The organism is Rhizobium terrae (assembly GCF_003425685.1).
Classification (GTDB): domain Bacteria; phylum Pseudomonadota; class Alphaproteobacteria; order Rhizobiales; family Rhizobiaceae; genus Neorhizobium; species Neorhizobium terrae.
Map to the genome: position 1 here is coordinate 57,493 of NZ_QJKM01000012.1, position 57,671 is coordinate 115,163.

Annotated in this window: 53 protein-coding genes (2 of these 53 only partly in view); 19 read left to right on the top strand and 34 right to left on the bottom strand. The window is 60.8% G+C overall.

Translation table 11 applies throughout. The annotated features are described in order from the left end of the window. The 4 genes in view from DMO26_RS22090 to DMO26_RS22105 are tightly spaced (at most 41 nt apart) and all read right to left on the bottom strand, a layout consistent with a single transcriptional unit that may run on beyond the window. Window positions 1-200 carry the beginning of an ABC transporter ATP-binding protein gene (locus DMO26_RS22090; RefSeq protein ID WP_117194325.1) on the bottom strand. Its footprint begins 919 nt before the window's first position, so only the first 200 of its 1,119 coding nucleotides appear in the window; the start codon lies at window positions 198-200; its stop codon lies beyond the left edge, outside the window. Next, on the bottom strand, window positions 197-1,237 hold the full coding sequence (locus tag DMO26_RS22095) for an ABC transporter ATP-binding protein (RefSeq protein WP_117194326.1): 1,041 nt from the start codon (window positions 1,235-1,237) through the stop codon (window positions 197-199). Before DMO26_RS22095 ends, DMO26_RS22090 begins: the two co-directional genes overlap by 4 nt. Before the next feature lie 24 nt (window positions 1,238-1,261). Further along, the gene (locus DMO26_RS22100; RefSeq protein ID WP_117194327.1) at window positions 1,262-2,779 is read right to left on the bottom strand and encodes an ABC transporter substrate-binding protein; all 1,518 of its coding nucleotides are present in this window, start codon (window positions 2,777-2,779) and stop codon (window positions 1,262-1,264) included. 41 nt (window positions 2,780-2,820) lie between these two features. Next, the gene (locus tag DMO26_RS22105; protein WP_117194328.1) at window positions 2,821-4,653 is read right to left on the bottom strand and encodes a gamma-glutamyltransferase family protein; all 1,833 of its coding nucleotides are present in this window, start codon (window positions 4,651-4,653) and stop codon (window positions 2,821-2,823) included. Between the two features lie 262 nt (window positions 4,654-4,915). Between DMO26_RS22105 and DMO26_RS22110 the strand changes: the two genes are divergently transcribed. From DMO26_RS22110 to DMO26_RS22130, 5 genes are all read left to right on the top strand, one after another. Beyond that, window positions 4,916-5,608: a GntR family transcriptional regulator gene (locus tag DMO26_RS22110; protein WP_117194329.1), complete on the top strand. Its 693-nt coding sequence runs from the start codon at window positions 4,916-4,918 to the stop codon at window positions 5,606-5,608. Window positions 5,609-5,621: 13 nt separating this feature from the next. Then, complete coding sequence (locus tag DMO26_RS22115; protein ID WP_226951384.1) at window positions 5,622-6,008, top strand: YybH family protein; 387 nt, start codon at window positions 5,622-5,624, stop codon at window positions 6,006-6,008. Between the two features lie 505 nt (window positions 6,009-6,513). Further along, a complete protein-coding gene (locus tag DMO26_RS22120) occupies window positions 6,514-7,227 on the top strand; it encodes a helix-turn-helix transcriptional regulator (protein WP_117194331.1) in 714 nt (237 codons plus the stop codon). 340 nt (window positions 7,228-7,567) lie between these two features. Continuing rightward, window positions 7,568-9,346 (top strand): methyl-accepting chemotaxis protein, encoded by a 1,779-nt coding sequence (locus DMO26_RS22125; protein ID WP_117194332.1) that lies wholly within the window; start codon window positions 7,568-7,570, stop codon window positions 9,344-9,346. 100 nt (window positions 9,347-9,446) lie between these two features. Further along, on the top strand, window positions 9,447-9,677 hold the full coding sequence (locus tag DMO26_RS22130; RefSeq protein ID WP_117194333.1) for a hypothetical protein: 231 nt from the start codon (window positions 9,447-9,449) through the stop codon (window positions 9,675-9,677). Between the two features lie 24 nt (window positions 9,678-9,701). On the opposite strand, the gene DMO26_RS22135 is transcribed toward DMO26_RS22130, so the two are convergent. The 6 genes from DMO26_RS22135 to DMO26_RS22160 form a co-directional block, all read right to left on the bottom strand. Next, a complete protein-coding gene (locus DMO26_RS22135) occupies window positions 9,702-10,436 on the bottom strand; it encodes a LuxR C-terminal-related transcriptional regulator (protein WP_117194475.1) in 735 nt (244 codons plus the stop codon). 151 nt (window positions 10,437-10,587) lie between these two features. Further along, complete coding sequence (locus tag DMO26_RS22140; protein ID WP_117194334.1) at window positions 10,588-11,652, bottom strand: LLM class flavin-dependent oxidoreductase; 1,065 nt, start codon at window positions 11,650-11,652, stop codon at window positions 10,588-10,590. A gap of 549 nt (window positions 11,653-12,201) precedes the next feature. Beyond that, window positions 12,202-13,056, bottom strand: coding sequence for a carboxylating nicotinate-nucleotide diphosphorylase (nadC, locus tag DMO26_RS22145; RefSeq protein ID WP_117194335.1), 855 nt, complete (start codon window positions 13,054-13,056; stop codon window positions 12,202-12,204). A 1-nt stretch (window position 13,057) separates the two neighbouring features. After that, window positions 13,058-14,599, bottom strand: coding sequence for an L-aspartate oxidase (locus tag DMO26_RS22150; RefSeq protein ID WP_117194336.1), 1,542 nt, complete (start codon window positions 14,597-14,599; stop codon window positions 13,058-13,060). Then, complete coding sequence (gene nadA / locus DMO26_RS22155; protein ID WP_117194337.1) at window positions 14,596-15,567, bottom strand: quinolinate synthase NadA; 972 nt, start codon at window positions 15,565-15,567, stop codon at window positions 14,596-14,598. Before nadA ends, DMO26_RS22150 begins: the two co-directional genes overlap by 4 nt. 68 nt (window positions 15,568-15,635) lie before the next feature. Continuing rightward, window positions 15,636-16,538, bottom strand: coding sequence for an NUDIX hydrolase (locus DMO26_RS22160; protein ID WP_117194338.1), 903 nt, complete (start codon window positions 16,536-16,538; stop codon window positions 15,636-15,638). Window positions 16,539-16,792: 254 nt separating this feature from the next. Here DMO26_RS22160 and minC point away from each other — a divergent pair, with 254 nt between their 5' ends. From minC to minE, 3 genes are read left to right on the top strand one after another with little or no spacing between them, the layout of a single operon-like run. Beyond that, window positions 16,793-17,521, top strand: a complete 729-nt coding sequence (gene minC, locus DMO26_RS22165; protein ID WP_117194339.1) for a septum site-determining protein MinC — start codon at window positions 16,793-16,795, stop codon at window positions 17,519-17,521. A 29-nt stretch (window positions 17,522-17,550) separates the two neighbouring features. Beyond that, entirely contained in the window at window positions 17,551-18,366 is an 816-nt protein-coding gene (minD, locus tag DMO26_RS22170; protein ID WP_117194340.1) for a septum site-determining protein MinD, read from the top strand. Then, window positions 18,363-18,623, top strand: a complete 261-nt coding sequence (minE, locus tag DMO26_RS22175; protein WP_117194341.1) for a cell division topological specificity factor MinE — start codon at window positions 18,363-18,365, stop codon at window positions 18,621-18,623. The genes minD and minE overlap by 4 nt, the downstream gene beginning before the upstream one ends. A gap of 157 nt (window positions 18,624-18,780) precedes the next feature. Here minE and DMO26_RS22180 read toward each other — a convergent pair whose 3' ends face one another. Then, the gene (locus DMO26_RS22180) at window positions 18,781-19,662 is read right to left on the bottom strand and encodes a DMT family transporter (RefSeq protein ID WP_162895023.1); all 882 of its coding nucleotides are present in this window, start codon (window positions 19,660-19,662) and stop codon (window positions 18,781-18,783) included. Between the two features lie 305 nt (window positions 19,663-19,967). Between DMO26_RS22180 and fdxA the strand changes: the two genes are divergently transcribed. Further along, complete coding sequence (gene fdxA / locus DMO26_RS22185) at window positions 19,968-20,324, top strand: ferredoxin (RefSeq protein ID WP_117194343.1); 357 nt, start codon at window positions 19,968-19,970, stop codon at window positions 20,322-20,324. Here the strand turns inward: fdxA and DMO26_RS22190 are convergent. The 10 genes from DMO26_RS22190 to DMO26_RS22235 form a co-directional block, all read right to left on the bottom strand. Beyond that, entirely contained in the window at window positions 20,300-21,700 is a 1,401-nt protein-coding gene (locus tag DMO26_RS22190; RefSeq protein WP_226951385.1) for an amidohydrolase family protein, read from the bottom strand. The genes fdxA and DMO26_RS22190 overlap by 25 nt on opposite strands. Then, the gene (locus DMO26_RS22195; protein ID WP_117194477.1) at window positions 21,697-22,620 is read right to left on the bottom strand and encodes a LysR family transcriptional regulator; all 924 of its coding nucleotides are present in this window, start codon (window positions 22,618-22,620) and stop codon (window positions 21,697-21,699) included. Before DMO26_RS22195 ends, DMO26_RS22190 begins: the two co-directional genes overlap by 4 nt. Window positions 22,621-22,655: 35 nt before the next feature. After that, window positions 22,656-23,432, bottom strand: a complete 777-nt coding sequence (locus DMO26_RS22200) for an enoyl-CoA hydratase-related protein (protein WP_117194344.1) — start codon at window positions 23,430-23,432, stop codon at window positions 22,656-22,658. Further along, the gene (locus tag DMO26_RS22205) at window positions 23,429-24,586 is read right to left on the bottom strand and encodes a CaiB/BaiF CoA transferase family protein (RefSeq protein ID WP_117194345.1); all 1,158 of its coding nucleotides are present in this window, start codon (window positions 24,584-24,586) and stop codon (window positions 23,429-23,431) included. The genes DMO26_RS22200 and DMO26_RS22205 overlap by 4 nt, the downstream gene beginning before the upstream one ends. Further along, window positions 24,583-25,941, bottom strand: a complete 1,359-nt coding sequence (locus tag DMO26_RS22210; protein ID WP_117194346.1) for an FAD-dependent oxidoreductase — start codon at window positions 25,939-25,941, stop codon at window positions 24,583-24,585. The genes DMO26_RS22205 and DMO26_RS22210 overlap by 4 nt, the downstream gene beginning before the upstream one ends. Window positions 25,942-25,981: 40 nt before the next feature. Further along, window positions 25,982-26,803 (bottom strand): ABC transporter permease, encoded by an 822-nt coding sequence (locus DMO26_RS22215; RefSeq protein ID WP_117194347.1) that lies wholly within the window; start codon window positions 26,801-26,803, stop codon window positions 25,982-25,984. Beyond that, window positions 26,800-27,615: an ABC transporter ATP-binding protein gene (locus DMO26_RS22220; RefSeq protein ID WP_117194348.1), complete on the bottom strand. Its 816-nt coding sequence runs from the start codon at window positions 27,613-27,615 to the stop codon at window positions 26,800-26,802. The genes DMO26_RS22215 and DMO26_RS22220 overlap by 4 nt, the downstream gene beginning before the upstream one ends. Window positions 27,616-27,620: 5 nt before the next feature. After that, complete coding sequence (locus DMO26_RS22225) at window positions 27,621-28,655, bottom strand: ABC transporter substrate-binding protein (protein WP_117194349.1); 1,035 nt, start codon at window positions 28,653-28,655, stop codon at window positions 27,621-27,623. Between the two features lie 443 nt (window positions 28,656-29,098). Then, window positions 29,099-30,928, bottom strand: a complete 1,830-nt coding sequence (locus DMO26_RS22230; protein WP_117194350.1) for an ABC transporter ATP-binding protein — start codon at window positions 30,926-30,928, stop codon at window positions 29,099-29,101. Window positions 30,929-30,964: 36 nt separating this feature from the next. After that, window positions 30,965-32,161: an aminotransferase class V-fold PLP-dependent enzyme gene (locus DMO26_RS22235; protein ID WP_117194351.1), complete on the bottom strand. Its 1,197-nt coding sequence runs from the start codon at window positions 32,159-32,161 to the stop codon at window positions 30,965-30,967. Between the two features lie 102 nt (window positions 32,162-32,263). Here DMO26_RS22235 and DMO26_RS22240 point away from each other — a divergent pair, with 102 nt between their 5' ends. Continuing rightward, window positions 32,264-33,103 carry an IclR family transcriptional regulator gene (locus tag DMO26_RS22240; RefSeq protein WP_117194478.1) on the top strand — a complete coding sequence of 280 codons (840 nt, stop codon included), beginning with the start codon at window positions 32,264-32,266 and terminating at the stop codon, window positions 33,101-33,103. Window positions 33,104-33,116: 13 nt separating this feature from the next. Here DMO26_RS22240 and DMO26_RS22245 read toward each other — a convergent pair whose 3' ends face one another. The 9 genes from DMO26_RS22245 to DMO26_RS22285 form a co-directional block, all read right to left on the bottom strand. Beyond that, window positions 33,117-33,641 (bottom strand): RidA family protein, encoded by a 525-nt coding sequence (locus DMO26_RS22245; protein WP_117194352.1) that lies wholly within the window; start codon window positions 33,639-33,641, stop codon window positions 33,117-33,119. 31 nt (window positions 33,642-33,672) lie between these two features. Then, window positions 33,673-34,881: an amidohydrolase/deacetylase family metallohydrolase gene (locus DMO26_RS22250; RefSeq protein ID WP_117194353.1), complete on the bottom strand. Its 1,209-nt coding sequence runs from the start codon at window positions 34,879-34,881 to the stop codon at window positions 33,673-33,675. Further along, the gene (locus DMO26_RS22255) at window positions 34,882-35,760 is read right to left on the bottom strand and encodes an ABC transporter permease (protein ID WP_117194354.1); all 879 of its coding nucleotides are present in this window, start codon (window positions 35,758-35,760) and stop codon (window positions 34,882-34,884) included. Continuing rightward, the gene (locus tag DMO26_RS22260) at window positions 35,760-36,701 is read right to left on the bottom strand and encodes an ABC transporter permease (protein ID WP_162895024.1); all 942 of its coding nucleotides are present in this window, start codon (window positions 36,699-36,701) and stop codon (window positions 35,760-35,762) included. The genes DMO26_RS22255 and DMO26_RS22260 overlap by 1 nt, the downstream gene beginning before the upstream one ends. A gap of 91 nt (window positions 36,702-36,792) precedes the next feature. Further along, on the bottom strand, window positions 36,793-38,319 hold the full coding sequence (locus DMO26_RS22265; RefSeq protein WP_117194355.1) for an ABC transporter substrate-binding protein: 1,527 nt from the start codon (window positions 38,317-38,319) through the stop codon (window positions 36,793-36,795). Between the two features lie 225 nt (window positions 38,320-38,544). Continuing rightward, window positions 38,545-39,525 (bottom strand): 4-hydroxythreonine-4-phosphate dehydrogenase PdxA, encoded by a 981-nt coding sequence (pdxA, locus tag DMO26_RS22270; RefSeq protein WP_117194356.1) that lies wholly within the window; start codon window positions 39,523-39,525, stop codon window positions 38,545-38,547. Between the two features lie 24 nt (window positions 39,526-39,549). Further along, window positions 39,550-40,686, bottom strand: a complete 1,137-nt coding sequence (locus DMO26_RS22275) for an iron-containing alcohol dehydrogenase (protein ID WP_117194480.1) — start codon at window positions 40,684-40,686, stop codon at window positions 39,550-39,552. Between the two features lie 233 nt (window positions 40,687-40,919). After that, on the bottom strand, window positions 40,920-42,116 hold the full coding sequence (locus DMO26_RS22280) for a sialidase family protein (protein ID WP_117194357.1): 1,197 nt from the start codon (window positions 42,114-42,116) through the stop codon (window positions 40,920-40,922). A 14-nt stretch (window positions 42,117-42,130) separates the two neighbouring features. Beyond that, the gene (locus DMO26_RS22285) at window positions 42,131-43,039 is read right to left on the bottom strand and encodes a dihydrodipicolinate synthase family protein (protein WP_117194358.1); all 909 of its coding nucleotides are present in this window, start codon (window positions 43,037-43,039) and stop codon (window positions 42,131-42,133) included. 287 nt (window positions 43,040-43,326) lie between these two features. Here DMO26_RS22285 and DMO26_RS22290 point away from each other — a divergent pair, with 287 nt between their 5' ends. From DMO26_RS22290 to DMO26_RS22320, 7 genes are all read left to right on the top strand, one after another. Further along, window positions 43,327-44,976 carry an ABC transporter substrate-binding protein gene (locus tag DMO26_RS22290; protein ID WP_117194359.1) on the top strand — a complete coding sequence of 550 codons (1,650 nt, stop codon included), beginning with the start codon at window positions 43,327-43,329 and terminating at the stop codon, window positions 44,974-44,976. A 216-nt stretch (window positions 44,977-45,192) separates the two neighbouring features. Further along, the gene (locus DMO26_RS22295; protein ID WP_117194360.1) at window positions 45,193-46,149 is read left to right on the top strand and encodes an ABC transporter permease; all 957 of its coding nucleotides are present in this window, start codon (window positions 45,193-45,195) and stop codon (window positions 46,147-46,149) included. 2 nt (window positions 46,150-46,151) lie between these two features. Continuing rightward, window positions 46,152-47,111, top strand: a complete 960-nt coding sequence (locus DMO26_RS22300; protein ID WP_117194361.1) for an ABC transporter permease — start codon at window positions 46,152-46,154, stop codon at window positions 47,109-47,111. Continuing rightward, window positions 47,108-48,115: an ABC transporter ATP-binding protein gene (locus tag DMO26_RS22305; protein WP_117194362.1), complete on the top strand. Its 1,008-nt coding sequence runs from the start codon at window positions 47,108-47,110 to the stop codon at window positions 48,113-48,115. The genes DMO26_RS22300 and DMO26_RS22305 overlap by 4 nt, the downstream gene beginning before the upstream one ends. Continuing rightward, window positions 48,115-49,104 carry an ABC transporter ATP-binding protein gene (locus DMO26_RS22310; protein ID WP_117194481.1) on the top strand — a complete coding sequence of 330 codons (990 nt, stop codon included), beginning with the start codon at window positions 48,115-48,117 and terminating at the stop codon, window positions 49,102-49,104. Before DMO26_RS22305 ends, DMO26_RS22310 begins: the two co-directional genes overlap by 1 nt. Beyond that, window positions 49,104-50,180 carry a four-carbon acid sugar kinase family protein gene (locus DMO26_RS22315; protein ID WP_117194363.1) on the top strand — a complete coding sequence of 359 codons (1,077 nt, stop codon included), beginning with the start codon at window positions 49,104-49,106 and terminating at the stop codon, window positions 50,178-50,180. The genes DMO26_RS22310 and DMO26_RS22315 overlap by 1 nt, the downstream gene beginning before the upstream one ends. 8 nt (window positions 50,181-50,188) lie before the next feature. Then, window positions 50,189-50,959, top strand: a complete 771-nt coding sequence (locus tag DMO26_RS22320; protein ID WP_117194482.1) for a FadR/GntR family transcriptional regulator — start codon at window positions 50,189-50,191, stop codon at window positions 50,957-50,959. 262 nt (window positions 50,960-51,221) lie between these two features. Here DMO26_RS22320 and DMO26_RS22325 read toward each other — a convergent pair whose 3' ends face one another. From DMO26_RS22325 to DMO26_RS22340, 4 genes are all read right to left on the bottom strand, one after another. Then, entirely contained in the window at window positions 51,222-52,094 is an 873-nt protein-coding gene (locus DMO26_RS22325; protein ID WP_162895025.1) for an SMP-30/gluconolactonase/LRE family protein, read from the bottom strand. Next, complete coding sequence (locus tag DMO26_RS22330; RefSeq protein WP_117194364.1) at window positions 52,094-53,296, bottom strand: mandelate racemase/muconate lactonizing enzyme family protein; 1,203 nt, start codon at window positions 53,294-53,296, stop codon at window positions 52,094-52,096. The genes DMO26_RS22325 and DMO26_RS22330 overlap by 1 nt, the downstream gene beginning before the upstream one ends. Window positions 53,297-53,488: 192 nt before the next feature. Beyond that, a complete protein-coding gene (locus DMO26_RS22335) occupies window positions 53,489-54,397 on the bottom strand; it encodes a dihydrodipicolinate synthase family protein (protein ID WP_117194365.1) in 909 nt (302 codons plus the stop codon). A gap of 10 nt (window positions 54,398-54,407) precedes the next feature. Next, the gene (locus tag DMO26_RS22340; protein WP_117194366.1) at window positions 54,408-55,076 is read right to left on the bottom strand and encodes a GntR family transcriptional regulator; all 669 of its coding nucleotides are present in this window, start codon (window positions 55,074-55,076) and stop codon (window positions 54,408-54,410) included. A gap of 207 nt (window positions 55,077-55,283) precedes the next feature. On the opposite strand from DMO26_RS22340, the gene araD reads away from it, so the two are divergent. Next, window positions 55,284-57,014: an L-arabinonate dehydratase gene (gene araD, locus DMO26_RS22345; RefSeq protein ID WP_117194484.1), complete on the top strand. Its 1,731-nt coding sequence runs from the start codon at window positions 55,284-55,286 to the stop codon at window positions 57,012-57,014. Between the two features lie 26 nt (window positions 57,015-57,040). Continuing rightward, window positions 57,041-57,671, top strand: the 5' portion of a protein-coding gene (locus DMO26_RS22350; RefSeq protein ID WP_117194367.1) for a ribonuclease activity regulator RraA. It continues 95 nt past the right edge of the window; the window shows 631 of its 726 coding nt (coding positions 1-631); the start codon lies at window positions 57,041-57,043; its stop codon lies beyond the right edge, outside the window.

Genomic DNA, 57,671 nt, shown 5'->3' on the forward strand with positions numbered 1-57,671 from the left:
CGGCCGAGGGTGGACTTGCCGCAGCCGGATTCACCGACGATCGCCAACGTCTCACCGGGCATCAGCGACAGGGTCACGTCGTCGACAGCGCCGACCGACGCCAGCGGGCGACCGAGCAGCGAACGCTTGACGACGAAGTTCTTGCCAAGTCCGCGAACTTCGATGATCGGCCTCACGGCTTCAGAGGAGGGTTGGGTCATGGGACGAGATCCTCCATGGGCGCACGCCAGCAGCGGCTGGAGTGACCGGCCGAAACCTCCATGAGTTCGGGCATTTCGGCGCATTCTTCGACGCGGAACGGACAGCGCGCCTGGAACCGGCAACCCGGCGGCGGATTGGCCATGTCCGGCACCGTGCCGGTGATAGCGACCAGTCGCTCACGCTTTTCATCGAGACGCGGCAGTGAGCCGAGCAGACCGACCGTATAGGGGTGTTGCGGGAAGGTGAACAATTCCTCGACGGAACATTGTTCGACGACCTGGCCGGCATACATCACGATCACGTCGTCGCAGGCCTCCGCGACCACGCCGAGATCGTGGGTGATGAGGACGATGGCGGTGCCGGTCTTCTGCTGCAGTTCGCGCATCAGTTCGAGCACCTGCGCCTGGATCGTCACGTCGAGCGCGGTGGTCGGCTCGTCGGCGATCAGCAGTTCCGGATCGCAGGCAAGTGCCATGGCGATCATCACGCGCTGGCGCATGCCGCCGGAAAGATTGTGCGGATATTGGTAGTAACGGGTCTCGGGCGAGGGGATGCGCACCAGCTTCAGCATGGCGATGGCGCGTTCGGTCGCTTCCTTCTTCGACATCTGCCGATGGCGCAGGATGACTTCAATGATCTGCTCGCCGATCGTATAAGACGGGTTGAGGGAGGTCATCGGCTCCTGAAAAATCATCGCCAGCCGATTGCCGCGGAGGCTTCGCATGCCGATCTTCGTTTCATCGAGCAACTGCCGGCCATCGAAACTGACGCTGCCGAAAATGCGGGCGCTGTGTTCTGGCAGCAGCCGCATGACCGCAAGCGAGGTAACGCTCTTGCCGCTGCCAGACTCGCCGACGATCGCCAGCGTGCGGCCCTTTTTGACCGAAAAGCTGACGCCGTCCACGGCGGTGACGGTATGCGTGTCGCCTTCGAAGATGACACGCAGGTTCTTGACGTCGAGAACGGACGCGGAAGCGTCGTCAGCCCGAACGGATCGGGCCGACTGGTTTTCAAGTGTGTTTTGAGACGTGCTCATCGAAGCCTTGGGCCAGCTTGGTTCTTACTTACGGCTGACGCCGGCCAGACGGATGATGCCATCCGGAGCAGGCTTGAGACCGGTGATGTTGGAGTTGTGCGCGAAGATCCATTGCGAGTGATACAGATAGACGATCGGCAGGTCCTTCTGGAGGATCGCAATAGCCTTGCTGTATTCTGCCTGGCGCGCGGCTACGTCACCCAGCGACCGGGCCTTTTCGAGGGTCGCATCGAGTTCCTTGTTGCAGTAGTGCGCGTCGTTGGTCGGAGCACCGCAGGAGAGCATCGGGGTGATGTTCAGGTCGGGATCGACACGACCGCTCCAGCCGACGAGGTGAGACTGGAACTTGCCCTGGCGGGCGATGTCGAGAAGCGTCATCAGTTCGGTCGGCTTGATCGAGACGTTGATGCCGATTTCCTGAACCATCGCCTGGATCAACGTTGCGACCTGCTGGCGCTCGGCATCGGTCGGAACGAGAAGTTCGAGGTTGACCGTCTTCACGCCGGCTTCCGCCATTTTCTTCTTGGCGGCTTCAACGTCACGAGCCGGAACCGGGAACTTCTTGTCGTAGAACGGGCTGGAGGGCGGGAACGGCTGATTGCCGATCGAGGCCTGGCCGTCGAACACGACATTGCTGATGGCTTCGCGGTCGATCGCGAGGCTGAAGGCTTCGCGGATCGCAGCCTTTTTGCCGGCGTCGAGGTTTGCGCCTTCGCCATCGATGCTGAAGGTGATGCCATAGTAGCCGAGACCGACGACCGGATCGACGGCCAAAGCCTTGTCTTTCTTGACGGCTTCGACGTCGGTCGCAGCAAGACGCTCGATCAGGTCGAGCTGGCCGGAACGCAGGTTGAGCAGGCGGACGTTGGAATCCGGCATGCCGCGATAGATCAGGCGGTCGAAGCTGTACTTCTTGGCATCGTAATACTGCGGGAACTTTTCAAGGACGATGCGGTCCTGAACAACGCGCTCGACGAACTTGTAGGGACCGGAGCAGACCGGAGCATCGGTGAATTTTTCGCCGAGCTTTTCGCCGGCCGTCGGGCTGACGATCATGCCGGCGCGGTCGCTGAGCGCTGCGAGCAGCGGCACGGAAGGGGCCTTGAGGTTGATCTGTACGGTCGTCGGATCGACGGCGTCGACCGTGTTGATTGCGCTGATTTCCGGCTTGCGGCGCGAGAATTTCGCGTTGAGGGCGCGCTCCAGATTATACTTGATCGCAGCAGCATCGACCTTTGTGCCGTCGTGGAAGACGGCATCGTTGCGCAGTTTCAAGGTGAGCGTCTTGCTGTCGGCGCTCCACTGCCAGCTTGCGGCGAGCATAGGGACGATCTGGCCGTTCGCATCGATATCAACGATCTTGTCGCAGAGCGACTGCAGAACGTGGCGGCCCACGAAGCTCCAGTTGGTCGCCGGGTCCAGCGTATCCGGATCGTCCTGCAAACCGATCTTGAGAACGGACTGGGCAGCGGCGGGTGCGGCAGTTGCGGCCAGCCCGGTCAGCGCCAGGCCGGCTGCGAGTGCGAGATAAAGTGGTCTCATCAATATTCCCTCTCCTGTTTTAGAACGCTTGTTTCCTGAGATCAGCGGGCGACCGCATAACCCTGCACACCACGCGGATTGGCGCCCGCCTTCACCAGTTGCATATCGCCGTCCATTTCCCGCGCCACGGCCGAAAGACGTCCTTCGGACCATGCGTCGCCAATGGTGACCTTGTGACCGCGGGCTGTGAGATCCTCCCGCACCGCCTCGGAGAAGCGGGATTCGAGCGTGATTGCGCCGTAGCTGATCTCGCGCGGCCAGAAGGAGCTCGGCAGATGGTCGGTATGGAAGGACGGAGCGTCGATTGCCTCCTGCAGGTTCATGCCCTTATGGAGATGACGCAGCAGCATGATCAGCTGCCACTGATCCTGCTGATCGCCGCCCGGCGTGCCGAAGGCCATGTAAGGCTGGCCGTCGCGGAACATGGTGGACGGCGTCAGCGTCGTGCGCGGGCGCTTGCCCGGCGCGAGGGAAGAATTCAAGCCCTCTTCCAGCCAGAACATTTGGCCGCGTGTGGTGAGGCTGAAGCCGAGGCCCGGGATGACCGGGCTCGACTGGAACCAGCCGCCGGACGGTGTGGCGGAGACCATGTTGCCCCAACGGTCGACGGCGCTGACTTGCACCGTGTCGCCGCGCTGCGCGCCTTCGCGAGTCAGTGAGGGCTCGCCCTGCCGGTCGTTCGGCAGCTTGGCTTCGCGGCCGACCGTCGGTTCGCCGCCGCCAAGGCCGGGCTGCGGAATGGTGCCGACCATGCGCAGCGGCGGCAGGTTGGGATTGCGGCCTTCCGGAGCGCCCGGACGGATCTCCATGGATGCCGTGCCGGCGATCAGCGCGCGGCGGACATCGGCGTAGCTCGAGGAGAGCAGGGCGGTCATCGGCACGTCGGAGCTGTCGCCATACCAGGAATCGCGGTCGGCCATGGCAAGCTTCGCTGTTTCGACGACGAGATGCACGAAATCGGCGCTCATCGGATCGAGATCGGCGATATCCGTACCTTTCAGGATCTGAAGCATCTGCAGGAGAACGGGGCCTTGCGACCATGGTCCGCATTTGAAGACCTCGTAGTCGCCGTAAGCCACGGAAACCGGCTTCTCGATCAGCGGCTTGTATTTCGCCATGTCCTGGGCCGTGATCAGGCCTCTGTGGCGACGACCGGAGACGTCCCATATCTCTTCGGTGGCGCAATACTCCTCGATTCGCTCGGCGACCGGGCCGCGATACCAGAAATCGAGTGCCGCATCGATGCGCGCTTCACGGCTCCCGCCGGATTTCGCGTGATCGAGGATCTGCTGGTAGAGTGCAGCGATCTGCGGATTGCGGAAGAGCTTGCCGGACTGAGGGGCAACGCCGCCTGGCAGATAGACTTCCGCCGAACTCGGCCAGTGGGTTTCGAACAACTCGCGCATCGACGCAATCGTGTTGGCAATGCGAGGCACAAGCGGATGACCGGTCTTGGCGTAATAGATAGCGGGAGAGAGTACGTCCTCCAGCTCGGCGGTACCATAGTCCCGCAGCAGCGTGAGCCATGCGCCGAATGCGCCTGGAATGCAGGCGGCAAGAAGACCGGTTCCGGGGATGATATCGAGGCCCAGATCCTTGAAATATTTGATCGTTGCCCGGGAAGGAGATGGTCCTTGGCCGGAAATGACGATAGGGGCGTCCGCTCCCGCCGGCGTGACGATGATCGGCACCTCACCAGCGGGACCATTGAGGTGGGGCTCGACGACCTGCAGGACGAAGCCGGTAGCAACCGCGGCGTCGAAAGCCGTGTGCCCTTTTTCAAGGAGGGACATCCCCACGGCGGAGGCCAGCCAATGAGTCGAGGAAACGGCTCCGAATGTGCCCCTGAGTTCCGGTCGCGTCGTAAACGTCATCGCAAATTCCTCACTCCCAGCCGTCTACGATCCATTTTGGCAGCCTCTTCTCAGAGGTTGCCGATACGGGTGGGCAGGCATGTTCACGCTGGATTATATACAAGTCTCGGTGTTATCTGCCGCATCGCATGCGGTTTGCCTCTATTTGTGGACATACTGTATATTTGCTGCCGACATTGCAAGAGGATTGTGTAATCCGTAGCGATCAGTTGATCAAAAACAACCGGAGCAGAGTGCCCGGAACCGGGAAAAGGAATGCGCAATGCTGGACGCTCCAGCGAATACCAAGAAAAGCCGTAGTGATTTCATAGCCGAACAGCTGGAAGACGCCGTCATCAACGGTGCAATTCCGGCAGGTGCGCGGCTTGATGAAACGTCGATCGCCGCGCAATTCGGCGTCTCCCGCACACCGGTACGGGAAGCGTTGCATATTTTATGTGGACGAGGATTTGCCGAGCGCGAACCTTATAAGGGGGTTGTCGTCGCGCAGATTTCCGCCCAACGCATCGACGAAATGTTCGAGGCGATGGCGGAACTCGAAGCGACATGCGGACGGCTTGCCTCTCATCGGATGACGATGAGCGAGCGCGCCGACCTCGAAAGCATGCATCGGGAAATGAATGCGCTTGCCGAGGGTGGCGAGCACGACGGTTACAACGAGATCAACACGCGCTTCCACAGCCTCATCTTTCAGGGCAGCCACAACAGCGACCTGATCGCGGCTGCGCAGACACTGCGGCTGAAGCTCGCACCGTTCCGAAAATATCAGCTCAAGGACAAGGGACGCCTCAAGCGCTCCTGCCAGGAACATCAGCAGATTGTCGATGCGATCCTGGATCAGGACCCCAAGGCTGCGGAAAACGCGCTGCGCCGCCACCTTGTCTCGGCAGCGCAGGAAGTTCTCCTCCGGCGCCAGCGGCAGGAAGAGAATGCCGTGGCCAAGAACGCTTTCTAGAGACAGGCTCGAAATGTCCGATATGATCGAAAAAGACGCCATCCGCGCCGTGATCGCCGATATGCAAGCAGCCTGGAACCGCGGCGATTTCCCCGGCTATATGGCGGGGTTTGCCAATCCCGACGTGATCTTCGTCTCCCGCGGGCGTATTCAGAAGGACTGGAAGGCGACGCTCGATCATTATATTGCCGATTACGGAGGCGCGCCGGGTTCTCAGGGCGAACTTGCCTTCTCGAATATCCGCATCGAGATACTGGCACCTGATGCCGCCCAGTTGATCAGTGATTACGAGCTGGTGCGTTCCGCGGGCAACCAGACCGGCGTCAACACCCGCCTGATGCGCAAGCGCGACGGCAGATGGGTGATCGCACTCAATCACGTTTCGCAGGTCGAGAAGTAAGAGCGAAAAAGGACTATTGAAGTCACATCCGGCTAATCGAAGAGGAAAACAGCATGGGTGCATCCAAGATCATCCATGTGGTGAACTGCCACGCGTAAGGCAAAGTCGGTCGCTCGATCATCGGTTCCGAATTTCGCTGTTAGATACGGTCGAAGACAACGGTGGCCGAACGGCGATCTACCCGCCGATCTCCCGGCTGCGCCTGGATCACCGGCACGCGTCAGCGATGCTGGACCCCTCCGGTTCACGGCCCTCCGCATGCAGCCGACAACCCCAAATACAGGGTATAAAAATTTACAGAATCTCAGGAAGATAGTTCGAATGCGGGACGACCTGCCAGTCTCGATGCGGAATTCTGGAATAAGAAGGACTTCAGATCGAACGAGGCGGGCTTTCGAGTTGAATTATTGCAACCATTAAACTTTAACGGTTCTTCGTTAACCCGAATTTAAGAGTCGCGCCCCATTTCTGGACCTTGCAGGTTCGGATCATCACGGTACTTCAGATGCCAAAACAGGACGTTTCGACGGAATTTCCCTACGATTTGCGCTCGCTGCCGCGGCACCGCCGACTGTCTCCCGATGCAGCACTGATCCTCGCGCAGCGCGCCGTGCCTTTCGATTTCGTGAGCGTCAGCGGTCTTGACCTCGGCAATTACCGGGTCGGGAGCTTCACGAGCGTGACGTCGAATTTCCCGCCCGCCTTCGTCGAGGCCTATGAGGGAGAAAAACTCTACCTCACCGATCCCATGGTGCTCACCGGCACCAGGGGCGCTGAAATCGTGACGGAAGAGAATCTGGATCTTCCACTTGAACCGCGTTTAGCCTACCTTCTACGCACGTTCCACATCGGTCACCGATTGGCATTCTTTCTGCGACGTGGCGATCGAACCTACGGCTCCGTGGTCTTTGCGCGGGACGCCGGCATATTCCGCGCGGAAGAGATCGAATATCTCGCGCTGCTCGCCGCTCCCTTGCACGAAAAGATCACCCGCCCGCTCGTGAAACGCTTCGGTGCCGAGATTGTCGGCCTTCTGGAGGGAGAGGTCGAATGCCTTAGGCTTGCGGCCCAGGGCATGACGAGCGAGGAGATCGCGGCCACCTCGCGCTTCCGCAAGGAAACGGTCGATAGTTATCTTAAATCGGCGGCCAAGAAACTCGGCGCGCGCAATCGCGCCCATGCCATAGCGGAAGCTATTCGCAAGAAACTCATCGAGTAGTTGCGGCTTTGGGACCGCGGACGGCAAGCAGTTTTTCGAACATTTTCTCAAAAAGAGCATGCTCGCTCGTCTTGTGCCGATTTTCTTAAACATCCATCAAGAAATCATCCCTACTTTTGGGGTTGTCGAACGAAAGGCGCACTTTGAACGCGCCAGGATCGGCACAGGTCGCCGGCCAAATTCCGTGCGCCATTAGAGGAAATAACAATAGATCAGGGCACGCGGCGCTCATCGAATTGCTGCGCGCACCCGCGTCGACCGTAGCTGCCACTCCTTCATACGGGAATGGCAACGAGATCTACGCGCCTGATGCAGCGAGCGACCAAGGAGACAACAAGGCATGGCAATACCGTTTTTTACCGGCTCTGATTCCGACGCGGTCCTCTCCGCAATGAGCCGCTCGCAGGCGATCATCGAATTCGATCTCCAAGGCCGGGTCATGACCGCCAACGCTAATTTCTGCACGACGCTCGGCTACGAACTTTCCGAAATTGTCGGCAAGCACCACAGCATGTTCGTTGATCCGGAGGAAGCAGCATCCGCCGAATACCGGGTCTTCTGGGACCGACTCGCGCAAGGTCATTTCGACCAGCGGCAGTACCGCCGCATCGCCAAGGGCGGCCGCGACATCTGGATCGAAGCATCCTACAATCCGGTCTTTCGACGCGGCAAGCCTTACAAGGTCGTGAAGTTCGCGACCGATATCACGGCCATCAAGCTCAGAGCCACCGAAGATGCGGGGAAACTCGAAGCGCTGTCTCGGGCTCAGGCGATCATTGAATTCACTCCCGAGGGCGAGATCATCACCGCCAACGAGAATTTCCTGAAGACGCTGGGGTACCAGCTTTCCGACATCGTCGGTAAACACCACTCCATGTTCTGCGAGCCGGACTATGTCCGCACCGACGACTTTCGCCGCTTCTGGGAGCGCCTCCGTCGCGGCGAGTTCGTCGCAGAGGAATTCACCCGCGTCGGCCGGGCAGGCAACAAGGTCCATATTCAGGCTTCCTACAATCCGATCTTCGGGATGGACGGCAAGGTTTTCAAGGTGGTCAAATTCGCGACCGACGTCACCGGCCGGGTGGAAAACGTACTTGCCCTCGGCAAGGGACTGCAGGCGCTTTCCGCCGGAAATCTCTGTGCCGAACTTCCGCTTTCCTTCATCGCCGCCCTCGAACCGCTGCGTCTCGACTTCAACCATACTTCGCATCGTCTTCGGGTGGCGATGCAGGCCGTCCGGCAGAACGCCCAGGCGATCGCCTCGGGCTCGGCCGAAATTAAGGCCGCGGCGGACGACCTGTCGAAACGGACGGAGCAACAGGCGGCATCCGTGGAGGAAACAGCCGCCGCACTTGAGGAAATCACCCAGACGGTAGGCGACTCCAGCCGACGAGCCGACGAGGCCGGCAAGCTGGTCGAGGCGGCGCGAACGAATGCGGAGAATTCCGGCGCCATCGTCGGGCAGGCGATCACCGCCATGGGGGCCATCGAAAAGTCTTCACGGGAAATCGCCAACATCATCGGCGTCATCGATGAAATCGCCTTCCAGACGAACCTGCTGGCATTGAATGCGGGTGTCGAGGCAGCTCGCGCCGGCGAGGCCGGCAAGGGATTTGCGGTCGTCGCCCAGGAAGTGCGCGAACTCGCCCAGCGGTCCGCCGCAGCCGCCAAGGAAATCAAGGCGCTGATCACCCTATCCGGCGACCAAGTCAAGACCGGTGTCAGCCTCGTCGGCGAAACCGGCCAAGCCTTGGGGCGGATCGCGTCCCAGGTCAAAGATATCAATGTCAACGTTGCAGCGATCGTCGAAGGCGCTCGCGAACAGGCCATCGGCCTGCGGGAAATCAATGTTGCGGTCAATACCATGGACCAGGGTACCCAGCAGAACGCGGCGATGGTTGAAGAATCAAATGCCGCAAGTCATGGCCTTGCAGCCGAGGCGGATGCACTCTTCCAATTGATCAGCCAGTTCCAGGTGGAAGACGGCAAGGCTTCGACCGTCGTGACCTTCGATCGTCAGGATGGGCGCACTGGCTCGCCGCTGCACACATTCAGTCGCAAAATTTCCCGGCCGCTCCAAAGCGGCGGCGCCGTAGCTCAGAAGTGGGAGGATTTCTGATGTCATCCATCGATGATCGGCCTCGCACCACCGGCTCCGAGATCGTGGCATTCCGGCTGCGCGGCACGGAATGATGGATCGGAGCAACAGGAGAGTGCCCATGCGCCACCCTCAGGTCCAGCCTATTGCCGAACTCGTTGATGCGCTTCTGGAGGCGGGCTGCGACATGTGGGCTGTCGGACGCGGTTATTGCATCGGCGAACCTTCGACGGAGCCGCATGCCTCCGTCGTCAAGTCAATTCTGCGGGAGTTCGGGCCGAGGGATCATCTGATGGAGGACATCTCAGCCTATCTCAGACAGATCGGCCGGAACGTGGATCGGTCAGTCTGATGCGGCGTGCACCACCCTTTCCCATCAGGCGATCAGCCGTCTCCGGATCGCCTCGGCAATCGCCTGCGTGCGGTTCGAGCAACCGAGTTTCCGGACAGCCGACTTGATATAGCTGTTGACGGTCTCGGTCTGGTAACCTGTCGCGGTGGCAATGCTGTCGCTCGTCAGGCCGCGGCTGGCCTGGCTGAGGCAGGCGACCTCGCCCTTCGACAACTTCATCTGTGCCGTGGCGAACTTCTCCATCAGAGGTCGCGTGACCGCAGCGTGGATCGGCTCGGCGATCAGCGTCAAAAAGGCCAATTCGTCATCATCGAACGGGGTCGATCGCGCAAAGCACACACCGCCATAGACGACATCTCCACGCAGGATGGGAATGAGCGTGCGGTTTTGGACCTTGAATGTGCGGGTCAGGTAAAGCAACCGCTGCGGCGGCTCGCAATTCTTCCAGACCTCGCTTTCGATGACGATATCCCTCGACGATTTCGCCGCCTGAACGAACGGGTCGTTCCCCACCAGACCGTCTGCCGCATAGGCTTCGACAAAGGCCGGCGGGAAATCGCTGTCCACCGACGCTGCCTGGCCGAAACGGTAGCCGTCGATATCGAGGCCGCTGATGGCGATATGATCGAATGCAACCGCCAGACGCATCCGATCGACGATCGAGTTCGAGCTAAAATGGCGATGGCGTGGAACGGATTGGAGATCGACATAGGTGTCGAGATCCACGAAGTCGGATTGAAAAGCAGTTGAAACGGACATCGCAATGATTTCGTTCTTGATGGACGTCAAATTTGGGGTTGAAAGATGAAGATTTAGTAAACTCCCGCCCTCTTTCTTGCCCGCGGCCTGAGATCTGTTTTCCCAGGCTCGAAGGTTAGCCGCCCCTCGCGTTTCGCGATCGGCAGCTCTCCTATCGCAGGAGCGGAAGCAGTTGGTCGCCCTGTCGCTTGATCTCGGAGAGATAGGGTGTGTCGGAAAGGACGAAATGCGTGATGCCGAGTTCCCGGTATTTGCCGAGTGAACGGGCGACATCTGCCGCAGAACCCACAAGCCAGGTTGTCCCGGCGCCACCGGCCCCAAACCTGCCCGGTGCGGTATAGAGGTTGTCGTCGAGCACATCCCCGCGATTGACGAGATCGAGCAACCGCCGCTGACCGGCCGCAATACCCTTGTGGTCGCTCCAGTTCCCGCTCCTGCCCTTGGCCATCTGCTCGACTTTCGCCTCAGCATCAGCCCAGGCCTGTTCCGTCGTATCGCGAACCAGCGTGGTGATGCGCAGGCCGAATTCGAGGGGAGGGAGATCGCGGTCCAGCTCCCTGCTCAACGCTCTCAGCCGCTCGATCCGTTCGTGCACGCCGTCGAGCGGTTCGCCCCAGAAGAGCTGGACATCGGCCTCGGTGGCCGCCACACGCTCGGCCGCTTCGGAGGCTCCGCCGAAATAGAGCCTCGGATGACGGCGGTCGCCGCGGGCTTCAACGCGCGGTGCGACGGTGGATCCCGAGACGCTGAAATGCTCCCCCGAATAAGTGACGTTTTCCTCGGTCCAGAGCCTGCGAACCAGCCGCATGAATTCTTTGGTGCGGGCATAACGATGCACCTGATCGCCCTCGGTGTCGCCATAAGCGGCAAGGTCATCCTGACCCGATACGATGTTGACCCGCACACGACCGCCGGACAGCTGGTCCAAGGTCGCGGCGGACGCCGCGAAATTCGCCGGCCGCCAATAACCGGGCCGCACCGCGATGAGCGGCTCGAAGGTCGTGGTCCGCGCGACGAGCGCCGTGGCAAGCGTGAATGTGTCAGGCCGACCCCAACCGGTGCCGATGAGTGCTCCCTTCCAGCCGTGCTCCTGAATGGCCTCGGCCTGCGCAGTCAGAGTCTCCAGGCTGTTGTGACCTTCGGCAGCGGCATCGCGCCGATGCCCGGCTTTGACGTCGTTGGGGATGTACCAGAGAAATTCGGACTTGCTGCTCATGCTGTGGCCTGCGTGATGAAGAATAGGGCTGGCGATGCCAAAAGCCTCGGGCGGCTACCCGTGTCAGCGACGGCGGGGATTGCGCACAGGCAAGGTCGATGCCTTTGGAACCAAAGGTGACAGGGGCTGTCTTGCCGTTCAAATCGAGTTGCACCTTCTGCTCGCTTCTCTGGAATAGCGTCCAAAAGCTAGGCCTCTGTCGATCTCCGAACAAGCAAAAGGCAATCGTTTCTGGGGCTTATGCCGCGAAACGGTTTCCTGAACGGGCCTCAGGGGAAATGAACCTTCCACAAAGCTGCGAGATTTGCGGCCGGCGGCATCATACATCCAGTGCTGCATGCCCGGCGTCGAACCATGACGTTTTCGATAATACGGAAGAGGATGCGCAGATTCAGCTGTCCTGGCAATCCCACGCGATACAGCACCAATGCGGAGAAATCCGCGGCGGATTATGGTCGGAAACACGCTAACGGATCAGACGTGCGGATCCGATGCAGACTATGTCGTGGAGATTTAGCATCTCTCCTCTCCATCAGCTCACTAGGCCCCTCAGGCGGACACAAAGTCGAGACCGATGTCGAGGGTTGGCGCACTGTGGGTAATCCAGCCGACCGAGAGCAGATCGACACCGGAGGCAGCAATGGCTGCCGCGGTTGACGGCGTGATCCCACCAGAGGCTTCGGTGATCGCCCGGCCGGCGACGATCGATACGGCTTCCCGGAGTTCGGCGGGCGTCATGTTGTCGAGCAATACGGCATCCGCGCCGACTTCCATTGCCTCGTGGAGCTGGTCGAGCGTGTCGACCTCAACCTCGATCTTCACCATGTGGCCGGCGCCTGCCTTGGCCCGGCGGATGGCTTCCGCAACACTTCCGGCGATCGCCACATGATTGTCCTTGATCAGCACCGCGTCGTGAAGCGCGTACCGGTGGTTCTTTCCGCCGCCGGCACGGACCGCATATTTCTCCAGTGCACGCAGCCCGGGGGTGGTTTTGCGCGTGCAGACGACCGAAGCTTTCGTACCTTCGATCGCCGAAACGATTCCAGCCGTCACGGAGGCGATGCCCGAGAGATGGCCGAGGAAATTGAGCGCGGTTCGTTCGGCTGTCAGCAGACCGCGAGATGGGCCTTCGATCGTGGCAATGATATCCCCGGGTTTCACCGCAGCGCCATCCGGAACGTGGCGGGTCACGACGATTGCGGGATCGACCAGATGGAAGGCCAGTTCGGCCGCATCGAGACCGGCGATCACGCCGGGTTTGCGGGTAGCCATCACGACGGTAGAACGATGCTTTTCCGGGATAACGGCTGCCGACGTCAAATCCCCAACAAGGCCGAGATCCTCGAGAAGCGCTGCGCGTACGGATGGTTCCAAGATCAGCCGCGGAAGAGGGACGAGGTTCATGTCAGGCGCTCCTGGCGAGAGGATGGGATGCGGTCGAACGGGCGATCTGAAGCACCTTGTTCAGGCACATCTTCCTTCGCTCGGCGTAGGCGAACCTCAGAGGAAAGTCGGTGCGGGCGTGGGCGCCGCGCGATTCCTGCCGGAGAGCCGCAAAGACTGCGATCAGCAGGCCGACGAGCGCGGGATCGGAGGCCGCGCCATCGCTTTCGACAAGCGGCAGCAGGCTCGCGATCGCTCCGTGAATGGCCCCGGCATTGCGTAATACGCCGAGATGACGGGAGACGATCGGCTGGACGGGGGAAATGTCTGCAGGCGAGGGGAGGCTGGTCCCGGATATCTGCCTTGGCCTCTCCATCGATGTGCCGGCGACATCATGACCGGCGCGCATGCCCATGACGGCCGCTTCGAGCAGCGAATTGCTGGCAAGCCGGTTTGCACCGTGGAGGCCCGTCGAAGCGGCTTCTCCGACTACCCAAAGGCCGGCCACGGAACTGCGGCCGAATGCATCGGTAGCGACGCCGCCCATATGGTAGTGAACCGCTGGACGGACGGGGATCAGGTCGGAGGCAGGATCGAGGCCCGCTTCGCGGCAGAGACCATTGACGACGGGAAAGCGGTTTGCAAAACCTGCTCCGAACATTTTTCTCGTGTCGAGAAAAACGCCGCCGCCGCGGGCAATCTCGGCACTGATCGCCCGGGCGACCACATCGCGCGGTGCGAGTTCGGCTCCTGGTTCCGATGCCAGAAAACGGTCGCCCTTCTCGTTGACCAATATTGCACCCTCGCCGCGAACCGCCTCGCTGACGAGGGCAAGGGGGCGTCGGACCGTATCGAGCGCGGTTGGATGGAACTGCACGAATTCCATGTCTGCCAGCATCGCGCCGACGCGGGCGGCCAGCACAATGCCCTGGCCGTAATTGCCCACGGGATTGGTCGTCGCGTCATAAAGTCCGCCAAGCCCGCCGGTCGCCAGAACCACCCTGGCAGTCGGCAGGGTCATGGCGCCGCTGCCGGTCGCACAAAGCAGACCGCAGACCTTATCCCCATCCATCAACAGGCGGCGGACTTCGACGCCACTAAGGACGGTGATCGACGGCGTCTTCAGAACCGCCTCCACCAGGGCACGAACGATGGCCGCGCCGGAGCCGTCGCCTTCCACGTGAACGATGCGTCGTCGGCAATGGGCCGCCTCGAGGCCGAGTGACAGGCTGCCGTCGGATGCACGGTCGAAACGAACGCCGTGGCGCTGCAAGGCCTCGATTGCAGCCGGGCCTTCTCTCACGATCGAAGCCGCGACGTCGGCATCGCAGAGCCCGTCGCCGGCCGCAAGCGTATCGGCGAGATGCAGGTCTGGACTATCATCCGGCCCGAGGCTTGCAGCAATGCCGCCTTGCGCCCAGGCGCTGGAGGTTTCCGCTCCAAGCTCGGAGCGGGTAATAAGCACGACCTGCTGAGGCGCAAGCGTCAACGCCGCCATAAGCCCTGCCAGCCCACTCCCGACGATCGCGACGCAGCCGGCGAGACGGTCGAGAATCTCGCTCATATCGCCAGCATCCTTTCGACCGCCCGACGCGCGGATCCGGCGATCGCCGGGTCAACGGTCACCTCATACCGGTTTTCCTCCAGCGCCTTGCGAATGTTGGAGAGCGTGATGCGCTTCATATGCGGGCAGAGATTGCAAGGTCGCACAAATTCCACATCCGGATGCTCCACCGCGACGTTGTCACTCATCGAACATTCGGTCAGCAGCACCACGCGGGCTGGCTTTCTTTCCCCGACATAATTCGACATGACGGCGGTGGAACCGGCAAAATCTGCCTCTGCGACCACATCCGGCGGGCATTCCGGATGCGCCAGCACCATGACACCCGGATAGGACTCGCGAAGATCGCGAACATCCTGCGCATTGAACAGTTCATGAACCTCGCAATGTCCGTGCCATGCGATGATCTCGACATTCGTTTCGCGGGCGATGTTCTGCGCCAGATACTCGTCGGGTATCATCAGCACCCTCGGAACGCCGAGCGATTCAACCACCTGCCTGGCATTGCCCGAGGTGCAGCAGATGTCGGATGCCGCCTTCACTGCCGCGGACGTATTCACATAGGTGATGATTGGTACGCCCGGATGAGCCTGGCGGAGGAGTGCGATGTCTTCTGGCGTAATCGAATCCGCCAGCGAACAGCCGGCCTCCATGTCCGGGATCAGCACCGTTTTCGACGGATTCAGGAGTTTCGCCGTTTCCGCCATGAAGTGGACGCCGGCAAGCACGATCACGTCGGCATCCACCTCCGCCGCTTTGCGGGCGAGCGCAAGGCTATCTCCGACGATATCCGCCACGCCGTGGAAAATCTCCGGTGTCTGATAGTTGTGAGCAAGAATGACGGCGTTGCGGCGGCGCTTGAGCTCAAGAATCGCCTCGACATCCGCCTCATGAGCCATCCATTCGGCTTTCGGGATGACACGGCTGACACGATCGTAAAGCGAGGATGCGGAAACGGGCGAATTCATGAGCATCTCCTTTTATACTCGAAATGAGTATATCCGGCGCAAATAGATATTCTCGATTCGAGTTTATGTCAATTGCGTGAAAGCGGAAGTTTCGAACCGGCGAGAGCGCGTTCTTCCAGAACGGCATAACGATAGCGGAAAAGCTTGGCCGGCCGCCCGCCGGTCTCGCTTGTCGTCTCGCCGGTTTCCTCGATCAGTTCCTGCTGATCGATCAGCCGGCGGAAGTTCGGTTTGTGCAGCGTCAGGCCGGCGAGCGCTTCGACCGTGCGCTGCAATTGCAAAAGCGTAAAACTTTCCGGCATCAATTCGAAAACCACCGGCCGGTATTTGATCTTGGCCCGCAGCCGCGCGATCCCGGTTGCCAGAATGCGGCGATGATCGGCAAACATCTCCCGTCCCTGACCATCGTGGGCCGGCGAACCGGCCTCGGTGACCAGCCCCGCTTCGTACATCAGCTCGTAGCGTTGGAGGGTCAAGTCCTCGTTCCACGCGGCTCCCTCCAGCCCGAAGGTGAAATCGACGCGACGCTGGCGATGCTCCCGTCGGGCCGGCTCCGCGGCCACCCAGCCTTGCAAGCCTTCAACAATGCAGGACAGGACATCCGGTCGGCCTCTGCGATGGTCCTCCCAAGGGAAATATTCGTACCAGCCATGCCATCCGGGGCTTCTCGCGCCAGGGGCTGCCTGCTCGCGTACGAGGCCCAGATAACTGATGGAAATGGTTCGCACCTCGGCATTCTCACGAGTTCGGTCGCGATCCGCGAATGTATAAAGCTGCTCGAGATAGCCGACGGGATGGCCCGTCTGATCCCGCACCCACTCGCGCAATCCCGCCTGAAGGCTTCTGTGCTCCAGTTCGAAAGGGCCGGAGGGGAGGGCGTTGCCGGACCGGACGGTCATCACGCGCGGCTCGTCCCCGGTCACGGCTGAAAGAACTGCGATCAGTTCGGCATGCGCAAGTCCGGTGGTCAAGAAAACTCCAGAAGTCGGTGGCGAGCCGGGAGGTCGGCTCTTAGCCGCATTCTATCCCGAGCGCTGGGCTTTTTGCCAGCATGATCCGCAGGTTACGATGCCGGGCGTGGGTTTTGCCAACGGCCGGATACGCTTGTCCCGCATTGCTCGGTTTCACCGTCAGACATTCAACGAAATACGGGTTCGGATGATGGTACATTAACCATTTGTTAACCATATCGGAGCTACACAAGGTCAACGATTTGTTTACGTAGATGACCAAAGTGCTAACAGACGCTCGCTCGATCCGAATCAAGGGCCGTTCCTTTCTGGCGGTCGTCCTTTCTCCCGATCTGCCTGTCGACGAGTGGTTGACCAGGCTCGACGACCTGGCATCCCGCTCCGCCGGCTTCTTCCTGGGACGGCCGGTCGTGCTCGACGTGACGGACCTGGAAATCAACCGCACGCAGTTGATGGAACTCATCGGCGAGCTTTCCAACCGCAATGTCAGCATCATGGGCATCGAGGGCGCTCGCCCTTCGATCCTCGGACCCGGCATGCCACCCGCCTTGAAGGGCGGCCGGCCGGTTTCCGACGAAGCCGTCGCCAAGGAACCGATCATCGAATTGCGCAACAGCGACGTGAAGCCGGCAGCGCCGGAAGCTCGTGCGGTGCTGCAATCCCTGGTCATACGGGAGCCGGTACGCTCGGGCCAGTCGGTCATATTCCCGGAAGGCGACGTGACGGTCATCGGGTCGGTGGCATCCGGCGCCGAAATCATCGCCGGCGGATCGGTGCACATCTACGGCGCCCTGCGCGGCCGCGCCATGGCAGGATCGATCGGGAACACGGCAGCGCGGATCTTCTGCCGCAAGCTGGAAGCCGAGCTGGTGGCGATCGACGGTATTTACAAGATGGCGGAAGACATGGCCCCGGGCCTGCGCGGACAACCCGTCCAATGCTGGCTCGAAGGCGAAGCAATCATGGCAGAGACACTTATCTGAGCCGAGGCGGGCCAGCAAAGGAGACCAAGATGGGGAAGGTTATCGTAGTTACGTCGGGCAAGGGCGGCGTCGGCAAGACGACATCGACCGCGGCGCTAGGCGCCGCCCTGGCGCAGAGAAACGAGCGCGTCGTCGTCGTCGATTTCGACGTCGGACTGCGCAATCTCGACCTGGTCATGGGTGCGGAACGGCGGGTCGTCTACGACCTGATCAATGTCATTCAGGGCGAAGCCAAGCTCTCCCAGGCGCTGATCCGCGACAAGCGGCTGGAAACACTGTTCCTGCTGCCCGCATCCCAGACTCGAGACAAGAACAACCTGACGGCCGAAGGTGTGGAACGCGTCATCACCGAATTGAAGCGTGTTTTCGACTGGGTGATCTGCGACAGCCCTGCCGGCATCGAAAGTGGTGCGACCCATGCGATGCGCCATGCGGATGTCGCCGTTGTCGTCACCAATCCGGAAGTCTCGTCGGTACGCGATTCCGACCGCATCATCGGTCTCCTTGACGCCAAGACTGTCAAGGCCGAACGTGGCGAACGGATGGAGAAGCACCTGCTTCTGACCCGCTACGACGCCAGCCGCGCCGAACGCGGTGACATGCTGAAAGTCGATGACGTTCTGGAGATCCTCTCCATCCCGCTGCTCGGCATCATTCCCGAAAGCATGGACGTCCTGCGCGCCTCCAACCTCGGCAGCCCGGTTACCCTGGCCGACGCCCGCAGCGCCCCCGCCATGGCCTATTTCGATGCGGCACGCCGGCTGGCCGGTGAAGCCCTGCCGATCACGATCCCAGGGGAAAAGCGAGGCATCTTCGACAAGATTTTCGGAAGGAAGGCCGCATGAGCATTTTCGGTCTTTTCCGCAAACAGCAATCCGCACCCATGGCTCGCGAGCGCCTGCAGGTGTTGCTTGCCCATGAACGCGCGTCCGCCAGCACCGATCTGGTAGCTGTGCTCCGCGAAGAAATCCTGGCGGTGATCGCCCGGCACGTGGAGATCGACAGCGACAAGGTTCATATCAAGATCGATCGCGACGAAAACGTTTCGATCCTCGAGATCGACGTCGAAATTCCTCTCGCCGCGACCGCTCAGGCGGCCTGACGAAGGTTATGAACCCTGATGACCGCTGCCCGTAAACACGCCGAGGCAGCGGTCTCCATGCTTTGTGTTTCTGCGTACTCCGCATTGCAAATCATCATGGCGACACCTTCTCAACGTCGCCGCAGCCTCGATCGAAGCAGGCGCGCGCCGTGGGCCGTCAGCTTGGCGTGGGCTCTATTCGTTTGGCATTCGGTCTGCGCAGGTTGAAAAGATTGCCCGCAAGGATCAGTCCCGCGCCAGCCGCGGTGAAGCTGTCGATGGCCTCGGCATAGAGAAGATAACCCAGGAGAGCCGACAACGGCACCCGCAGATAGTCCATCGGCATCACGACGGTCGCTTCGGCCAGAGACAAGGCTCTAGCCATGCAATAATGCGCAAACGTGCCTGAAAAAGCGATCAGCAGGATCCATGGCCATGTTGCCAGGGACGGCCAGATCCAGACCTTCAGTGCCGGAATCAATCCGATGACGGATTGAATGATCAGCATCCAGAAGATGATCTTCGTCGCACTGTCCGAGCGCGTCAGAACCTTTGTGGTAATGAAGGATATGGCGAATACGAAAGCAGCCCCCAGCACAATCAGATGACCGGGGTTGATAGGAGCAGCGCCAGGCCGCAGGATCAACACCACGCCCACCAGGCCGAAGCCGATCGCAACGCTCTTGCGCCATGTCAGCCGCTCGCCAAGGAACATGGCAGCCATGAGGGCCGCCCATATGGGCGCGGTGAACTCGATGGCGATCACCTGCGCCATAGGGATCAACGTGAGGCCCATCAACCACGCGAATTGGCCGATATAGTGAGCAACATTTCGGCCTATATGACTTGGCAGAATGCCGGTTCGCATCGCCTTGAGGCCGCCTTCGCGATGAACCAGAGGCAGCAGCATGAAGAAGGCGAGGACGGAGCGCATCTCCATCACCTGGAAAACGTCGATCTCCCGCGTTATGGCCCTGCCCGACACAGCCATGAGCAGGAGCAGCGCGATGGAGACTATCATCCATACGGCGGCTCTTAGGTTCGACTGGGCCTTTTCCATATGCCTTCCTTTTGAACGCGCGGCATCAAGAAGGCACCCGGCGAACAGTCATTGCGGTACGGTCTGCACTTGAGCGGGCGTATACGACGGAACGTCCATCGTTGCATCCGAAGAGTCGGATAGGATCATCGGAAAAGCGGCGGCGTAACCAAGTTGTCACGCCGGTTCATTTTCCACCGCTGCCGCACCATCCTTCCGCAGGGTTCCTTATTGCTGAAATTCGAACGCTCGCGACGAAATATAGCGCTGTTCGGCAACGCTAGCCTTGAGATAGTACTGAAAAGCTTGAAAAATCGAGGCCGGCGATGGCTTATATCATTACGGAACCCTGCATTGACGTGAAGGATGGCGCCTGCACCGCTGCCTGTCCCGTGGACTGCATTTATGAGGGCGGGCGGATGTTCTACATCCACCCCGACGAGTGCATCAACTGTGGCCTCTGTCTTTCCATCTGTCCCGTCGATGCGATAGCCTACGACGAGGAGGCGAGCGAGGCACAGATGACGTTCATTCCGGTGAACAGGGACTATTTCGGACCGGAGGTCACCGGTCTCGGCTCCCCCGGCGGTTGGGACAAGAGCCGTACCAGAAGCATGGATCACCCGGTCGTCGCGGCAACGCCTGTGCGCCCGGCATCTCACCAGGCCGCCCAGCTTCCGTAGTAGGCACGGGCAGCGGCAATCAACTTGCCGCACCGCTCCCGCTCCACGATCAGGCGAGGGAGATCAGCTTTGGCCTGTGCCAGCAATTCGGTCCTGGCCGCGTCGAAATCGACATGGAGAAGCCTGCCGTCCAGCATGATTGGATGGCCCGCGACATAAATGGCCTTTGCATGGCGGGCGGCCATGCGGTTGAGCAGCACTTCCGCCTCATCGAGATCATCGAAGATACTGTCTGCGATCAAGGCGCCATAATCGACAACGGTCATGTCCCCGGCCGGAGCATTGACGACCGTCCTGCCCGTATGGGTCGCGGCGTCGAAAATATCCGCCGCCGTGAAACTTCTTTCCAGCTCGCGCCCCCCATGCAGGAAGTAGAGAAGGCGCATTTCGCGCCAGAGGTCCTGGTCATCGTCAAAAGCGCTGCCGTCGAGGCCGATGCCGAAGCGAAGACCGCCTTTGACGGCATCTGCAAGCGGTGCGATTCCGGAGCGAAGGCGCAGGTTGGCGGCAGGGTTGGAGACGAGCTGAACGCCGCGTTCGGCCAGCAGCTCCCATTCGTCGAGCCGAAGCTGAACACCATGGGCAACGGCAAGGCGTGGAGACAGGAAGCCAATTTCGTCGAGATAGCGAACGATACCTTGCGGAAAACGCCGGTCCAGCCACGCGCGCTGCCGCGGGCTTTCCAACAGATGCATGTGGATGCGACGGCTGTTCAGGGCGGAGGCTTCAGCGATCGCTTCGAGCAGCGCATTGGAGCACCATTGCGGGCCGACCGGGCCATATTGAACATCGACCAGCGCACTTGTGTTGGCGGCCGCAACTGCCTCCACGGCGGCAAGCTGTTCGTGGAAGGAGGCATAACGGGGTGCAAACGGTGAAAGAGCCTGCCAGTCGGCATCGCTCATAAACGGCTTCAATCGTTCCGGCCCGCCGTCATAGGCCCAGGCATCGTGGTCGAGAAGCGGGCAGGAGAGGCCGAGGCGGATGCCCACATCCGTTGCCGCGCGGATCACGTCCAGGGCCTCGTCGACCATCCGCCCCGCATTCAAGGAATTATGGCAATGGATCGTCGCACCGACACCGGTTTTGGCAAGTCGTCCAAAAGCAACCAATGCCTCAAGATAGGCATCGGTCCGCGGCCGGAGCCGCATCGTCGGGATCCAGGTCTCCAGCGCGTCGTCGAGGCTACCAAAATCCAGCGTGCGAATGCCATAACCATGGTCATGAGCGTTGACCGGCATGGGCAGGACCAGATCGCCGGAAACGAGAGGGATCGTGGAGGCGGAAGAGGGAAGGGCGCTTCGCGCACCCGTGCCGCGGAGTGCCTTTTCTTTTCCCGGTCTCAGCAAGACGCGAATGTCCGGTTGGCCGCTCACCGCTTGATGACCTCCGCGATCTGATTGCTGAATTTTTCGAGATCGGCACTCATGGCCTCGATCACGGCTTCGGTCGCATGCGTCAGTTGCCGGTTACGAGGTGCCACGATGCCGACTTCCATGTTCTGCAGGCGGGAGCCGGCGATCGGCAGCGCAACCACCTCGCCCGCCTTCAACTCCTTCAAGAGACCGAGCGGCGTGAAGAACGCCACGCCTTCGCCGGAGAGGATCAGCGGCTTCAGCATCATCTGATTGTTGGTGGCGACGAAGGTCCGGCCGACCCGATCGAGGGAAGCGAGTTCGACGGCGATCATCGAGCTCATGACCTCGTTGTCGAGCTGCAGCAGCAGCTTGAACTGGGCGCATTCCTGCAGGGTTACGGTCTTCTGGCGGGCAATCGGATGGTGTTTTGCGACCATCACCATCAGCGGCATCCGTACGCCATGCACCAGCTTGATGTCGTGCGGCCGTGCGAGATCGAAGGTTATGCCGATATCGCAGTCGCCCTCGGCGACAAAGTGGAAGATATTGTTGAAGTTGTCGGCCCGGATACGGAAATCGACAGCGGGGTTCTTGCGGTGAAAGCCGGCAACGAATTCCGGCATGAACTGCACAGCGAGACTATCGAGGCAGGCGATATGGACCCGGCCGGTGCGCTTGCCCTGAAGGTCGCCGAGATCGGATTTCATGATCTCGTATTGCTGCATGGTCTCCTTGGCATGCTTCAGCACCACCTTGCCGGCTGCGGTGAGGCGAAGGCCATCGGAAAAGCGCTCGAATAACGGCGTCCCGAGTTCATCCTCGAGCTTGCGGATCTGGCGGCTGACAGCCGATGTTGCCACATGCAGTTCCTCGGAAGCCTTGCGGATCGAGCCGGAGCGCGCAACTTCGACGAAATATTTCAGGATACTGGCGTGCATCATCGTCCCCCGAGATCCTGAAATTCATACCATGCCTACCGACCCTGCCAAACCGGCGCGCGTTTTTCGCGGAAAGCCGCAACCCCTTCAATGGCATCTTCACTCTGAAGCGCGCGGATCAGCGCGGGAGTGCGCAATCCTTGAGCTTCCGCGGGGCTGAGATGGCCTGTACGATTAACGGTCTGCTTGATCGCCTTGAGCGAAAGCGGAGCGCAGGCGATAATTTCCTTTACCCATTTTTCGACGGCGGCATCCAGTTCTTCAAAAGGTACCGTCTCGTTGACGATGCCAAAGGCCTGCATTTCCGCCGCGGCGAACTGTCGGCCAGTCAGCATGACCGCCATCGCCTGATTGTGGGGAATTTTCCGCTGCAAGAGGACCATGCCCCCATCGAGCGGCATACGGCCGACACGCGCTTCCGGCAGGCCGAATTTCGCAGTCTCGGCGGCAATGACGATATCGCAGCCGAGCACCATCTCGAAACCGCCGCCAAGCGCATAACCGTTGACCCGAGCGATCACCGGTACGTCCAACGACTTGCGGAAGGCGATACCGCCAAAACCGTTGGCGCGGCTTTCCGCCCAATATTCAAGGCCTGTCTTCGTGGCGCCGCCCTTCAGGTCGGCGCCGGTGCAGAAGGCCTTAGCCCCGCTGCCGGTCAGGACGACGCAGGAAATGTCGTCGCGCGCTTCGATCTCCGTCCAGATAGCGTCTAATTCCTTCTCGGTCGCAGCATCGACCGCATTCATACGTTCCGGTCGGTCGAGCGTGACCCGCGCCACCCGGTTCTCGACGGAAAATCCAACCGTCATGCCGCGTCTCCGCGCCTGGTTTCGAGCAAGGCCAGGATCTCGTCATTGTGCTGGCCAAGCCGCGGTGGCGAGATGCGCACTGAAACCGGCGCGGCCGACATGTCGATCGGCGAGCCGATCAGGCGGATTGGTCCGGCGGCGGTTTCACCTGCTTCGAGGATCATCTTGTTGATGACCGTCTGCGGGTCCTTCAGGGCTTCGGCGATGTTGCGCACCGGAGCGCAGAGAATATCGACGCCTTCCAGCCGCTTCAACCAATAGGCATTGCTGTTTTTCGCGAAATTCTCGCGGAAGATCGCCTGCAGTTCCGGGCGGTGCGCCATCTGGGAATCGAAGTCCTTGTAGCGCTCCTGCACCGACAGGTCCTCGATTTCCAGCGCCTTGCAGATGTCCTGCAACGGGTTCTGCTTGAAGGCGCCGACCATGACGATCGCGCCGTCCGTCGTGTCGAACACGCCGGTTAGCGGGAAGGCGCCCCAATTCAGGTCCTTGTCGCGCATCATGTGTGCCGCACCTTCCTGCATCTGCATGGCGAGCATGGAATTGTAGAGGCTAACTGCCACCTGCTGGCCTTCGCCGGTCTTTTCCCGCTGCAGCAGTGCGAGCAGAATACCCTGCACGAGATGCATGCCGGCGGAATAGTCGGCGAGCGGCGTCGCGTAGATCGAGGTCGGGTGCGTGCTGTCCGACTTGCGGCGCATTACCCCCGAAAGCGCCTGTGCAAGGATGTCCTGCCCGCCCTTGTGTTGATAGGGGCCGGTAAGACCGAAGCCGGTTCCGACCGCGTAGATCAGCCGCTTGTTGATCTTCTTCAGGTCTTCGTAACCGAAGCCCATCCGCTCCATGACACCAGGGCGAAAATTGTTAACAACCACATCGGCGCTCTCGATCAGGGAGAGCACGGCGTCCCGCGCTTCCGTGAGCTTCAGGTCGAGCGCGAGGCTCTTCTTGTTGCGGTTCAGCGAGCAGAAGACCGGGTTGTTGAGCCCGTCCGGGTCCGAACCGAGCGACCAGCGGGAGAGATCGCCGATCTTCGCCTTCTCGATCTTGATGACCTCGGCGCCATAGTCGGCTAGCGTCTGAGTGCAGCAGGGGCCGAGCATGACCTGCGTGAAGTCGATCACGCGGATGCCGTCGAGTGGGAGAGATGTCATTCCGCTGCCTCCAGGAATGTTGCATTGTCGGACGGGATGTCGCCAGGATCTGCACCCTGCGCCCGCATCTGTTTCTGGATCGCGCGAATATCGGCTTTCCGAACGGTGGTTCCAGCATTGAGCGCCACGGTCGCGGCAACGCCCGCCGCTTCGCCCATCGCCATGCAGGGCGGGATTTCACGGCTCGATTTCTGCGCCTGCGGCGTTGCCGAATAGTGTCGGCCGGCGACGATCAACTGGTCTACCTCGCGCGGCAGCATCGAGCGATAGGGCGTATAATAATCGCGGCCGCGGCAGACGGTGTCGGAGAAGTGGATGCGGTTCATCACGTCGTCCTTGGTGACGACATATTCACCTTCCAGCAGGCGGGTCTGGCGCACGCCGGTCTGCGGCGCGAAATCCACCACATAGGCCTTCTCGAATCCCGGCATCTTTTCGCGGACGAAATCGAGCAGGTTCTGGATTCGGCGACGGCCTTCCAGCTCCGCCTTGGTCAGGTCTTCCGTCTTCAGGCCGGAAAGGTTCGGCATATGCGGGCAATTGAGCCAGACGACGCCCGGCAGCGGGGTCTTCAGCCACCAGAAGGACCAGCAGCCGCCGATCAGGCGTTTTGCCTCGTGATCGACCTTCTTGAAGGCTTCCGGCTCTTCGAATTCGAAGCGTTCGGCGGCATCCGTATCGACACCGCCCCAGCGGGAGACGGTGGTCAGGATGAAGTTGGATTCCACATGCGAGGCGCCGGCGGAGGCAGCGACGTCGAGGTCGCCCGTCGTATCGATCACGACATCGCCCATGATGGCTTCCATGCCGGACTTGGTCTGGCAAATGACGCCCTTGATGGTCTTGCCTTCCATGATCGCGGACGAAAACCAGCTATGTGTGCGCAGCTTCACGCCGGCTTCGGACAGCACGTCATAGGATGCGCGCTTGAAACCATCCGGATCGAAAGCGGCCGAAAAGCAGATCGGGTGCGGCATGGACTGGGTGTGGAAATCGAACAGGCCCCAGCGCGCCCAGCGCCGCCAGGCTTCCGGCGTCTCACGGATGTCGAGTTCGCGGTCGCGGCCGGTCGGCGTGACGCAGAGATCCCATTTCTTCATTCGCTCGATCATTTCCATGCAGATGCCCTGCACGGTGATTTCGAGCTGGTTGATCATGTCGTCGAGCACCAGCACCATGCCGCCGGCGGCAAGCCCGCCGACATAAGGATAACGTTCGAGCAGCGTCACCTTCGCGCCGTTGCGGGCTGCGGAAACTGCCGCCGAAATGCCTGCCGGTCCTCCACCGACGACAACCACATCGGAACGGTCCACCACTGCGACGTCGCGCGCCGCCTGAAAAACAGTCTGTTGCATTGGTTCAAACTCCCAAGAACCGGATGAGCTAGCGGGCCGCTCAGTGCGAGCCGGTCGGCTTCCAGCGGATCATCCGGGCTTCGACGATCGAGACGATGAAGAAGAGGACAACCGCAAGGGCCGCGGCGATCACGACGGTCGCGTAAAGCAGCGGCGAACGGAAATTGTAGGTTGCTTCGATAATGACCGCGCCCAGCCCGAAGCTGGAACCGATCCACTCGGCGACGATGGCTCCCATGACGCTGCTGGTCGCGGCGATCTTCAAGGCCGCAAACAGGAACGGCATGGAACTCGGCAGCCGCACCTTCCAAAGGATTTCGCTATTGCTGGCCGAAAGAACCCGCATCAGGTCCAGCATGGCCGGGCTCGCGGATTTCAGGCCCTGCACCATGTTGACCAGCGTCGGAAAGAAGCAGATCAGGCCGGCGATGATGATCTTCGGTGCAAGTCCATTGCCGAAGATCAGGACGAGGATCGGCGCGAGTGCGATGATCGGGATCGCCTTGATGAAGACGGCGATCGGATAGAAGGCTTTTTCCGCCGTCGAACTGTGCACGAACCAGATCGCCAGCAGGATCGCAACGAGATTGCCGAAGAAGAAGCCGAGCACCGCCTCAAGCAAGGTCGGCAGCGTGTTGGTCCAGAGGATGCCGGCATTCTGCTCAAATGCATGGGCGACGTCGATCGGGCTCGGCGCCATGAAGGCCGGGACCTTGAAGAACCAGACGACCAGTTGCCAGAGAACGACGAGGCCGATCGCCGCCGAGATCGCCGGCATGTGTTTGGCAAGGACGCCCGCGGTGGCATCGAGAAACGCGATCTTGCGATGCGTATCGACCCTTGACGAGATGACCTGGCTCATAGGCATTCCTCCAACAGCCCACGCAGGTGCGCAGTCACCCTGATGAACTCCACCGTGTCGCGCACGGCAAGCGAGCGCGGGAAGGGCAATTCCACCTTCATGAATTCCTTGACCCGGCCGGGATGCGCCTGAAGCATCAGGACGTTTTGACCGAGGAAGGCGGCTTCTGGAATGGAATGGGTGACGAACAGGATCGTCGTTCCCGTTTCCTGCCAGACGCGTAGCAGCTCTTCATTCAGACGGTCGCGGGTGATCTCATCGAGCGCGCCGAATGGTTCGTCCATCAGGAGGATACGCGGTCGCGTGATCAGCGCGCGGGCGATCGCTACGCGCTGACGCATGCCGCCGGAGAGTTCGTGAGGGAGTGCATTTTCGCGCCCCTTCAGGCCGACCATGGCGAGCAGCTCATGCGGGTCTGCATGATCGCCGCTCTGGGCATGTTTGCCGACTTCCAGCGGCAACCGGACATTGTCGAGCACGGTGCGCCAGGGAAGCAGCGTTGCGTCCTGGAAAACGAAGGCAAAGTCGCGGCCTTCGCGCGCTTCCCGCGGACTGCGGCCAAACACGGAAATCGACCCGTCGCTGATATGGACAAGATCCGCCACGCATCTCAAGAGCGTCGATTTCCCGCAGCCGGACGGCCCGAGCATGGTGACGAAGGCACCTTCCGGAATTTCTACGGAGACATCGGACAGTGCGGTGAATTCGTTGCTCCTGTCGCCGAACCGGACAGAGAGATTCCTGATCGAAACCGCCGTGGCGGCCGGCTCGGTGCGTGGAACGCTCGGCATCAGCTTTGCGGCTCCCAACATGGCGATTATCCTACCTGTTTACGGATGTCTTTGGTTGCTTCGAGGATGGAGAAATTCGCGACATCATCCACTGTCGGCACCGCACCCTTGAACTGCTTGAGGTCGGCATAGGCCTTGATCTGCGCCGCCCAATTGTCCCGGTTCATAGTGCCCCAACCGGCGGACTTGGTCGTGTCACCGAAGGAGAAATCGACGCAGGGGCCAACGGCACGCAGTTCGCTCGACTTGTCGAGGATCGGGTAGGCGGAGCAGAGCATGTCGACCGCCTCCTTCTGATTGTTCCGCACATAACCCCACCCCTTTGCGGCGCCGCGGGTAAAGCGTTCGAGAACATCCGAGTGTTTGTCGATTTGCTCGTCGGTCGTGTAATAGACGTTGGCGTAGAGCTGCAGGCCGCTGTCCCATAGCATCATGTCGACCCGATTGTCGCCGAGCACGTCGAGCGCGTTGACATTGGTGAGCCAGCCGGTAACGGCGTCGGCCTGGCCGGTGATCAGCTGATTCATGTCCGAACCCATGTTGACCATCTTCACCTGGTCTTCCGGGATGCCGTTCTTGGCGAGAAGGGCGCGAAGCAGGATGAAGGCGGTCGGCTGGGTGGCAATGGTCTTGCCGATCATGTCCTTCGGCGTCTTGATCGCCTTATTCTTCAGCGAAAAATATGTGAATGGATGTTTCTGGTAGCCGGAGAGGAAGGCCTTGACCGGCATGCCTGCCGAGCGGGCCAGCATCACGGATGGGCTGGAGGAAATCTGGCCAGTCGCTGATTGGCCGGAAGCGACACCCGCGACGCCATCAACGCTTGGGCCGCCCGGAACGATCTCGAGCTCAATACCCTGTTCCTCGAAGAAACCCTTCTTGATGGCTGCGACTTCGCCGAGCACGCCGTTCGAAACGAGCCAGCCGAGCTGCATGCGCACCTTAGCCGTATCCTTGGCCTTGCCGGCACGGATGCCGACAAAACTCGATGTCGCGGCAAGACCGCCCAAGGCAGCCGCATTGGATATGAAACGACGGCGATTCATCGGAAAATGAGACATTTAGTTCCCCTGTTGGCCTTGTAGCCGTTCTGTTTTCGCTTGAAAGAGCCGGTCTCGTCGCCGGATTGAACAGAGGATGGCGCAAGGAGGCGTTCTAATAAAGAACAATATTTAGGACTGAATGTTGCCGATATTAGAACGCGCGATCTGCTGAGGGGCGATCAGCAACTTCGGCGGGGATGAATTTGCATCCGAGATGCGATTCGTCTCCTTCGGGATTGCCACGACATTTCCACGACGATCTCGAATTAGTTCCATAACTTACCTTACGCGATGCCGCCTTCACAAGGGGGTGGGTTCAAGGATGAAGTGCGACATGCCGGTGATTGCCATGGCTTCGCCTTGTGGAGATCCAATCAATTTTCGGCTGCCAATAGCCGATATTTTTGTCGTCGCGGATGGAAGACAGGACCTGCCAGCTATCTTCATCCCGGCCGCATTGCCTAAAGCGCGACCAGATGACCGGGGGAGATCTCGCGATATTCCCGTGGCTTGACGGCGTAGTCCGCGGGCCGGATCGGGCTTTTCAGCTCGTCGGCAGCGGCTGCGCGCTTATCGCGCCGGCGGTCGGGATCCGGAACCGGCACGGCTGCCATCAGCTTCTTCGTATACTCGTGCTGCGGATTGCCGAATACCGAGGCGCGCGGGCCGATCTCGACGATCTCGCCGAGATACATGACTGCGACGCGATGGCTCACCCGCTCGACCACAGCCATGTCATGGCTGATGAAGAGGAAAGCGAGATTGAGGCTCTGCTGCAGGTCGAGCATCAGGTTGATGACCTGCGCCTTGATCGAGACATCCAGTGCCGAGACACTTTCGTCGGCGACGATCACTTTCGGCTGCAAGGCAAGCGCCCGGGCGATGCAGATGCGCTGTCGCTGGCCGCCGGAGAATTCGTGCGGATAACGGCTTGCCATGTCCGGCGCCAGACCGACCTTGCGCAGCATGTCGGCGACGACTTCTTTCGCCTCCTTCGAGGTCCCCATCCTGTGTTCAAGATAGGGTTCGGCGATTGCCTGGCCGACGCTCATGCGTGGGTTGAGCGATGCGAACGGATCCTGGAAGATCATCTGCACGGATTTGCGCATCTCGCGCATTTCCCGCTTGTCGAGCGCGAGCATGTCGCGCCCCTCTATAGTGACCGAACCCGATTCTGGCTCGATCAGCCGCATGATGGCGCGGCCGGTGGTCGACTTGCCGCAGCCGGATTCGCCGACCAGCGAAAGCGTCTCGCCGGCAAAAAGATCGAAGGAGACGTTTTCCACTGCATGAACGCGGCCGCTCAGGCGTCCAAACAGGCCGGAATGTATATCGAAGCGTTTGGTGAGGCCTTTCACTTGTAAGATTGGTTTTTCTCTGGCGACCGTGTCCGCCACTTCGACCGGCGTGTCGGATAAGCCGGTCGCATTGTTGACAACGGGGAAGCGTAGCGGCCGCTGGTATTTCTGCATCGAACCGAGCACCGGTACAGCAGCGAGAAGAGCACGCGTATAAGGATGCTTGCCGCGATGGAAAATGTCGGCGGTCGCGCCGGTCTCCACTTGTTCACCACGATACATGACCACGGTGCGGTCGGCGATCTCGGCGACGACGCCCATGTCATGGGTAATGAACAGGACGGACGTGCCCTCCTCGTCCTGCAGCATCTTGATAAGGTCGAGGATCTGGCCCTGGATGGTTACGTCGAGGGCGGTGGTCGGCTCGTCGGCGATCAGCAGCTTCGGCTTCGACGCCAAGGCCATGGCAATCATGACGCGCTGCCGCATGCCGCCGGAAAAACGGTGCGGATATTCGTCGAAGCGTGAAGCGGCCGACGGAATACGAACCTTTTCAAGCAGTCGGATCGTTTCAGCCTTCGCCTCGGCTGGAGACATGTCCTTGTGGCACAGAAGCGCCTCGGAAATCTGGTCGCCGATGGTGAAGAGCGGGTTGAGGCTCGTCATCGGTTCCTGGAAGATCATCGAAACTTCGTTGCCGCGTACCTTGCGCATCTCTTGTTCGGGAAGCGCGAGCAGATCGCGGCCGCCGAGCAGGATTCTGCCCTGAATGCGGCTCACGCCTTCCTGCAGGAGCCGCATGATGGACAGTGAGGTGACGCTCTTGCCCGAACCGGATTCCCCGACGATCGCCACCGTTTCGCCCGGCGCGACCGTGAAGGAAACGTCGCGCACGACCGGCTTCCATTCACCGTCGACGTTGAACGACGTGGTCAGATTCTCGACCGAGAGGACCTGAGCGGGTTGGACGACTTGTGCTTGTGAGTTGGCCATGACCGTTCCCTTCTTGTCGTTATGTCGCTTCCGGACTTAGTCCGGCCAGCGCAGCAGGCTGTCGAAACGGTGTTTGCTGCGATATTCGAGCGGGGTCGCGATGATCTCGTTGGACGCGCGTGCCTTGTCGAGTTCTTCCGAAAGGCGCGTCGCGACGATCTTTTCCTGGCCGGGATGCAGGTTGCACGGGTCAAGGTAGAAGTAGTTGTGCTCTACCTCGTGATCGCGGACGATCACCGGCATGCTGCCGCGGCCGAGTGCGGCGGCGAGATCCCAGGCGGTGATATGCGCTTCCGGCGGCGAGACGATCACCCGCATGCGGTCGAGCGGATTGTTGGTCGGGTCCGGCTCGATCAGCGCCGTAATCCCCGGGCGGCCGTCCAGCGTCTGCTTCCAGAGGTTCAGGTAGCCGGTTTCGCGCTCGCGGATGCCCACATGGTCGCGTTTCTCCCAGGCCTCCAGCGCCGCCATGACGCCATAGACGCTTTCCTTGCCGACCTTCATGCCGCGGCCGATCCCCATGTTCTGCAGAAAGGCGTTGCGGACGAGTTCCTTGCTTCCGGCGACAATGCCCGAGGTCGGGCCACCCAGGAACTTGTGGCCGGAATAGAGCGCGATATCCGCGCCCTGTGCCAGAAACAGTTTCAGGTCGTATTCGGAGGCGGCATCGACGATGACCGGCACGCCTCTGGCATGAGCGATCTCGACGAATTCGGTGAGATGCAGCAGGCCGTAGTCGACGACGTGATGTGACACGACGTAGACGGCGGCGGCGGTCTTCTCGGTGATGGCCTGCTCCATGTGGTAGCGATGCGTCGATGTGGCCTGGCCGATAAGGACAACCTTGCCGCCGGCCAGCCGGATCGCCTGGTCCACTGGCGCCCCATAACTCACCACATGCCCCATCTGAACGATGACCTCGCTCTTTTCCGGCGTCACATCCGGCAGTTTTTCGATTGCCAGAAGATTATTGCCAGTGATCGCGCCCGCAACCGCAAGACTGATGCCGGAGGAGCAGGAAGCAGTGACGAAACCCGCCTCCCCACCCGTCAGCCGGGCGATGACGGCGCTCGCCTTGCGCTGCAGGTCGTTGATCTCGACGAATTGCGGCAGGATCGCCGCCATCGCCTCGATCGCCTCCGGAACGACGATCGAAGCCCCAAGGCTGGTCATGGTGCCGGAAACATTGATGACCGGACGCAGGCCGATCTTGGTGCGGATATCATCGGACATTCTGTCTCTCCACAATGCTGGCCAGCTTCGATTTGCCATCGACAACTATGCCATAGTAATGTAATAGCCTCTCGAAATCATACGCGGAGCCCCACGAGGAATATCGAGTTGGACGCCAAGACTTCATCTGCAGCATTTCCCGAAGACGCCTCGTCCTCCGAGGAAACCGAAGCCAAGGGGGTGCGCCGCTCGCGTGTGAGCGGCATCGATCGTGCGCTGCAGGTGATTGATTATCTTTATGAAACGGGCGCGCCCACCGGCGCCTATGCGATCGCCAAGGCGGTGAAGGCGCCGCTTTCCACCGTCTATGTCATCATCGACGACCTCGTCGAAAAGAACATGCTGGCTCGCAATGCGGACGGTTCGATCTGGCTTGGCGCGCGGCTTTATCATTACGGCCTCGCCTATGCCCGATCGTTGGATTTCATGAGCGTCGCCACCCACGAAATGCACGATCTTTGCCGCCAGGCGGGCGAGACCGTGCAGGTCTGCGGCCGCGACGGCGACTACATGCTGGTGCTCGCCATGGCGGATGGTCCGAGCCATTACCAGGTCGCCTCCCGCGTCGGCACCCGGGTGCCGCTCAATTGGACGGCCTCCGGCCGGCTTCTCGTCGGCCATCTGCCCGAAGCCGAGCGGATCGAACTGTTCAAGCGCTGCGCCCGCACTTCGCCGACCGGCCGTGCCGAGATAGACGCTCGCACGTTGTCCAATTCGGCTGGCAAGGCTTTTGAAGATCGGCTGTCGATCCAAGTCGCGGAGTCTGATTATGCGGTGGCCTGCATCGCGTCGCCGGTCTGCGATCGGGACGGACATTGCGTCGCGACCATTTCCATCGTGCTGCCGGAACAGAAGGTCTTTTCCGACGAGAGCCACTACGCGGAGCACGTGCGTGCTTCCGCTCAGCGGATCGAAAAGCTGATGGGTTGGCGCAACCACTGATCCCTGCCCTTCCTTAGTCGTTGAGCGAGACGATCGCCTCGATCTCGACGGTGATATTGCCGGGAAGCGAGCCGAAACCGACAGCCGAACGGGCGTGCTGGCCCGCTTCACCGAAGACTTCGATAAAGAGATCCGAGCAGCCGTTGATGACACTCGGATGATCCTCGAACTCCGGCACGGCATTGACCATGCCAAGCAGCTTCACCACCCGCTTCACCCGGGAGAGATCGCCAAGCGCCTCGTGCATGACGGCCAGCAGATTGATGCCCACCAGACGTGCATGCCGATAGGCGAGTTCGACGTCCACATCGCCGCCAACCTTGCCCGCATAAAGATAGCCGCTCACTTCGCGCGGCCCTTGGCCGGAGAGGTAAAGCATGTTGCCTTCCAGCACATGCGTCACGAAATTGGCAATCGGCGGAGGTGACGGCGGCAGGGTGATGCCGAGCGCGATCAGGCGATCGTAAGGGGTTTGTGCGGCGGGTTGCAAACCTTGGGCGGCTTTTGCTGGAGACGTGTTCACGTAAACTCCTGTCATGCTATTTCTTTGGTGATTTTCTGAATGCCGCTCACCGCCACGAATAACCGTGGCTGTGACGGACGAGCTTGCGGGCGCGCGGAATGTAGCGGCTGGCTGCGATCGCTTCCGACCCGATCACCGCATAGCGGGGCTCGAACAGTTTCTGCAGGCGCGAGACGTCACCGTTGGAATCGGTCGCATCGAGATCGCTATCGACGAGGTCGAAGATAGTGAAATCCGCCCGTTCGCCGACCGAAAGCCGGTTTTCCATCGAAAGCTTGATGACCGACGCCGGGTGATGGGTAACCGCTTCAACCACCTTGTCGAACGGCATACCGACTGACAGAAGCTTGGACATGGTCGTCGCGAGATCCCACACCGGGAAATTCATCGAGTGGCCGTGCAGGTCGGTCGAGATCGAGAACGGCAGCAAACCGCGCGCGATGGCCGCTTCCGCCACCTTGAAGGAGAAAGAGGCACCGCCATGACCGATATCAAGGCGGATTCCCTCCCCTGCACAGCGTTCGGCAAGGTTATAAAGATCCTCATCCTCCATGATGCTCGAGCCGGCCTTGCCGTTGAAGCAGTGGGTGACGACGTCGCCGGGCCCCAGGATCTCCAGCACTTCATCATAAAGCGCCGGCGGCTCGCCGACATGCACCATCATCGGCACTTTCAGGATCTTCGCGATCTTCTTGCCGAGCTTGACCGGGGTGACGCCCCAGGAACCGGTGATCACATGGCTCGCGCGCACCTTGATACCGACGATATGCTCGCTGTTCTGCGCATAGCATTCCAGGATGCGATCGAGGTCGATATCCTTGATATCACGCAGCTCCGGAACGCGGTTGCAAGCGACGAGACCGATCGAACCGAGGTTCAGGAAGGCTTTGATGCGCTCCCTGGACGGTTCGATGATATATTCGCGAAACCCGTGGAAATTGGCCTCACCGGCGGAGCCTGCATCGACCAGGGTCGTGACGCCGCGCTCGGCGCCGCATTCGGAGGGGCGGATGGAGATATCCGTGCCGCCATGCCAGATATGCACGTGAAGATCGACCCAGCCGGGCGAGATCCATGCACCCTTGCCGTCAATGCGCTCGCTATCAGCCGGCGCTATAAGCTGCGGGCCGATAGCGGAAATCCTGCCGTCGGCACCGACGAGGATGTCGGTCATGCCGGAGACCGAGTTTGCGCCGAAGGCCATCGGCTTCACATTGGTGAGGAGGAGCGGTTTGCCCGCTTTTTCACCGGTCATCTAAAGGTCCTTTCGAAGTCTGGGGTCGAGCATGTCCCGCAGGCCGTCGCCGACCATTTGCAGCGACAGAACGGAAAGAATGATGGCGAAGCCAGGGAAATAGGTCATCCAGTCCGCTTGGCCGACATACTGGCGGCCCGCGGAAATCATGGTCCCCCAGGTCGGGATTTCAGGGCTGACGCCGAGGCCGAGGAAAGAAAGGCCGGCTTCGGCGAGCATGGCGCTGGCGAACAGGAACGTGCCCTGCACCAAGATCGGCGACACAAGATTGCGCAGCACGTGACGCGTCATGATATGGAAGGTGGAGATACCTAGCGCCTTCGCCGCTTCCACGTAAGGCAGTTCGCGGATGACCAGCGTCGAGGCGCGGACGATGCGGGCAAGGCGCGGCGAATAGACGATTGACAGCGCGATGATGACCGTGGTCAGCGATGGGCCGAGCGCCGCAACGAGGGCGATCGCCAGCAGGATGTCCGGAAAAGCCATCATCGCATCGATGAGGCGCGCGATCGGCGTGTCGAGTTTCTGGAAGAAACCGGCAAGCAGACCGAGCGTGACACCGATCGCGGCCGACAATGCCACGACGGCGGCACCGACCAGGAGCGACAGCCGACCGGCATAGATGGTCCGGGAAAAGACATCGCGGCCGAATTCGTCGGTGCCGAACCAGTAGATCTCGCTCGGTGGTTTCAACCGGTTGACGATCGAAAGCTTAGACGGCGAATAAGGCGCAATCCATGGCGCGAAGACGGCGAGAGCCACGAAAATCACGATCACCACAAGGCCGGCGGCGACCGTCTTGCGCTTCAGGAAACGACGCAGAAATTTGCTCCATTCACTGGCAGCCGGTTTCGGAGTAGTCGTTGCGATATCGGCCATCAGTAGCGCACCCTGGGATCGACCAGCAGATAGAGCATGTCGATCGCGAAGTTGATGAGGACGTAAAGGCCGGCGATGACAAGCAGCGCGCCCTGGATCACCGGGTAGTCGCGGCGCAATACGGCGGAGACGACGAGATTGCCGACACCCGGCAGGCCGAAGACGGTTTCGGTGACGACCGCGCCCGAGATCAGCACGGCGGCGGTGAGGCCGATGACCGTCAGGATCGGGATCAGCGCATTCTTCAGCGCATGTTTCAGGATGACCTTCCGCTCGATCAGCCCCTTGGCGCGGGCCGTGCGGATATAGTCGTCGCTCAAGACGTCGAGCATCGACGCGCGGGTGAAGCGCAGGATGAGCGCCGAGGAGACGAGGCCGAGCGCGAAGGCCGGCAGCGTCAGGTGATACATGCGCTCCAGGAAACTCGCACCCGGCCCCCCATAACCCGACACGGGGAAGAAATTGAAGCGCACCGCAAAGAACTGCATCAGGATGAGGCCGAGCCAGAAGCTCGGAATGCTGGCGGACAGCATCGCGAGCGTCGTCGAAGCCTGGTCGATGAACGAGCCGCGCCGGTAGGCCGCATAGATGCCGATCGGCAATGCAATGATGCTGGCGATCGCGAGCGAGAAGATCGTCAGGAAGAAGGTCGGTTCGGCACGGTCGAGAAGCGCCGAGGTGACCGGCATGTTGAGGAAGATCGACTGGCCGAGGTCGCCCTTCAGCAACTGGCCGATATAAAAGACATATTGCACCAGGATCGACTGGTCGAGACCGAGCCTCGTGCGCAGTTCGGCAACGTCCTGCGGTGTGGCGTCAGGGCCGAGCATAACGGCCGCAGGGTCGCCGGGCGTCACGCGTACGATCACGAAGACGATCGTCACGACCAGGAACATCACGACGATCATGCCGGCAAGGCGCTGGAGGATGTAACGTATCATGGGGCGGTTCCTATGTCCTCACCCGGACAGGATCGCGAACGGATGCCGGTCCGGCAAGCAGACCCTGGACCGGCATTCGCATTCCTCGCGCTTACTTCTTGATCGAGGCGTTCCAGAAATACGGCCACGGAGCCGGATCAACGCCCTGAAGCTTGGTCGACATCGCCGAGACGGCGTTAAAATCGCCGATCTTCATAAATGGAGCCTCGTCATAGACGGCCTTCTGAACGTTCGCCCAAAGCTCGATGCGCTTCTTTGGATCCGATTCAGCAGAAAAAGCGTCGACGGTCGATTTACGGGTCGGAGTGTCCCACCAGCCGGGCGAACTTGCCGAAAGCGAACCGATCAGCGCCGGCTCCGGCAGGAACGGGCTATGGGTGATGTAGATATCCCAAAGCGCCTTGTCGGTGCGGCGCTGCGTGAGCGTCGCCCAATCGACAACCTGCATGTCCACCTGAAAGCCGGCAAGTTTCAGATATTCGGCGGCGACCTGCGCCATCTTGTAATGGAACTCGTACTGGCGGCTGGTCAGGATGCGCACCGGCTTGCCGTCATAACCTGCGGTCTTGGCAGCCTTGGCAGCACCTTCCGGATCGGCGACGTTGTAATTGCCCTTCACGCCGGCATCCGTCGACCAAGTATAGGAAGCCGGATAGATGTTGCCGTCGAGCGCATAGAAGTCCTTGCTGCCGAAAGCTGCCGCCAGCATGTCTTCCATGCTGAGCGCCTGGCGGATCGCCTTGCGCACCGCGACATTCTTGGCGACGCCTTCAGCCGTGTTGAAGACGAAGACCGGATATCCGAACGGCTTCAGGACCAGCGGCTGCGTCGCCTTGGAAGCCTTCAGCTTGTCGAAGGATTCGACCGGCAGCGAGTCGATATAGTCGTACTGGCCGGAAACCGCCGCCTCCACGCGGGTGTTCGGGTCCGGAACGGGTACGAAGCGGATCTCGTCGAGATACTGCTTGCGGGCACCGCCGTAACCATCGCTCTCGCCGGAGCGGGCCTTGTAATCCTTGAAGCGGACGAGCTGGATATATTGATCGGCCTTGCGTTCCTTCAGCATATACGGGCCGGTGCCGACGAAATCGGTCATTGTGTCGACCTGCTTCTCGGCCGGAATGATGATTGCGGCGGAGTTGTTGAAGGCGAGCAGCGAGGCGAGCGGCGCATAAGGCTGCTTCAGCTTGATTGTGACGGTCGACGGATCGGTCGCGGTGATCGACTCGATGAAACCGGCGGCCTGCTTGCCGCGCGAGGCGAGCTTGGTCCAGCGGTTGAGCGACGCCGCGACATCATCGGAGGCCATGTCGCTCCCGTCGTGGAACTTGACGCCGGCGCGCAGCTTGATCGTGTAGGTCTTGCCATCGGCGGTGACGTCCGGAAGGCTCTCGGCGAGCAGCGGCGTAACATTCCACTTCTTGTCGAACGTGTAGAGCGTCTCGAAGATGTGCTGCGTGACGATGCCGACGAGATCGGCGGTCGAGGTCATCGGGTCGAGGGTCGGCGGTTCGCCGATCGTCGCAACGTTGACGACGCCACCCTTTTCCTGCGCCATCACGAATGATGGGGCAGCCACAAGGGCTGTTGCAACAAGGAATGCAAGCTTCAATTTCATGTCAGTCTCCCGTTTTGCGTTCCACAATTATGTTATAGCAACTTTTATAACAGAATACAGAGTGCAAAAGCGGTGTCAATGGCAACAAAGGAGCACTGCGCGTGATGCGTATCAGGCAGGACAAAGGGCAGCGCGAAACGGATTGCGCCGCGCCCGGACAAGCCGGGGCGGCGGCAAAGCGACATCGAAGCAATACCGATCTCTCGGGTCTGATTTGCCGAAGCGTCAGCCGCGGCCCCTGCTCCCACCTGCAATCAGCCGTGCGTAGGAAATCGCAGAGAGCATGTTGACGTGATTTGCCTTGCCGGTACCGGCAATATCGAAGGCGGTGCCATGATCGACCGAAACGCGGTCGATCGGCAGGCCGAGCGAGACGTTGACGGCGCTGTCGAAGGCAACGAGCTTGATCGGAATATGGCCCTGGTCGTGATACTGCGCGACAACCAGATCGAAGGCGCCGTTGTAGGCGCGCGCAAAAACTGTATCGGCGGAGATCGGCCCGACCACGTCGATACCCTTGGCACGCGCCCGCTCGACGGCCGGCGCCAGGAAGTCCGTATCCTCCGTGCCGAACAGCCCGTTTTCGCCGCAATGCGGATTGAGCCCGGCAACCGCGATGCGGGCCTTTTTGCCGATCCGCATGAAATGCTGGTGACCGGCCTCGATCGTCGCCAGTACCCGCTCGGTCTTTGCCCGCTCGATCGCGCCCTTGAGCGAGACATGGGTCGAGACGTGGATCGTATTCAGCCGCTCCGAAGCAAGCAGCATGAAAGAGCTTTTCGAGCCCGTGAGATGCGCAAGCAGGCCGGTATGGCCATCGTAGTGATGGCCGGCGAGATTCATTGCTTCCTTGTTGATCGGCGCAGTGACGATACAGTCCACATCGTGCGCCAGCGCCATTTCAACAGCCCGGCGGATATACCGCACCGAAGCGTCACCCGCGACCGGGTTCACCTTGCCGATCGCCGGCAGAGCACCATCGATCGTCACTTCGTCGACTGTGACCGCGCCCACTTTCGGCATTGTGGAAAAGGCAAGCGAGGTACCGCAGGATTTGTTTGCCCGCTCCAGTGCCTCGACATTGCCGACTACGGTGAAATAGGCACGCTCCGCCTCCGGCAACGCCGTGAGCGCCTTGACGATGACTTCCGGCCCCACGCCCGCCGGGTCGCCCAGCGTAATCGCGATACGCGTATCCTTGTTCATGGTCGGATGCCCTTCCCTCGGCTCTCAATATGCCGCTTCGTAGATCGCCAGGATATCGGCGCGCGACAGGTCGCGCGGATTGTTATCGAGAAGCCGGCGGATGGCAAAGGCATCATCGGCCATAATGCCGAGATCCGCTTCCGCCACGCCGACCTTCGAGAGTTTCATCTCGATATCGAGCGCGGCGCAAAAGGCGTGCGCCGCCTCGAAGACAGAGCCCGCCGTGCCGCCGGAATGCCCGAGCCCGAGTCCGTCCAAAATCGCCGCGGTTTTTTCCGGCACAGCAGGCGTATTGAAGGCAAGCACATGCGGAAAGATCAACGCGTTGGCCGCGCCATGCGCCATGTGCCAGCGGGTGCCGAGCGGATAGGCGAGCGCATGACCGGCCGCCGTGTTGACCGGGCCAAGGCAATAGCCGCCATAAAGCGAGGCAAGCGATAATCCGGCTCGGGCTTCCGCATCATTGCCGTCGGCCACGGCGCGGGCAAGATATCTGCCGACCAGCCGCACCCCCTCGATGGCATAGAGATCGATCGCCGGGTGCGCCTTGCGATTGGTGTAGGCCTCGACACAGTGTGCCATGGCATCGACGCCGGTTGCGGCAGTGATCCGGGGTGGCACGGTGAAGGTCAGCGCCGGATCGATGACCGCGATATCCGCGAGCATATGAATGCTTTCTACCGCAAGCTTGCTTTGGGTGGCAGGATCGGTAACGAGGGCACGGATACCCGCTTCACTGCCTGTACCGGACGTGGTCGGCACCTGCGCCAGTGCTGCCTTTCTGCGACCAGCGACCTTGCCGGCGCCGACGACGTCAGCGAGCGTCTGGGGGGAACCCGCGAGAACAGCGGCGAGCTTGGCGAGGTCCATGGCGCTGCCGCCGCCGAACCCGACGATCAGATCGGCATTCGCCTGACTTGCGGTCGCCAGCACCCTGGCGAGATCGTTCGTATCCGGCTCGGCACGCACTTCGCCAAATATCGTAACCTCCCCCTTGAGACCAAGCAGGTCGGCGCGCGGCGCATTGAAGGCGTCGGAAATCACTAGGATGCGCTCGAACTTCCCTTGGGTCGCCCATGCGCCAAGACGTTCGGCGGTACCGATGCCGAATTCGATGATCGACGGCCGGACCATCGTGATCGGCTTGCTGAAACTGTCCATGCGCATCACCTCTTCCCACGCAAACGGAACCGCTCGCACTCAATAGATGTAAATTTGTTATATCTTTCATGCTCTATTGGCAAGCACCGCACGCGCGTTTCCTAAATTTGCCTCTTACGGGCCAGCGCTGGAAAGAACAACGGACGCAATTCTTTCAAGAATATCAAATATAGGCGTACATAACGGCGACGACAGGAAAGCCCTCCTGCGTGCCGAACAGCTGTCAGAACTTGTCAAATCCCGAAGAAGGAAGGCTCCAGCCGCACATATTTGATCGCACGGCGGAAATAGGTATAGGCAACATGCAGCACGCCATCCGGCCCCTGAACAATCGAGGGGTAGGAGAATTCCCGGTTCAACATGTCGGTGGAATTGTTGCTGAGACAGTAGCCATCACCCATATCAAGATCGAATCTGATTGGAAATGTCTCGCCTCCGTCGCGCGAGATCGCCAGGCTGAGCGGCGTGCGCGGCACGCCCCAAACAGCGCAGTTCTGACGGGACGCAACTTCGGCTTCCTCTACAGATTCACTGCCCTCGACATCTTCGATCTCGTCATAGAGCGACAGCCGCCGAGCATCGGACATACCGGCATCCGAATGATTATAAACCATTGCAATTGCATTATCTTCAAGACGCGTTGCCTGAATGGAGGAATTGTTGTTGGGCAGTTCCGTCGGCTCCGGGCTGCTCCAGGTCATGCCGCCATCGCCGGACCGGCTGCGCAATATGCGTGTCGCAAACCGGTTGCGATAGAAGGCGACCATCTTGTTGCCCCGCACCGGCAAGATGTTCATGTGAACGGCGCCAACACTTTCAGGCACCTCGACAAGTTGCCAGCTCTTGCCGGCATCGCGTGAGATCAGCACGCCGGCACGATCGATATCGCCCGTCCAACGTCGACCGGCTTCGGTCACGCAACGGAAAACCGGCAAAAGCCAAGCGCCGTCGGCGTTGACGACAATCCTCTGGCGAATGAACGTACCAGGAATATCGCAGAGAATTTCTGCGTCCCCGAATGTCCTGCCACCATCCGTCGACACGCGTTTCTTGACAACCGCACCATCCTGGTTGCCGGATGTCTGCGACGTGTAGAGTAGCCAGATTGCGCCATCCGGCGCAATGAAGACCAAAGGGTTCTGCTCGGATTTCGTCGGATCGTGACTGAGTTTTTCCGGCTGCGACCAAGTCGTCTCGCCGGGCGCTAACCTCGACATGTAAACGGAAATGTCGCCCATACCCTCCATCGTGCCGCCGAACCAGACGCAGGTGAGCGTCCCGTCAGGCAGAAATGCAAGATTTGCTGCATGGTTCTGCACGCAGGGGGAAGGCAGATAGGCATCGAAACGAGCGTCATTCGTGGCGTTCGGGCGAACTTTGCCCGTCATGAGCGTCGGAACCTCGGCGGGATCGAGAGCGGTAAAGGTCATGGCATATCATCCACTTACGGAAGTTCGGCATATTTCGCCGAAAGATCGCCGAATTCGGCGTCGGTGAGCGTCATGAGCGGTGCCCGCACCCTACGCCAGTTCCCTTCTCCGGTCTTCAGGCCAACCATGGCCTTGATCGTGGGGATTTGTACATAGGAATTTGAAAGCGTGCGGTAGGCATTGATGCGCGCCTGCGCCGCCTCAACTTCGGCGGCCTTGGCTGGATCCGCGACATTGTCGAAAATGACGCGAAGCGAATCCGCAACGAGGTTGGAGGTTGCCGTGATGCAGCCTGCGCCCCCGGACCTGAGCAGCGGGAGCATCAGCGGATCGGCGCCCGCAAACACCGAGAAGCCGGGCAGCGCCGCGACGATAGCCTGCATGTTGGCAAGGTCGCCGGCGGAATCTTTGATTCCGACGATCGTCTTCGGGAAAGCCTTCACCAATCGCTCGATCAGCGCCAGCGATAGCGGCACGCCGGAGATCTGCGGAATGTGATAAAGCACGATCTGCAGAAGATCGTCTCCAATCTTTTCAACGATTTGCGAATAGGCAGCAAACAATCCGTCATCGCTCACCCCCTTGTAGTAGAATGGGGGCAGCATGACGACCCTGGTGACGCCATGGGAGAGCGCATGCTTGGTCAGCGCTATGGTATCCGGAATGGAAACAAGGCCGGTACCCGGCATCAATTGGCTCGGCGCGATGCCCGCCTTCAGGGCCGCTTCCAGGATCGTCTGACGTTCGGCGATCGAGAAGGAATTGGCCTCGCCGGTGGTGCCAAGCAAGGCAACGCCATGACAGCCCTCCGCAAGCAGGCGCTTACAGTGAGCGGTGAACAGGCCGAGTTCCGGCTCGCCGTTTGCATCGACCGGTGTCGCGGCCGCGCAATAGACGCCCGCAACAGCATAATTGTCTGACATGTTATCCTCCCACTCCCGCGCCATCCCAGAATTGGCGACAATCAGGCACGTCGATAAGCGTGATCGACATCAGTTTTGGCGCGATATACGCATAGTTGTCAACGCAAAAACTACGAACCATTTTACACCTCTAAATTAACAATATGATTCTAAATGATATTTTACGGCATATTGCAGTCATGTCGAAAAATTCGGAAACAATATTGACATATTTACAATATCGCGCGAATGTTAACCCAACTTGCGGCCGGGAGGAACAGGCCCGCATTTCCACGTGGGAGGATGGAATGACCAAGAGAAAAGACGGCTTTGCCGACAAAACGCGATTTTCCCGGCGGGAAGCTCTGACGCTTGGCTTGAGCGCGACGATCGCCGCATCGGTTTTCGGCGGCAATGCCCGTATCGTCATGGCGGCGGAAGGCCAAGTTCTCAAAGTCGCCAATCCAGCCTTCAACCAGGATTGGTCGCCGCTGCGCGGCGGCGGCGTTCCTTATCGCTGGAACTCGATCTGGTGGGCCTCGCCGATGTATTTCGACGAGAAGGGTGAGATTCACCCCTACGTCTTCACGAGCTGGGCCCCTTCCGAGGGCGGCAAGGTCTGGACCTTCAAGCTCGATCCGAAAGCCACCTTCTCCGACGGCAGCAGGATCACCTCGAAAGATGTCCAAGGCTCCTGGAACGTCTCGGCCATGCCGAACACCAAGAACCAGCGTGCCGATCAGGTTCTCGCGAAAGTCGCCGGTTATGCCGATGTCAGCGGCGGCAAGGCGAAGGAACTCTCCGGTATCGCCACACCGGATGAAGGCACTGTCGTCGTGACGCTCTCGGAAGTCGATCCAATCTTCTTCATGCGCGTCGCCAACCATATCGTGCCGATCACCAAGGCTTCGCAGTCGCGCGGCAGCGATGGCGAAGAGGTGCAGGACTGGTACATGCCGGACAGCAAGGCCGTCTATTCCGGCCCGTTCAAGCTGACCAAGATCGACCTCGACGCCGGCAAGCTCATCTTCGAGCCGAATGAAAAATTTTTCGGGCCGAAACCGAAGCTCGCCCGCATCGAGATCACCTCGATCGAAGACAACGTCACGGCCACCTCGCTGATCAAGTCCGGCGAGTTCAACGCCCATACCGAGCTTGTTACCTCGACGATCGTGCAGGATCTCGGCAAGGAATTTTCCGACGGCCCGCTGATCCCGACCAGCCAGCATTTCTGGTTCAACACCTCGCGAGCCCCGATGGACGACCCGAAGGTGCGTCAGGCGCTGATCATGGCGGTTGATCGCAACGGCCTCATCAAGGCTTCATATCCCGACGGTCCGCACAAGAAGACCGATCAGGTCATCAACTCGGTCCCGGGTGCCGACAATTCCGGTTTCGAGCCCTATTCCTTTGATCCGGCAAAGGCAAAGGCGTTGCTGAAGGAATCCAAGTATGGCGGCCCGGAGCGCCTGCCGAAGCTGCTCTTCGTCGGCGTCTCCGGCCCGGCGATCGAGGCGGCCGCGCAGTTCATCGCCGAACAGTGGCGCCAGAACCTCGGCATCACTGCGGTCGACATGAAGCCGCAGCAGGACTCTTACGCCGGCCCGGACCAGAATGCCGTGCAGATTTTCCGCGACGACGTCGGCACCCGCGTGCCGGATGCCGTCTCCTATCTGCAGGGTTCGATCGCCTCGACCTCGTCCAACGCGCAGAACAAGCTCGGAGGATACAAGAATGCCAAGGTCGATTCAGCGCTTGCGGAAGCGGCCACCAAAGCGGCTGACGATCCCAAGCGCATAGCACTCGCGCAGGAGGCCCAGAAGGCCTTCCGTGAAGACTATGCCTTCATTCCCTGGTATGCTCAGGCCATGTCGCGCTGGGCTACAAAGACCGTCAAGGGGATCGACAAGAACCTCGACTGGCAGGTGGCAAAACCCTGGGAGATTTCGATCGGCTGAGGCGGCAGCCGATCGACGGTCCGGACCGGTGACGGTTCGGCCAAAGCGCAATGCGCGGCGCGATCAACCGTCGCGCATTGCTTTCCTGTCCGGGTGGATCGGGTGGGATTTCAGAAATATGTCGCGGCGACACGGCGTCGCGATCGGAATGCATGAACGCGTCAGGAAACCCCCATCGCCACCGGTTTCCGGCCCCATGCGGGAGGATTTTCGGCGGTGTTGCGTTACGTTGCCACACGATTTGCGATCTGGATTCCATCCGTCCTGCTGGTCATGCTGGCGGTCTATGCGCTGGCCTTTTATGGCGCCGGCGATCCGATCAAGCTCATTTTCCTCCGGGCGCCCGGCGACGTGGCCTATAATCCGCAGCGCATCGAGGCGATCCGCGAAAGTGCAGGCCTCAACAGACCCTTCATCGAACAGTTCGCCTGGTACGTCTGGAACCTCGTTCAGGGGAAATTCGGCAACTCGCTGAGCTCCGGCCGTTCCGTCTGGGCCCTGGTCAGCGCCGCGGCCCCCGTCTCGTTCCAGCTCGCGCTCTGTTCCGTCATCCTCACCGCCGTCGTCGCTATCCCGCTCGGTATGCTGGCAGCCCTCAACCAGAACACCAGGATCGATTACACGATCCTCGGCTCGGCCCTCTTCCTTTGGGCAATCCCGGCCTATGTCGCCGGTCCGCTCCTGATGGTGGCGCTGATCGTGCTCCTGCCAGGCGTCAAGGTGCCCTATGGATGGGGCGGTATTTTCGACGTGCGCATTCTGCTGCCGCTGGTCGTGCTGTCCTTCCAGCCGATCGCGCTGATCGTGCGGCAGACGCGCGCCGCCGTCATAGAAGTGCTGTCGGAGGATTTCGTCCGCACCGCCCGCGCCAAGGGCGTGCCGGAAATCATGGTCGCCCTGCGTCACATCCTGAGGCCGGTGCTGACGCCGGTTATCACCCAACTGGGCCTGATCATGATTACCATCGTCAACGGCGCGATTTTCGTGGAACTGGTCTTCGGCCTGCCGGGTCTCGGTCGCCTCACCGTGCAGGCGCTGATCAATTCGGATTATCCGGTCATCCTGGCGATCACACTGATCGGCTCCTTCCTGGTGATGATCTCCAACCTCCTGGTCGACATTCTCTATCCGCTGCTCGACCCGCGCGCCAATGACGCCAAAAGGAGCCGCTGACGATGACGCTTGTCCAGCCCAATCCCGCGATCATCGAGGAAGAACCGCCTGTCAGCCTGTGGCGCGATGCCTGGCACAGGCTGAGACGCAACAAACTTGCCATTTTCGGCCTCGGCGTCGTCGTGCTGCTCGCCTTCGTGGCGATCTCCGGTCCCTATCTGACGCCTTATGACTTCCTGAGCCAGGATCTTGCGGCCCGCAATCAGGCGCCTTCGCTGGCCCATCTCTTCGGCACCGACGATCTCGGCCGAGATGTCTTCAGCCGCGTCGTCTACGGCACCCGCACCGCCTTCCTCGTCGCTGTCGTCGTCACCGCCATCGCGCTTGTCATCGGCACGACGCTTGGTGCCATCGCCGGCTTCTTCGGCGAACCCTATGACCGGATCATCATGTGGCTGACGGACATGGCCATGTCCGTGCCGAACCTGCTGCTGGTCGTGGTCATCAACGCCTCGCTGAAGAACCCGATCGCCCGCTGGATGGAAGCCCAGTACATGGCGACGTTGAACCCGTTCTACCGTGAGACGATCTGGATCGATTTCTTCCTCGTCTTCGGCTCAATGGCGCTGATTTCCTGGCCTCCCTATGCACGCCTCGTCCGCGCCCAGGTGCTGTCAATCCGCACCCGGCCCTATATCACCGCCGCCATGGCGCTCGGCCTGTCTAACCGCATCATCATGATGCGCTACGTGGTGCCGAACGCGCTTGGGCCGCTGATCGTCTCGGTCAGCGCCGGTCTCGGCACCGCGATGGTTCTGGAAAGCGCCTTCTCCTTCCTAGGCGTCGGGGTCAATCCGCCGACACCCAGCTGGGGCAACATGATCTCCGACGGTCTGCGCGTCTGGCAGCATTATCCGCATCTGCTTGCCGCGCCCGCCTTCGTGCTCGGCCTTGCCTCCGTCGCCTTTTCCTTTTTGGGCGACGGCCTGAACGACGCTCTCAACCCGCGAGGTACGAAGTGACCGCACGGAACGCACAGGAACGCCTGCTCGATGTGAAAGGCCTGACCGTCGAAATCGACGGTCGCCGCGGCCCGGCCGTCATCGTCGACGGCATCGATCTGCATGTCGGCAAGGGCGAAACGCTTGGGGTCGTTGGAGAATCCGGCTGCGGCAAGAGCCTCACCATGCTGAGCCTGATGCGGCTCCTGCCGAACAAGATCAAGGTAACCAAAGGCACGGCCGAATTCGACGGTCGCGACCTGCACAAGATGTCCACCAGGGAGCTGCGCAAGGTGCGCGGCGGCGATATCGGCTTCGTCTTTCAGGACCCGATGACCTCGCTCAATCCGGTGATGCGGATCGGCGACCAGCTCTGCGAACCTCTGATCTATCACCGAAAGATGGCGAAGGCCGACGCCCGCAAGCGCGCCGTCGAATTGCTCCGTCTCGTCGGCATTCCAGGACCCGAGGAACGGCTGGAAGCCTATCCGCACGAACTTTCCGGCGGTATGCGCCAGCGCGTGATGATTGCAATCGGCCTTGCCTGTGATCCGAAACTCCTGATCGCCGACGAGCCGACCACCGCGCTCGACGTCACCATCCAGGCCCAGATCGTCGATCTGGTGAAGGACCTGCGCAACAAGCTCGGCATGTCGGTCGTCTGGATCACCCATGACCTCGCGCTGATCGCGGGCCTCGCCGACCGCGTCGTTGTGCTTTATGCCGGCACCGTGGTCGAGGATGCGCCCGTCGATGATCTTTACGCAAACCCGAGCCATCCCTATACTCGTGGCCTGCTCGCTTCGATCCCGACGCTTTCGGATGCGCCGACCGCACGGTTGAGTTCGATCGGCGGTACGCCGCCGGAGCCTGGCCGCCGTCCCGCCGGCTGCCCGTTCGCGCCGCGCTGTCCGCTTGCGATGGATATCTGCCGGAGGGAAGTCCCGAAGCTTGAGCCGATCTCCTCCGGCGGCAGCCACCGCGCCGCCTGTTTTGCCGTCAACAAAGCATTGAAGGCCGCATGATGAGTGCTGAACCCCTGCTCCGCGTCGAAAACCTGGTGAAGCATTTTCATGTGCGGCTCGGCGCCTTTGGCGAGAAAGCAGCAACCGTCTATGCACTGGACGATGTCAGTCTCGATATCCAAGAGGGTGAAACACTCTCGCTTGTCGGCGAATCCGGCTGTGGCAAGTCGACGACCGGCTTCACCATCCTGAACCTCCATCGTGCCAGCGGCGGCAAGGTCATCTACAAGGGCCAGGATCTGACCCGACTGGACGAAAAGACCATGCGGCTCTTCCGCCGCGACCTGCAGATCGTCTTCCAGGACCCTTATTCGACGCTCAACCCGCGCATGACCGTCGGCGAGGCGATCGGTGAGCCGATGCTCTTCCACAAGCTCACCACCAGAGCACAATTGAAAGACAAGACCGCCGCCCTGCTTCAGGATGTCGGCCTGCCCACTCGCTTCGCCTCGCGTTATCCGCATGAGCTTTCCGGCGGCCAGCGCCAGCGCGTGGTGATCGCAAGGGCGCTCGCTTGCCAGCCGAAATTCATCGTATGCGATGAAGCAATCTCTGCGCTCGATGTTTCGATCCAGGCGCAGATCATCAACCTGCTACTCGACCTGCAGGAAAAATACCGACTGACCTATCTTTTCATAGCGCACGATCTAGCCGTGGTACGGCACATCTCCACCCGCGTCGGCGTCATGTATCTCGGCCGTCTGGCGGAACTTGCCCCGCGCGATGCGCTGTTCCAGACCCCGCTGCATCCCTACACCAAGGCCCTGCTTTCCGCCGTACCGGAGACCGACCCGGAACGCGAACGCAACCGCAAGCGTCAGATCCTGCAGGGCGATGTGCCAAGCCCGCTTGATCCGCCATCAGGGTGCCGTTTCCATACCCGCTGCCCGATCGCCATGGAAGTCTGCTCCAGGACCGTGCCGGAGTGGAGTGCCGCCCGTCCGGGTCATCTCGTCGCCTGCCATGCGGTCAATTCCGGAGTAAGCTGATGGGGATCAAGGTCGCGATCATCGCTGACGATCTGACGGGAGCCCTGGATACGGGCACGCCCTTCGTCGCGGCGGGGCTTGCGGTAGCCGTCGCGACGGACGTGGAGAACATTCCGGCAGCGTTGCGCGGCGCTCCCGATATATTGGTGGTCAATACCGCTTCGCGGGTCATGGCTTCGCAGGACGCCGCAACACGAGCCGCACGCGCTGCCTCGCTGATCGCCATGGCCGAGCCGGCCTTTATTTTCAAGAAGATCGACTCCCGGCTCAAAGGCAATATCGCGGCGGAAAGCGAGGCGATTACCCGCGCCTTCGGCTATCGCAAGTTCGTCGTGGCGCCCGCCATTCCCGATCAGCATCGATTTACGCGCGGCGGCTCGATGATCGGCCGGGGCATCGACCATGCTCTGCCGATTCTGCCATTATTTTCGGGACCTGGCGTCGATCTGGTGATTGCCGATGCCGAAACCGAAGCCGACCTCGACCGCATCGTGAACGAGCACGATTGGCGCGAAGCGGTCGCGGTCGGTGCGCGTGGGCTCGGCATGGCGCTGGCACGACGTCTTGGCAAGCCAGGAGGCAGGGCACAGACGTTCCTATCGAGTAGAAGAACGCTGTTCGCTATCGGCTCGCGCGATCCCATCACCGCGGCGCAGATGGCGGCACTGGAAAACGGCGGCTATCTCAATGCTGTCCTGGACGCTCCGGGCGGCATTTTGAAGGATACCGCGATAGCTGCGGCATTGCCCGTGCTGATCCGCTGCTCCGGTGAGATCGAAGCGGACATGAACACAGTGGCCTATCGTTTTGCTGCGATCGTGGCGAAGATGATCGAGATGGCCGCACCCGATACAGTGGTGACGGGCGGCGGAGATACAGCCTATGCGCTGCTGAGGAGTCTCAATGTCGGTGTGCTGTTTCCCAAGGGAGAGGTCGAAGCCGGCATTCCCTGGTGCGAAATCCTTTTGGAAAACGGCCGGCAAATCCGGGTTGCGGTGAAGTCGGGGGGCTTCGGTACGCGGGAATCTCTGATAAAAGCAATGGAAACGGCGCCGGAAACGCGGCGGGCCGTATGATGAGACGCATGGCAGACCGATTGGCAGAAACTGCGCAAAAAGAAAATCCGGTGACCCAAGGCGCCAAAACGGAACGCGGCCGAACCGTGAAGCTGGTCGATCGTGTGTTCGATCAGCTTCACGAACGCATCCGCACCGGCAATTATGCGCCCGACACCCGCCTGCCCGGAGAACACGAATTGGCCGCCATGCTGGGCGTCTCCCGCCCCGTCGTACGCGATGCGCTGAGCAGGCTGCGCGACCAGGGCCTCATCTATTCCCGACAGGGTGCAGGCACGTTCGTCAGCGCCCAGGCCTCCGGTGCGGCCCAGCTCGCCTATTCGCCGGTCAAGTCGATCGCCGACATCCAGCGCTGCTACGAATTCCGCCTGACGATCGAACCGGCCGCCGCCTTCTTCGCCGCCCAGCGGCGCGACAAGGCGGCAATCGAGAAGATCGCCGAAGCGCTCGCCGAGTTGCGCGAGGCGACCAGTCACCAGCTGCATCGGGTGGAGGCGGATTTCAACTTCCACAGGGCCGTCACAGAGGCCGCCAACAACCATTTCTACACGGCCTCGATGGAGGCGCTGAAGGCGCATATCGCGGTCGGCATGCACCTGCACGGCCTGTCGCTGATGGGGCCGCGTCCCGGGCTGCAGCAGGTCTATGACGAACACCAGGAAATTTTTCGAGCCGTCGCCGACGGTCGCGCGGAAGACGCCCGCGAACTGATGCGCAAGCATCTGGAAGGCTCTCGCGACCGGCTTTTCGAAGGCCGGGTGCTCGACCTCTCCTTCTGACCGCCGCTCAAGCTGCGGCAGACTATCGAGCGAAAGCACCATCGAACCTTCGATGGCTTCGCCTTTCGTAAGCCATCGAAGGTCACCATGATCTGCAAGGTTACGCCGATTGTGGACATCCGGCACATGATCGAACCATGGCATGGTCGAGACATCGAAGCCGGCGAGGAAGTCGGGTCCCTCCTTCGTAGTCAGGGGAGCAACGGCAAAGCTTCGATCGTCGGAGATGAACAGTGCTGCGGGTCTTGTCGAGGCGCAGGGATCAAAAACCTTTCATGCGATGAACCGGCGTGCCGGCCACGGGCAATTGCGTCAGGAACACGCTTCCCGCCAGAGGATATTTGTCGAGGATCTCGGGCGAAAGATACAGGTGCGAGGTGATTAGCAGGGTCTTTCGGTCCGGCCCGCAAAAACATGGCATGGTGGGCGAAGGTACCGGCAACTCGTATTTGGCGGTCAGCCGGCCATCCGGCGCGTAACGGTTGAGACAACCGGCGGAAACTCCGGCGCTCCAATAGTTGCCGTTGGCATCCACCGCTCCGCCATCCGGTCGGCCGTCGGTTTCGCCGGGTTCGGCGATGCGAAGGCCTTCACCCATTTCGCCGTTCACGGGATCAAACGCATGCCGCTCGATCCATTTGCCGCCGGAATCGGTGTGATACATGCTGCGGCCGTCCGGCGACCAGGCAAGACCATTCGAAATGAGGAACCCTTCCTTCTTACGCACCATCTGGCCGTCCGAGCCGATGCGATAGAGGGAACAAACTGCCTGCCGCTCCAGCCGCTGGTCCATGGTGCCGACCCAGAAGGCGCCGTCCGGGCCGACCTTACCGTCGTTGAGCCGGTTGGTCTCCAGTTCGCCCTCAAGCGCGGCAAGCGTTTCGCGGCTGCCGGTATCGGGATCGAAAAGGATCAGCTCGCGAGTCAACGAGACGATCAGCCGACCGCTTTCGCAGAGCCCGAGCGAGCAGACATTGGTGCCAAGCACCCATTCCTCGACCACGCCCTCCCCAAGCTTCAGGGCGAAGAGACGGCCGGTCGGGATGTCGCAGAGGAAAACCAATCCGCGCTTCTCGTCCCAGACCGGACTCTCGCCAAGTCCAAGGCTCAGCCCCTCGACCGCCTCGAAACGCATCAGAGGTCCGCGCCCGCCGTGGTCTGGCGGATGACGTCCGGGTTGTCGAGCACATAATCGCTGAGTTCGAGGCCGAGACCGGCGCCTTCGAACGGATAGATCTGGCCCTTCTCGATGCGTGGCATGACGGTGACGAGATCGCGGTACCAAGTCGAGTAATAGGCGCGCACCGACTCTTGGAAGATGGCGTTCGGCGCGTTCAGTGACAGATGGATCGAGGCCGCGAAGACGACCGGACCCGTGCAGTCATGCGGCGCGATCGGCCGCTGGAAGGCTTCGGCCATCGACGCGATCTTCTTCGCTTCGCTGAGGCCTCCGCACCAGGAAATGTCGAGCATCACATAATCGACAGCATTCTTGCGGAGAAGCTCGACGAACTGTGCGCGGGTCGCAAGCGTCTCGCTGGCACAAACCGGCAGGCCAGAACGCTGGGCATAGACTGTCAGCGCCTCCGTATCCTGCATCTTGATCGGGTCCTCCATCCAGAAGGGCCGGAATTCCTTCATCTCGCGGGCGATCGCCAGTGCCGAAGGCAGGTCCCACATGGAGTGCAGCTCGACCATCACCTCCATTTTTTCGCCAACCGCATCACGGATCTTACGGAACGGCTCAAGACCTTTCTGAAGGTCGTCCCTGTGAATGAAGTTGCCGCCGCCCGCCACCGCGCAGGGATCAAGCGGCCAGATCTTCATAGCGGTGATGCCTTCGGAGAGCAGACTTTCGGCGAGCGCGCCGGCATCGTTGGTGAAGGCCACCTGGTCGTCGTAAGGCCCCTGCGGCTTATCGGCATCGCCGATGTAGCGTCGCGAACCGCGGCTGTTGTAGGAATAACCGGCGCAGGTGTTGTAGGTACGGATCGAGGGCCGCGACAGGCCGCCGAGCAATTGGTGGATCGGCTGGTTCGTGACCTTGCCGAAGATATCCCATAGCGCGATGTCGACGGCGGAAGCCGCGCGAATTTCGACGCCCGAGGAACGGAAGCCGACATAGGTTTCGGTCAGCATCTTGGAGATACGGTCAATCTCCAGCGGGTTCTTGCCAATCAGCGCCGGCGCTACTTCCCCATGCAGATAGGTCGCGACAGCATCGGCACCACGAAAGGTTTCGCCAAGCCCGATGATCCCTTCATCGGTGTGGATACGCAGCCAGATGATGTTGTCTAGGCTGGGAAGCTGAACGGTTTCGAACGCAATGATTTTCATGAACACGCCACCGGCGACTTCGGAAGCGACGGGGACGCCGCCAGGGCACGGACCGACGAAAGCGTAGCCGCCGCGACACGCAGAAAGCTGCGACGCGAAACTTTCGAGTTCATTCTTAAATCCTCCACAACAGACCTGGCTTCAACTGATCCGGCGCAGGATGCCGGCACATATAAACCTCCCTTTGCCGCTTCAGGCAGCGACGGGTTCCCAGCTTTCGAGAATCTGTTTGAGCTGCTTGCGGTCGACAGCATCGAGCGCCGGCACACCGGGAAGACGCACCGGACCTACATTCTCGCCGCGCAGCATCAGCGCTTCCTTGACGACCGTGACATTGGCACCGTTGTTGAACTTGGTGCGCAGCATTTCAAAGCCGGCGATCTTGGTAACAAGGGTCCGCGCCTTGGCATAGTCGCCCGCTTCCAGCGCATTCCACACAGCCAGCGAACGGGCCGGATCGACATTGACGAGGCCGGATGTGAAGCCCTTCGCACCGAGCGCATAGAAGGGAGCCGCCCAGCCTTCCGCGAGGCCGCAGATCCAGACCGCATCCGTACCTTCCGTGGCGCGGACGCATTCGGAAAACAGCATCATGTCGGCCGAAGCGAACTTGACGCCGGCGATGTTCTGATGGGTCGCAATGCGCGCGAGATCGCTGACGGCGATGGCATTCGAGCGGACATAGGCGACGAGCGGCAGCTCGGAGGCCTCCGCAATCGCTATAAAATAGTCGGCCTGTGCCCTGGGTCCCGCGAATGGATCGAGCGGATGGTGGACCATGACACCCTGAGCACCCTCGCGCTTGGCGGCTTTGGCGGTTGCGACCGCCTCACCGATGGAGCGGCCAGCAGCAGCGGTGACTGCCGTCCTGCCTCCAACAGCTGCAATGCAGATCGCCTGCAGGCGGATTACCTCCTCGTGCTGAAGACTGTAGAATTCGCCGGTATTGCCGCCAGAAACGATGTTATGGATCCCGGCGTCGGCGATGCGGCGAATGATCTTTCCGGTCAGCTGCGGCTCGATCGTGCCTGACTGGTCGTAGGCCGTCACATGGACGCCAGAAATGCCCGTGAGGACACGTTTGTAATCGCGGATATTCATGTCCGGTTTCCTAATTCTCGGCTTGCGACACGCGGAGGAGATGCTTCTCACCCGAGCGAATGACGTGATCGCGCATCAGCCGTTCGGCGAGGTCCGCCTCGTGGTTGGCGATGGCATTGGCGATGGCCTCGTGCTCCTCGACGGCCTGGAAGCGCTCACGCTCTTCCGACAGCACGATGAGGCGGGCCGTATGAGTGTAGATGTTCTGCCCACTCTGGAGACGGCGCAGATAACCACAGCCCGACGCCTCGTGGATGACATTGTGAAAGCGTTCGTTGAGAGCGATCAGCTCCAGGACGTCCACCGTCTCCAAACCAGCGCGCATCTCGACGATCAACGTGCGCAACTGCGCCACCTGCTCCTTGCTGACCCGCTTAGCTGCCTGCCGGGCGATCATGCTTTCGATCGCGGCGCGCGCCAGCATCATCTCTTCCGCCTGGGCGGCATTGAAGGTGACGTAGATGCCGCGACGCGGCTCGGAACGCACAAGCCCTTCCGCCTCCAGCACCCGCAGCGCCTCCTTGAGCGGGGTTGTGCTGATGCCGAGCTGGCTGGCAAGCTGGCGCTCGTTAAGCTTTTCTTCACTCCTCAGCTTACCGGAGATAATCGCATCCCGAAGCAGGCCATAAACGTGATCCCGCAGGCTTTTCAGAAACACCGGCTCGACTGGCAGAAGCATATTCTCGCCTCCATTCGGATCTCTATCTCCCTCGCGTTGAGGAGTGATCTAGCAGTTGAAATTTGATATATCAAGTGATGAATCTGAAACTTGATATATCAATTCTTCGCAAGGATGTTTAAGTTGACCCGCGGTTTGGAGGAGGTCCAACTCGACGAGTCGCAGAATTCGCTCGGCGTCAGGGCAGGAAAATCTGGAAACATCAGCATGTCAAAAGCAGCAGCAAGTCTCCGTAGCGCGCGCTGGTTCGCGCCGGATGATCTCCGTTCGTCGGGACATCGCTCCCGCATGATGCAAATGGGTTACGATGAGAGAGATTGGGGCAGGAAGCCAATCATCGCGATCCTCAATACCTGGTCGGACCTCAATGCCTGTCACGCGCATTTCAAGGAGCGTGTCGAACACGTGAAGCGCGGCGTGTTGCAGGCGGGCGGATTTCCCGTCGAACTGCCGGTTCAGTCGCTCTCCGAAAGCGCACTGAAACCAACCTCGATGCTCTACCGCAATTTCCTTGCCATGGAGGCCGAGGAGCTTTTGCGCGCGCATCCGGTCGATGGAGCCGTGCTGATGGGGGGCTGCGACAAGACCACCCCTGCCCTTGTCATGGGTGCGATCAGTGCCGGCTTCCCAATGATCTATCTGCCGGCCGGCCCGATGCTGCGCGGCAACTACAAGGGTGAATGGCTGGGCTCCGGTTCGGATGCCTGGAAATATTGGGACGAGCGGCGCGCCGGCACGATCTCCGAAGAACAATGGACCGGCGTCGAGGAAGGCATTGCCCGCTCCTATGGCCATTGCATGACCTTCGGCACCGCCAGCACGATGACGGCCATCGCCGAGGCGCTTGGCCTGACGCTTCCCGGCGCGAGCTCCATTCCTGCCGCCGACGTCAATCATATTCGGATGAGCACGCGCTGCGGCCGCCGCATCGTCGACATGGTCTGGGAAGAGTTGACTCCGGAAAAGATCATCACGCCGGAAGCTGTCCACAATGCGACCACCGTTGCCATGGCGACCGGCTGTTCCACCAATGCCGTCGTACACCTGCTCGCCATGGCCCGCCGCGCCGGCGTGCCGCTGACATTGGACGATCTCGACAAGGCTGGCCGCACCACGCCGGTCGTCGCGAATATCCGGCCCTCCGGCGACAAATACCTGATGGAAGACTTTTATTACGCGGGTGGCCTGCGCGCGCTGATGGCGGAGATCAAGGACCTCTTGAAGCTCGAGGCCATGACCGTCAGCGGCTTCCCGCTCGGAGAAACGCTGAAGGGTGCGGAGGTCTATAATGACGACGTCATCCGGCCACTCTCCAATCCGATCTACCACGAAGGCTCGCTTGCGGTACTCAAGGGCAATCTGGCGCCGGACGGCTGCGTCATCAAGCCGTCCGCCTGTGAGCCGCGCCTGCGTGTCCACGAAGGACCTGCCCTCGTCTTCGACAGCTATCCGGAGATGAAGGCGATGATCGATCGCGAGGACCTCGACGTCACCGCCGACCACGTGCTGATCCTGCGCAACGCCGGCCCGAAAGGCGGCCCCGGCATGCCGGAATGGGGCATGCTGCCGATCCCGAAGAAGATCCTGAAGCAGGGCTATCGCGACATGCTGCGCATCTCCGATGCCCGCATGTCCGGAACGAGTTACGGCGCCTGCATCCTGCATGTGGCGCCGGAGGCCCATATCGGCGGGCCGCTTTCGCTGGTGCGCACCGGCGATATCATCCGCGTCGACGTGCCGAACCGAATGATCGACATGCTGGTGGATGACGAAACGCTCGCCGCACGCCGCGCCGAATGGAAACAGCCGGCCGACAAATACGAACGCGGCTACGGCTGGATGTTTTCGAAACACATCAAACAAGCCAACGAAGGCTGCGACTTCGACTTTCTCGAACGGGAATTCGGCGCGACCGCCGGTGAACCGGACATTTTCTGATCCAGCATTCTCTCAGTGGAGACCTCATGACCGAATACGTTCTTTCCGACGCCACCCGCAAGAAATACGAAGGCGTCAGCTGCGCGACGATCTGCACCGCACTGTACAAGCGCGGCCTGCGCAATCAGTTCATCCAGGATGTCCGGCCCCTCTCCCACAAGTCGAAAAACATGGTCGGCCAGGCTTTCACGCTGCGCTACATTCCGGCGCGCGAAGACCTGAACCCGCTTTCGGTCTTCCAGAATCCGCAACATCCGCAGCGCGCCGGCGTCGAGTCATGTCCACCCGGCCATGTCATGGTGATGGACAGCCGCAAGGATCCCCGCGCGGCCTCCGCGGGTTCGATCCTCGTCTCGCGCCTGATGATGCGCGGCGCCGCGGGCGTCGTCACCGACGGTGGTTTCCGCGACAGTCCGGAGATTGCCGAACTCGACATCCGCACCTATCACAATCGGCCCTCGGCGCCGACCAATCTGACGCTTCATCAAGCGCTCGACATCAACGTGCCGATCGGCTGCGGCGACGTGCCGGTCTGGCCGGGGGACGTCGTGGTTGGCGACAACGAAGGCGTCGTCATCGTGCCGGCGCACCTGGCGGAAGAGATCGCCGACGAAGCGGTGGAGATGACCGCATTCGAGGATTTCGTCGCCGAGGAAG

Coding starts and splice junctions, on each gene's coding strand:
- DMO26_RS22245 (WP_117194352.1), bottom strand. CDS start 33,641: ATGACAGGAGTTTACGTGAACACGTCTCCAGCAAAAGCCGCCCAAGGT.
- DMO26_RS22095 (WP_117194326.1), bottom strand. CDS start 1,237: ATGAGCACGTCTCAAAACACACTTGAAAACCAGTCGGCCCGATCCGTT.
- DMO26_RS22325 (WP_162895025.1), bottom strand. CDS start 52,094: ATGCGTTTCGAGGCGGTCGAGGGGCTGAGCCTTGGACTTGGCGAGAGT.
- DMO26_RS22105 (WP_117194328.1), bottom strand. CDS start 4,653: ATGACGTTTACGACGCGACCGGAACTCAGGGGCACATTCGGAGCCGTT.
- DMO26_RS22115 (WP_226951384.1), top strand. CDS start 5,622: ATGTCCGATATGATCGAAAAAGACGCCATCCGCGCCGTGATCGCCGAT.
- DMO26_RS22265 (WP_117194355.1), bottom strand. CDS start 38,319: ATGAAATTGAAGCTTGCATTCCTTGTTGCAACAGCCCTTGTGGCTGCC.
- nadC (WP_117194335.1), bottom strand. CDS start 13,056: ATGAACCTCGTCCCTCTTCCGCGGCTGATCTTGGAACCATCCGTACGC.
- DMO26_RS22110 (WP_117194329.1), top strand. CDS start 4,916: ATGCTGGACGCTCCAGCGAATACCAAGAAAAGCCGTAGTGATTTCATA.
- DMO26_RS22300 (WP_117194361.1), top strand. CDS start 46,152: ATGACGCTTGTCCAGCCCAATCCCGCGATCATCGAGGAAGAACCGCCT.
- DMO26_RS22255 (WP_117194354.1), bottom strand. CDS start 35,760: ATGGCCGATATCGCAACGACTACTCCGAAACCGGCTGCCAGTGAATGG.
- DMO26_RS22100 (WP_117194327.1), bottom strand. CDS start 2,779: ATGAGACCACTTTATCTCGCACTCGCAGCCGGCCTGGCGCTGACCGGG.
- DMO26_RS22285 (WP_117194358.1), bottom strand. CDS start 43,039: ATGTCAGACAATTATGCTGTTGCGGGCGTCTATTGCGCGGCCGCGACA.
- DMO26_RS22335 (WP_117194365.1), bottom strand. CDS start 54,397: ATGAATATCCGCGATTACAAACGTGTCCTCACGGGCATTTCTGGCGTC.
- pdxA (WP_117194356.1), bottom strand. CDS start 39,525: ATGAACAAGGATACGCGTATCGCGATTACGCTGGGCGACCCGGCGGGC.
- DMO26_RS22225 (WP_117194349.1), bottom strand. CDS start 28,655: ATGTCTCATTTTCCGATGAATCGCCGTCGTTTCATATCCAATGCGGCT.
- DMO26_RS22180 (WP_162895023.1), bottom strand. CDS start 19,662: ATGGAAAAGGCCCAGTCGAACCTAAGAGCCGCCGTATGGATGATAGTC.
- DMO26_RS22205 (WP_117194345.1), bottom strand. CDS start 24,586: ATGACATCTCTCCCACTCGACGGCATCCGCGTGATCGACTTCACGCAG.
- DMO26_RS22140 (WP_117194334.1), bottom strand. CDS start 11,652: ATGAGCAGCAAGTCCGAATTTCTCTGGTACATCCCCAACGACGTCAAA.
- DMO26_RS22120 (WP_117194331.1), top strand. CDS start 6,514: ATGCCAAAACAGGACGTTTCGACGGAATTTCCCTACGATTTGCGCTCG.
- DMO26_RS22210 (WP_117194346.1), bottom strand. CDS start 25,941: ATGCAACAGACTGTTTTTCAGGCGGCGCGCGACGTCGCAGTGGTGGAC.
- minD (WP_117194340.1), top strand. CDS start 17,551: ATGGGGAAGGTTATCGTAGTTACGTCGGGCAAGGGCGGCGTCGGCAAG.
- DMO26_RS22315 (WP_117194363.1), top strand. CDS start 49,104: ATGGGGATCAAGGTCGCGATCATCGCTGACGATCTGACGGGAGCCCTG.
- araD (WP_117194484.1), top strand. CDS start 55,284: ATGTCAAAAGCAGCAGCAAGTCTCCGTAGCGCGCGCTGGTTCGCGCCG.
- DMO26_RS22235 (WP_117194351.1), bottom strand. CDS start 32,161: ATGTCCGATGATATCCGCACCAAGATCGGCCTGCGTCCGGTCATCAAT.
- DMO26_RS22330 (WP_117194364.1), bottom strand. CDS start 53,296: ATGAAAATCATTGCGTTCGAAACCGTTCAGCTTCCCAGCCTAGACAAC.
- DMO26_RS22310 (WP_117194481.1), top strand. CDS start 48,115: ATGAGTGCTGAACCCCTGCTCCGCGTCGAAAACCTGGTGAAGCATTTT.
- DMO26_RS22215 (WP_117194347.1), bottom strand. CDS start 26,803: ATGAGCCAGGTCATCTCGTCAAGGGTCGATACGCATCGCAAGATCGCG.
- DMO26_RS22195 (WP_117194477.1), bottom strand. CDS start 22,620: ATGCACGCCAGTATCCTGAAATATTTCGTCGAAGTTGCGCGCTCCGGC.
- minE (WP_117194341.1), top strand. CDS start 18,363: ATGAGCATTTTCGGTCTTTTCCGCAAACAGCAATCCGCACCCATGGCT.
- DMO26_RS22290 (WP_117194359.1), top strand. CDS start 43,327: ATGACCAAGAGAAAAGACGGCTTTGCCGACAAAACGCGATTTTCCCGG.
- DMO26_RS22230 (WP_117194350.1), bottom strand. CDS start 30,928: ATGGCCAACTCACAAGCACAAGTCGTCCAACCCGCTCAGGTCCTCTCG.
- DMO26_RS22135 (WP_117194475.1), bottom strand. CDS start 10,436: ATGTCCGTTTCAACTGCTTTTCAATCCGACTTCGTGGATCTCGACACC.
- DMO26_RS22150 (WP_117194336.1), bottom strand. CDS start 14,599: ATGAGCGAGATTCTCGACCGTCTCGCCGGCTGCGTCGCGATCGTCGGG.
- DMO26_RS22130 (WP_117194333.1), top strand. CDS start 9,447: ATGCGCCACCCTCAGGTCCAGCCTATTGCCGAACTCGTTGATGCGCTT.
- DMO26_RS22260 (WP_162895024.1), bottom strand. CDS start 36,701: ATGATACGTTACATCCTCCAGCGCCTTGCCGGCATGATCGTCGTGATG.
- DMO26_RS22200 (WP_117194344.1), bottom strand. CDS start 23,432: ATGACGGTTGGATTTTCCGTCGAGAACCGGGTGGCGCGGGTCACGCTC.
- DMO26_RS22275 (WP_117194480.1), bottom strand. CDS start 40,686: ATGGACAGTTTCAGCAAGCCGATCACGATGGTCCGGCCGTCGATCATC.
- nadA (WP_117194337.1), bottom strand. CDS start 15,567: ATGAATTCGCCCGTTTCCGCATCCTCGCTTTACGATCGTGTCAGCCGT.
- DMO26_RS22280 (WP_117194357.1), bottom strand. CDS start 42,116: ATGACCTTTACCGCTCTCGATCCCGCCGAGGTTCCGACGCTCATGACG.
- DMO26_RS22340 (WP_117194366.1), bottom strand. CDS start 55,076: ATGCTTCTGCCAGTCGAGCCGGTGTTTCTGAAAAGCCTGCGGGATCAC.
- DMO26_RS22250 (WP_117194353.1), bottom strand. CDS start 34,881: ATGACCGGTGAAAAAGCGGGCAAACCGCTCCTCCTCACCAATGTGAAG.
- DMO26_RS22220 (WP_117194348.1), bottom strand. CDS start 27,615: ATGTTGGGAGCCGCAAAGCTGATGCCGAGCGTTCCACGCACCGAGCCG.
- DMO26_RS22125 (WP_117194332.1), top strand. CDS start 7,568: ATGGCAATACCGTTTTTTACCGGCTCTGATTCCGACGCGGTCCTCTCC.
- minC (WP_117194339.1), top strand. CDS start 16,793: ATGACCAAAGTGCTAACAGACGCTCGCTCGATCCGAATCAAGGGCCGT.
- fdxA (WP_117194343.1), top strand. CDS start 19,968: ATGGCTTATATCATTACGGAACCCTGCATTGACGTGAAGGATGGCGCC.
- DMO26_RS22320 (WP_117194482.1), top strand. CDS start 50,189: ATGGCAGACCGATTGGCAGAAACTGCGCAAAAAGAAAATCCGGTGACC.